Annotated in this window: 55 protein-coding genes and 3 tRNA genes (1 of these 58 only partly in view); 18 read left to right on the forward strand and 40 right to left on the reverse strand. The window is 67.4% G+C overall.

What is annotated here, in order from left to right:
* Positions 1–348 precede the first annotated feature (348 nt).
* From ABD770_RS00005 to ABD770_RS00025, 5 genes are all read left to right on the forward strand, one after another.
* Complete coding sequence (locus tag ABD770_RS00005; protein WP_425562696.1) at positions 349–1,569, forward strand: IS110 family RNA-guided transposase; 1,221 nt, start codon at positions 349–351, stop codon at positions 1,567–1,569.
* Positions 1,570–1,650: 81 nt separating this feature from the next.
* Positions 1,651–2,472, forward strand: a complete 822-nt coding sequence (locus ABD770_RS00010; RefSeq protein WP_344817439.1) for a hypothetical protein — start codon at positions 1,651–1,653, stop codon at positions 2,470–2,472.
* A 110-nt stretch (positions 2,473–2,582) separates the two neighbouring features.
* Positions 2,583–3,062, forward strand: a complete 480-nt coding sequence (locus tag ABD770_RS00015) for a helix-turn-helix domain-containing protein (RefSeq protein ID WP_344817440.1) — start codon at positions 2,583–2,585, stop codon at positions 3,060–3,062.
* A gap of 96 nt (positions 3,063–3,158) precedes the next feature.
* Positions 3,159–3,473 (forward strand): hypothetical protein, encoded by a 315-nt coding sequence (locus tag ABD770_RS00020; protein ID WP_344817441.1) that lies wholly within the window; start codon positions 3,159–3,161, stop codon positions 3,471–3,473.
* A 133-nt stretch (positions 3,474–3,606) separates the two neighbouring features.
* A complete protein-coding gene (locus tag ABD770_RS00025) occupies positions 3,607–3,882 on the forward strand; it encodes a hypothetical protein (protein ID WP_344817442.1) in 276 nt (91 codons plus the stop codon).
* 415 nt (positions 3,883–4,297) lie between these two features.
* Here the strand turns inward: ABD770_RS00025 and ABD770_RS00030 are convergent, their stop codons facing one another.
* From ABD770_RS00030 to ABD770_RS00050, 5 genes are read right to left on the reverse strand one after another with little or no spacing between them, the layout of a single operon-like run.
* Positions 4,298–6,229, reverse strand: coding sequence for an amylo-alpha-1,6-glucosidase (locus ABD770_RS00030; RefSeq protein WP_344817443.1), 1,932 nt, complete (start codon positions 6,227–6,229; stop codon positions 4,298–4,300).
* The gene (locus tag ABD770_RS00035; RefSeq protein ID WP_344817444.1) at positions 6,226–7,422 is read right to left on the reverse strand and encodes an ROK family protein; all 1,197 of its coding nucleotides are present in this window, start codon (positions 7,420–7,422) and stop codon (positions 6,226–6,228) included. Before ABD770_RS00035 ends, ABD770_RS00030 begins: the two co-directional genes overlap by 4 nt.
* Positions 7,380–8,246 carry a carbohydrate ABC transporter permease gene (locus tag ABD770_RS00040; RefSeq protein ID WP_344817445.1) on the reverse strand — a complete coding sequence of 289 codons (867 nt, stop codon included), beginning with the start codon at positions 8,244–8,246 and terminating at the stop codon, positions 7,380–7,382. Before ABD770_RS00040 ends, ABD770_RS00035 begins: the two co-directional genes overlap by 43 nt.
* On the reverse strand, positions 8,243–9,172 hold the full coding sequence (locus tag ABD770_RS00045; protein ID WP_344817446.1) for a carbohydrate ABC transporter permease: 930 nt from the start codon (positions 9,170–9,172) through the stop codon (positions 8,243–8,245). The genes ABD770_RS00040 and ABD770_RS00045 overlap by 4 nt, the downstream gene beginning before the upstream one ends.
* A complete protein-coding gene (locus ABD770_RS00050) occupies positions 9,169–10,569 on the reverse strand; it encodes an ABC transporter substrate-binding protein (RefSeq protein ID WP_344817447.1) in 1,401 nt (466 codons plus the stop codon). The genes ABD770_RS00045 and ABD770_RS00050 overlap by 4 nt, the downstream gene beginning before the upstream one ends.
* 122 nt (positions 10,570–10,691) lie before the next feature.
* Here ABD770_RS00050 and ABD770_RS00055 point away from each other — a divergent pair, with 122 nt between their 5' ends.
* Together ABD770_RS00055 and ABD770_RS00060 are read left to right on the forward strand one after the other, a co-directional pair.
* Positions 10,692–12,422, forward strand: a complete 1,731-nt coding sequence (locus tag ABD770_RS00055) for an alpha-amylase family glycosyl hydrolase (protein WP_344817448.1) — start codon at positions 10,692–10,694, stop codon at positions 12,420–12,422.
* Positions 12,422–13,552 carry a glycerate kinase gene (locus ABD770_RS00060; protein ID WP_344817449.1) on the forward strand — a complete coding sequence of 377 codons (1,131 nt, stop codon included), beginning with the start codon at positions 12,422–12,424 and terminating at the stop codon, positions 13,550–13,552. The genes ABD770_RS00055 and ABD770_RS00060 overlap by 1 nt, the downstream gene beginning before the upstream one ends.
* Before the next feature lie 295 nt (positions 13,553–13,847).
* On the opposite strand, the gene ABD770_RS00065 is transcribed toward ABD770_RS00060, so the two are convergent.
* The 8 genes from ABD770_RS00065 to ABD770_RS00100 all read right to left on the reverse strand — a co-directional run bounded on the left by ABD770_RS00065 (position 13,848) and on the right by ABD770_RS00100 (position 19,762).
* Positions 13,848–14,153, reverse strand: a complete 306-nt coding sequence (locus ABD770_RS00065; protein ID WP_344817450.1) for a helix-turn-helix domain-containing protein — start codon at positions 14,151–14,153, stop codon at positions 13,848–13,850.
* A gap of 5 nt (positions 14,154–14,158) precedes the next feature.
* Positions 14,159–14,518 carry a type II toxin-antitoxin system RelE/ParE family toxin gene (locus ABD770_RS00070; protein ID WP_344817451.1) on the reverse strand — a complete coding sequence of 120 codons (360 nt, stop codon included), beginning with the start codon at positions 14,516–14,518 and terminating at the stop codon, positions 14,159–14,161.
* Positions 14,519–14,582: 64 nt separating this feature from the next.
* The gene (mutM, locus tag ABD770_RS00075) at positions 14,583–15,488 is read right to left on the reverse strand and encodes a bifunctional DNA-formamidopyrimidine glycosylase/DNA-(apurinic or apyrimidinic site) lyase (RefSeq protein WP_344817452.1); all 906 of its coding nucleotides are present in this window, start codon (positions 15,486–15,488) and stop codon (positions 14,583–14,585) included.
* 8 nt (positions 15,489–15,496) lie between these two features.
* The gene (gene rnc / locus ABD770_RS00080) at positions 15,497–16,204 is read right to left on the reverse strand and encodes a ribonuclease III (protein WP_344817453.1); all 708 of its coding nucleotides are present in this window, start codon (positions 16,202–16,204) and stop codon (positions 15,497–15,499) included.
* A 10-nt stretch (positions 16,205–16,214) separates the two neighbouring features.
* Entirely contained in the window at positions 16,215–16,424 is a 210-nt protein-coding gene (gene rpmF, locus ABD770_RS00085; RefSeq protein WP_179411002.1) for a 50S ribosomal protein L32, read from the reverse strand.
* A gap of 2 nt (positions 16,425–16,426) precedes the next feature.
* On the reverse strand, positions 16,427–16,975 hold the full coding sequence (locus tag ABD770_RS00090) for a YceD family protein (RefSeq protein ID WP_344819823.1): 549 nt from the start codon (positions 16,973–16,975) through the stop codon (positions 16,427–16,429).
* 62 nt (positions 16,976–17,037) lie between these two features.
* Positions 17,038–17,535: a pantetheine-phosphate adenylyltransferase gene (gene coaD / locus ABD770_RS00095; RefSeq protein ID WP_344817454.1), complete on the reverse strand. Its 498-nt coding sequence runs from the start codon at positions 17,533–17,535 to the stop codon at positions 17,038–17,040.
* A 55-nt stretch (positions 17,536–17,590) separates the two neighbouring features.
* Entirely contained in the window at positions 17,591–19,762 is a 2,172-nt protein-coding gene (locus tag ABD770_RS00100) for an ATP-dependent DNA helicase RecG (RefSeq protein WP_344817455.1), read from the reverse strand.
* A gap of 77 nt (positions 19,763–19,839) precedes the next feature.
* Between ABD770_RS00100 and rsmD the strand changes: the two genes are divergently transcribed.
* The gene (gene rsmD, locus ABD770_RS00105; RefSeq protein WP_344817456.1) at positions 19,840–20,454 is read left to right on the forward strand and encodes a 16S rRNA (guanine(966)-N(2))-methyltransferase RsmD; all 615 of its coding nucleotides are present in this window, start codon (positions 19,840–19,842) and stop codon (positions 20,452–20,454) included.
* On the opposite strand, the gene thiL is transcribed toward rsmD, so the two are convergent.
* Positions 20,424–21,434, reverse strand: coding sequence for a thiamine-phosphate kinase (gene thiL / locus ABD770_RS00110; protein WP_344817457.1), 1,011 nt, complete (start codon positions 21,432–21,434; stop codon positions 20,424–20,426). The genes rsmD and thiL overlap by 31 nt on opposite strands.
* A gap of 23 nt (positions 21,435–21,457) precedes the next feature.
* Between thiL and ABD770_RS00115 the strand changes: the two genes are divergently transcribed.
* A complete protein-coding gene (locus ABD770_RS00115; protein ID WP_344817458.1) occupies positions 21,458–21,931 on the forward strand; it encodes a DUF3515 family protein in 474 nt (157 codons plus the stop codon).
* A gap of 32 nt (positions 21,932–21,963) precedes the next feature.
* Here ABD770_RS00115 and ABD770_RS00120 read toward each other — a convergent pair whose 3' ends face one another.
* From ABD770_RS00120 to ABD770_RS00150, 7 genes are all read right to left on the reverse strand, one after another.
* Positions 21,964–23,052 (reverse strand): D-alanine--D-alanine ligase family protein, encoded by a 1,089-nt coding sequence (locus ABD770_RS00120; protein ID WP_344817459.1) that lies wholly within the window; start codon positions 23,050–23,052, stop codon positions 21,964–21,966.
* Entirely contained in the window at positions 22,958–24,094 is a 1,137-nt protein-coding gene (locus tag ABD770_RS00125; RefSeq protein ID WP_344817460.1) for an NAD(P)H-dependent glycerol-3-phosphate dehydrogenase, read from the reverse strand. The genes ABD770_RS00120 and ABD770_RS00125 overlap by 95 nt, the downstream gene beginning before the upstream one ends.
* Positions 24,084–24,833, reverse strand: a complete 750-nt coding sequence (locus ABD770_RS00130; protein ID WP_344817461.1) for a lysophospholipid acyltransferase family protein — start codon at positions 24,831–24,833, stop codon at positions 24,084–24,086. Before ABD770_RS00130 ends, ABD770_RS00125 begins: the two co-directional genes overlap by 11 nt.
* A gap of 4 nt (positions 24,834–24,837) precedes the next feature.
* Positions 24,838–26,202 carry a UDP-N-acetylglucosamine 1-carboxyvinyltransferase gene (gene murA, locus ABD770_RS00135; protein WP_344817462.1) on the reverse strand — a complete coding sequence of 455 codons (1,365 nt, stop codon included), beginning with the start codon at positions 26,200–26,202 and terminating at the stop codon, positions 24,838–24,840.
* 111 nt (positions 26,203–26,313) lie between these two features.
* The gene (leuD, locus tag ABD770_RS00140; RefSeq protein WP_344817463.1) at positions 26,314–26,910 is read right to left on the reverse strand and encodes a 3-isopropylmalate dehydratase small subunit; all 597 of its coding nucleotides are present in this window, start codon (positions 26,908–26,910) and stop codon (positions 26,314–26,316) included.
* A 3-nt stretch (positions 26,911–26,913) separates the two neighbouring features.
* Positions 26,914–28,344 (reverse strand): 3-isopropylmalate dehydratase large subunit, encoded by a 1,431-nt coding sequence (gene leuC / locus ABD770_RS00145; RefSeq protein ID WP_344817464.1) that lies wholly within the window; start codon positions 28,342–28,344, stop codon positions 26,914–26,916.
* 183 nt (positions 28,345–28,527) lie between these two features.
* A complete protein-coding gene (locus ABD770_RS00150) occupies positions 28,528–29,511 on the reverse strand; it encodes a TerC/Alx family metal homeostasis membrane protein (protein WP_344817465.1) in 984 nt (327 codons plus the stop codon).
* 262 nt (positions 29,512–29,773) lie between these two features.
* Between ABD770_RS00150 and ABD770_RS00155 the strand changes: the two genes are divergently transcribed.
* Together ABD770_RS00155 and ABD770_RS00160 are read left to right on the forward strand one after the other, a co-directional pair.
* Complete coding sequence (locus ABD770_RS00155; protein ID WP_344817466.1) at positions 29,774–30,331, forward strand: RNA polymerase sigma factor; 558 nt, start codon at positions 29,774–29,776, stop codon at positions 30,329–30,331.
* Complete coding sequence (locus ABD770_RS00160; RefSeq protein ID WP_344817468.1) at positions 30,328–31,416, forward strand: DUF4349 domain-containing protein; 1,089 nt, start codon at positions 30,328–30,330, stop codon at positions 31,414–31,416. The genes ABD770_RS00155 and ABD770_RS00160 overlap by 4 nt, the downstream gene beginning before the upstream one ends.
* A gap of 260 nt (positions 31,417–31,676) precedes the next feature.
* Here the strand turns inward: ABD770_RS00160 and ABD770_RS00165 are convergent.
* Positions 31,677–31,749: transfer RNA gene (locus ABD770_RS00165), tRNA-Glu, on the reverse strand.
* A 306-nt stretch (positions 31,750–32,055) separates the two neighbouring features.
* A tRNA-Glu gene (locus ABD770_RS00175) sits at positions 32,056–32,128 on the reverse strand.
* Positions 32,129–32,272: 144 nt separating this feature from the next.
* Here ABD770_RS00175 and ABD770_RS00180 point away from each other — a divergent pair.
* The gene (locus ABD770_RS00180; protein ID WP_344817469.1) at positions 32,273–32,911 is read left to right on the forward strand and encodes an MBL fold metallo-hydrolase; all 639 of its coding nucleotides are present in this window, start codon (positions 32,273–32,275) and stop codon (positions 32,909–32,911) included.
* Between the two features lie 46 nt (positions 32,912–32,957).
* Here the strand turns inward: ABD770_RS00180 and ABD770_RS00185 are convergent, their stop codons facing one another.
* Positions 32,958–33,863, reverse strand: coding sequence for a LysR family transcriptional regulator (locus ABD770_RS00185; RefSeq protein ID WP_344817470.1), 906 nt, complete (start codon positions 33,861–33,863; stop codon positions 32,958–32,960).
* Between the two features lie 79 nt (positions 33,864–33,942).
* Here ABD770_RS00185 and ABD770_RS00190 point away from each other — a divergent pair, with 79 nt between their 5' ends.
* The gene (locus tag ABD770_RS00190) at positions 33,943–35,178 is read left to right on the forward strand and encodes an MFS transporter (RefSeq protein WP_344817471.1); all 1,236 of its coding nucleotides are present in this window, start codon (positions 33,943–33,945) and stop codon (positions 35,176–35,178) included.
* A gap of 5 nt (positions 35,179–35,183) precedes the next feature.
* Here the strand turns inward: ABD770_RS00190 and pepN are convergent, their stop codons facing one another.
* Together pepN and ABD770_RS00200 are read right to left on the reverse strand one after the other, a co-directional pair.
* Complete coding sequence (gene pepN, locus ABD770_RS00195; RefSeq protein ID WP_344817472.1) at positions 35,184–37,703, reverse strand: aminopeptidase N; 2,520 nt, start codon at positions 37,701–37,703, stop codon at positions 35,184–35,186.
* 73 nt (positions 37,704–37,776) lie between these two features.
* On the reverse strand, positions 37,777–38,967 hold the full coding sequence (locus tag ABD770_RS00200; RefSeq protein ID WP_344817473.1) for a trans-sulfuration enzyme family protein: 1,191 nt from the start codon (positions 38,965–38,967) through the stop codon (positions 37,777–37,779).
* A gap of 113 nt (positions 38,968–39,080) precedes the next feature.
* Here ABD770_RS00200 and ABD770_RS00205 point away from each other — a divergent pair, with 113 nt between their 5' ends.
* Positions 39,081–39,560 carry an Lrp/AsnC family transcriptional regulator gene (locus ABD770_RS00205; RefSeq protein ID WP_344817474.1) on the forward strand — a complete coding sequence of 160 codons (480 nt, stop codon included), beginning with the start codon at positions 39,081–39,083 and terminating at the stop codon, positions 39,558–39,560.
* A 35-nt stretch (positions 39,561–39,595) separates the two neighbouring features.
* On the opposite strand, the gene msrA is transcribed toward ABD770_RS00205, so the two are convergent.
* The gene (gene msrA / locus ABD770_RS00210) at positions 39,596–40,150 is read right to left on the reverse strand and encodes a peptide-methionine (S)-S-oxide reductase MsrA (RefSeq protein WP_344817475.1); all 555 of its coding nucleotides are present in this window, start codon (positions 40,148–40,150) and stop codon (positions 39,596–39,598) included.
* Positions 40,151–40,330: 180 nt separating this feature from the next.
* On the opposite strand from msrA, the gene ABD770_RS00215 reads away from it, so the two are divergent.
* Both ABD770_RS00215 and ABD770_RS00220 read left to right on the forward strand, forming a co-directional pair.
* Complete coding sequence (locus ABD770_RS00215; protein ID WP_344817476.1) at positions 40,331–40,804, forward strand: carboxymuconolactone decarboxylase family protein; 474 nt, start codon at positions 40,331–40,333, stop codon at positions 40,802–40,804.
* Entirely contained in the window at positions 40,801–41,151 is a 351-nt protein-coding gene (locus tag ABD770_RS00220) for a GNAT family N-acetyltransferase (RefSeq protein ID WP_344817477.1), read from the forward strand. Before ABD770_RS00215 ends, ABD770_RS00220 begins: the two co-directional genes overlap by 4 nt.
* A gap of 19 nt (positions 41,152–41,170) precedes the next feature.
* On the opposite strand, the gene ABD770_RS00225 is transcribed toward ABD770_RS00220, so the two are convergent.
* A complete protein-coding gene (locus ABD770_RS00225; RefSeq protein ID WP_344817478.1) occupies positions 41,171–42,166 on the reverse strand; it encodes a pirin family protein in 996 nt (331 codons plus the stop codon).
* A gap of 49 nt (positions 42,167–42,215) precedes the next feature.
* The gene (locus tag ABD770_RS00230; RefSeq protein ID WP_344817479.1) at positions 42,216–42,749 is read right to left on the reverse strand and encodes a hypothetical protein; all 534 of its coding nucleotides are present in this window, start codon (positions 42,747–42,749) and stop codon (positions 42,216–42,218) included.
* Between the two features lie 78 nt (positions 42,750–42,827).
* Here ABD770_RS00230 and ABD770_RS00235 point away from each other — a divergent pair, with 78 nt between their 5' ends.
* Positions 42,828–43,439, forward strand: coding sequence for an O-acetyl-ADP-ribose deacetylase (locus tag ABD770_RS00235; RefSeq protein ID WP_344817480.1), 612 nt, complete (start codon positions 42,828–42,830; stop codon positions 43,437–43,439).
* Between the two features lie 57 nt (positions 43,440–43,496).
* On the opposite strand, the gene ABD770_RS00240 is transcribed toward ABD770_RS00235, so the two are convergent.
* The 9 genes from ABD770_RS00240 to ABD770_RS00280 form a co-directional block, all read right to left on the reverse strand.
* Positions 43,497–44,402, reverse strand: coding sequence for a TIGR03619 family F420-dependent LLM class oxidoreductase (locus ABD770_RS00240; RefSeq protein ID WP_344817481.1), 906 nt, complete (start codon positions 44,400–44,402; stop codon positions 43,497–43,499).
* Positions 44,403–44,434: 32 nt separating this feature from the next.
* Complete coding sequence (locus tag ABD770_RS00245; protein WP_344817482.1) at positions 44,435–45,844, reverse strand: TRAP transporter large permease; 1,410 nt, start codon at positions 45,842–45,844, stop codon at positions 44,435–44,437.
* A 17-nt stretch (positions 45,845–45,861) separates the two neighbouring features.
* Complete coding sequence (locus ABD770_RS00250; RefSeq protein WP_344817483.1) at positions 45,862–46,410, reverse strand: TRAP transporter small permease; 549 nt, start codon at positions 46,408–46,410, stop codon at positions 45,862–45,864.
* 80 nt (positions 46,411–46,490) lie between these two features.
* Positions 46,491–47,609, reverse strand: coding sequence for a type 2 periplasmic-binding domain-containing protein (locus ABD770_RS00255; protein WP_344817484.1), 1,119 nt, complete (start codon positions 47,607–47,609; stop codon positions 46,491–46,493).
* A gap of 72 nt (positions 47,610–47,681) precedes the next feature.
* Positions 47,682–49,148, reverse strand: coding sequence for a flavin-containing monooxygenase (locus tag ABD770_RS00260; protein ID WP_344817485.1), 1,467 nt, complete (start codon positions 49,146–49,148; stop codon positions 47,682–47,684).
* A 14-nt stretch (positions 49,149–49,162) separates the two neighbouring features.
* Complete coding sequence (locus ABD770_RS00265; protein ID WP_344817486.1) at positions 49,163–49,945, reverse strand: N-acyl homoserine lactonase family protein; 783 nt, start codon at positions 49,943–49,945, stop codon at positions 49,163–49,165.
* Positions 49,942–50,928: an NAD-dependent epimerase/dehydratase family protein gene (locus ABD770_RS00270; RefSeq protein WP_344817487.1), complete on the reverse strand. Its 987-nt coding sequence runs from the start codon at positions 50,926–50,928 to the stop codon at positions 49,942–49,944. The genes ABD770_RS00265 and ABD770_RS00270 overlap by 4 nt, the downstream gene beginning before the upstream one ends.
* Before the next feature lie 24 nt (positions 50,929–50,952).
* The gene (locus ABD770_RS00275; protein WP_344817488.1) at positions 50,953–51,747 is read right to left on the reverse strand and encodes an HpcH/HpaI aldolase family protein; all 795 of its coding nucleotides are present in this window, start codon (positions 51,745–51,747) and stop codon (positions 50,953–50,955) included.
* Positions 51,740–52,465, reverse strand: a complete 726-nt coding sequence (locus ABD770_RS00280) for a GntR family transcriptional regulator (protein WP_344817489.1) — start codon at positions 52,463–52,465, stop codon at positions 51,740–51,742. Before ABD770_RS00280 ends, ABD770_RS00275 begins: the two co-directional genes overlap by 8 nt.
* 136 nt (positions 52,466–52,601) lie before the next feature.
* Between ABD770_RS00280 and ABD770_RS00285 the strand changes: the two genes are divergently transcribed.
* On the forward strand, positions 52,602–54,128 hold the full coding sequence (locus ABD770_RS00285; RefSeq protein ID WP_344817490.1) for a PucR family transcriptional regulator ligand-binding domain-containing protein: 1,527 nt from the start codon (positions 52,602–52,604) through the stop codon (positions 54,126–54,128).
* 367 nt (positions 54,129–54,495) lie between these two features.
* On the opposite strand, the gene ABD770_RS00290 is transcribed toward ABD770_RS00285, so the two are convergent.
* Positions 54,496–54,570 (reverse strand) — tRNA-Gln (locus ABD770_RS00290).
* Positions 54,571–54,773: 203 nt separating this feature from the next.
* Positions 54,774–56,169, reverse strand: partial view of a glutamate--tRNA ligase gene (gene gltX, locus ABD770_RS00295; protein ID WP_344817491.1) — the 3' portion only. It continues 113 nt past the right edge of the window; 1,396 of the gene's 1,509 nt are visible here — the last part of the coding sequence; its start codon lies off the right edge, out of view; the stop codon is at positions 54,774–54,776.

Raw genomic sequence — 56,169 nt, forward strand, 5'->3', positions numbered from 1 at the left:
GCTGCTCCGCGAGCTGCTGCTCATCGATGATCTCTCCCGTCACAGGATCGATCATCTCGGTCGTGTCCATCACGGCCTATTCCTCTCGGTCAGGCCGACCCAGAAACACCGAAAATAAGACAGTCCCTTCGTGACCGTCTGGCGGAGGATGCTGGGCGGTGACGGCCTGCCGGGTTCGGCATGATTGGTCCCCCCTGTCCTCGATGATCCGGGGGGTGTTGTCACCGAGCCTGGTTGGCGGTGTGTGATCGCTGATAGGGGCTGGACCCGAGCACGCTCGAGGCCGTTCGTAACGTGGATGCTGAGACGCACCGTCGCGGACGCCGTCGCGGATCGAACGGAGGCAACGTGGTTACCAGCATCGACAGATACGACGAGGTCGACGTGTTCGTCGGACTCGACGTCGGGAAGGGCGAGCACCACGCCGTCGCCTTTGACCGGGCGGGCAATCGACTGTTCGACAAGGCGTTACCGAACGACGAACGCCTGCTTCATGGAGTGCTCGACCAGCTCGCGGTGCGCGGCACGATCCTCCTGGTCGTCGACCAGCCAGCAACCATTGGCGCCCTGCCTGTCGCGGTCGCCCAGGCGGCCGGCGCTGCAGTGGGCTACCTGCCGGGATTGGCGATGCGTCGCATTGCGGACCTGCACCCGGGAGAGGCGAAGACCGACGCCAGGGACGCGGCGATCATCGCCGAAACGGCGCGGACGATGCCGCACACGCTTCGGTCGATCCAGGTCGCTGACGAGCAGGTCGCGGAGCTGTCGATGCTCTGCGGGTTCGACGACGACCTCGCCGGACAGATCACCCAAGTCAGCAACCGCATCCGCGGGCTGCTGACGCAGATCCACCCTGCGCTGGAACGCGTGATCGGACCGCGGCTGGACCACCCGGCGATGCTCGACCTGCTGCAGCACTACCCGTCACCGGCGGCGATGAAGGCAGCGGGCGAGAAGCGGCTCGGGAACCGGCTGCTGAAGAACGCGCCGAGGAAGGGCAGGGTCTGGGCGAGCGAGATCGCAACCGCCCTCGGTGAACAGACCGTCGTGGTCACCGGCACCGACGCCGCAGCCCTCGTCCTGCCCCGCCTGGCTGAGCAGCTCGCAGCGCTGCGTCGGCAGCGGGACGAGATCGCTATCGAGGTCGAGAAGATCGTCGACGTTCACCCTCTTCAGCCGGTCCTGACGAGCATGCCCGGAGTCGGCGTCAGGACCGCAGCCCGGCTCCTCACCGAAGTCACCACCAAGACCTTCCCCACCGCAGGGCACCTCGCCGCCTACGCCGGCCTCGCACCCGTCACCCGCCGATCCGGGACATCGATCCGCGGCGAGCACCCCTCCCGGCGCGGCAACAAGATCCTCAAACGGACCATGTTCCTCTCCGCGTTCGCTGCCCTCCGCGACCCCGAGTCGCGGGCCTACTACGACCGCAAGATCGCCCAGGGCAAGCGACACAACCAGGCCCTCATCGCATTGGCGCGACGCCGCTCTGACGTCCTGTTCGCCATGCTCCGCGACGGCACCCTCTACGAACCACGACTCACTACCCCACCCGCCCTCGCCGCTTGACAAACGACATAGGGGCACCCCCCCCGGCGAAATCCCGTGCGCAACCCGAGGCGCGCCAACCATGGGTGGACGGCTCCGGCGGTGAAGCAGATGCTCAGCATGGCCACCTACGCGGGGAAGCGTCAGCATCGTGGTCAGATCGTCGCCGACGCCGTATGGCCGGCGTTCATCGAGCCGCAGACCTGGGAGCTGCTGCAGCTGCGCCTGTTCGCGCCGGAGCGTCGACGCACCAACGACTGGCCGGTCACCCACCTGCTCAGCGGCATCAGCTTCTGCGCCGAGCGCGGGTCCCCGCTGCGAGTGGGCAAGCAGAGAAGCGGACACCGCCGCGGCGCCGACGACGGCGTGAAGCCCACCCACTATCTGACGTACGTGTGCTCGGGCCTGAAGGGCCGCGAGGTCGACGGCATCCGCAACGGCTTCCACGTCACCATGAAGAAGGATCGGGTCGACATGCTCGTCGTCCGCGCACTCCTGAAGCGCGTGTCGCAGCCGGGGTTCGTGGCGCAGCTCAACAGCGGCGCCGGAGAGACTTCAGCCGAACGCGAGGCGCTGCTGCATGAGATCCGCGAATGCGAGCAATACCTGGAGATGGCGAAGGAGACATCCGCTCGCGAACTCGACCTCACCTTCTACCTCGACCAGAAGCGCCGGCTGGAACCGAGGATCGAGACGGCGCGCGCGGCGTACAACCAGCTCTCCGGAGTGGATCCCCTGGTGCTCAAACTCGCCAGCGCGGAAGACCGTACGGCGATGTTCGAGTCGCTCGAGCTGCTGCAGAAGAGGCGCATCATCCGAGCGCTGATGACTCCGATCCTCCACCGCGCCGCACCGGGCAAGCATGGCTCCCGTGTCATCGACCCGACTCGCATCGAGGTCCGTTGGGTCGGTCAGGACTACTGATCTGGTTTCTCGAGGGCGATGCAGTGCCTGCGGATACGAAACCCAGGCACGTATTTCGCTTGCATCCGTGATGGATGCGCACATCGAGCGTCTACGCTGTGAACGGAGGCATGATGCTGTCGACGACACGACGAACAAGCGACGCGGACGCGATCAGCGACACCACGCGCCCGTCAGCGACGAGCCAGGACGCCCAAGAGAGCCCGGACACTCTGGAGAGCCCGAACGCCCTCACGCTCAAGCAGGCCGTCTCGTACGCCGAGGTCAGCATGTCCACCCTCAACCGCTACATCGCCCAAGCCAAGCTCCGCTCCCGGAAGATCCGCGGCAAGCACTATGTGCAGCGCGAGGACCTCGACCGCGTCTTCGGCGACGCGACGAGCAGGCGTACGCGTGCCCGTCTCCGAAAGGCTGTGCCGACCCAGACCACCGTGGAGGCGCCGCGTCCGGCTCGAACGGTCTCCGCGGAGGACGAAGACAAGCTGCTCGACGAGTGGGCGGAACGGGTCGCGGCCGCTGCTCCCCCGCTGACCGATCAGCAGGTGAAGGTCGTGCTCGCCGCGTTCGCGACAGTAGCCCCGAAGGACTGAGCGGCTCTGCCGGCTTGCTTCGCCGCGCGAACAGAACAGCTATCGGCTGTTGCACGGCGGTGACATTGACTCGTACAGCTGTTCTATCGTTGTCGCATGGGTCAGAACCGCCGCTACGACATGGTGACGCCGGACATCGAGCGCGCCGCGCGGCGGCTGGAGCGCACGGCGATCCCGCTGAGTCTGGGCAGCGAACAGCTGGACACGTCCGGTCAGCGCGTAGATGCGGCAGATCCGGTTCCGGTCACCGCGTGGGTGCCGCACCAGGTCAGCTACACGGAGCAGGTGCGCGTCGAAGCCGAGGCGATCGCCTGGACGCAGAAGGCCGCGCTGCTGCGCTGGACTCCGCAGGGCCGGAGCACGCCGTCACACGTGTGGGTGTGGGCGGACGCCGTGACGCGAAGCCCCTAAAGACGCACGCAGAGCGCGTTCATCACGCGATAACGAGAAGTTTCCCGGCGCCGAGTCACAGATCAGAGAACCGCCCCCGACACGTGCCGGGCGCACAGTCGCCATGTCGTCGCGTGGCCATAGAGTGACGACCATGGCACATGGTCTCCTCCCTCGAATCGGCACTGGTCGCACCTCTCGGCTCCCGGGTCGCGGCAAGGCCTTCGTCAAGGCCTCGATGGTCGACGAGAGCGGCTTCAGCTACGAGTACCAGGAACTCGAGGTCGACATGGCCACAGCTCGAGAGACCGTTGCCTCGCTGTTCCTGCACGCTGACCTGACGGCATCGCGTGCCGCCACGATCGATACCGATGCTGGTGCCGATAGCTGTGCGCGAACCGGCAAGAAGCCCCGCCGCCGAAGCGCCTGAGCGCACAAGCGAGAGCCCCCGGGCACGATCTCATCGAGATCGTGCTCGGGGGCATTCGTTTTCATGCTGCGTTGACTCGATGTCGCAATGACGGGGCAACGATCGTCCGCATCACTTGCGACTGAGTCCCAGTCGAGAAATGTGCAGCGCAGGGCGGAGCTTCGTCTCCTCGTTGCTCCTCGTGATCGTCGCGACCGAAGGAACGAAAGCCGGATCGCTGCCCTACAGGACCTCATGCGCATACTCAGGGCAACCCAATCCGTCTACGACTGCGGCGCTTCCGCTGTCGCAGAGGAAGTGCCCGACACCGTGCGAAGTGTGACGGGACGATGCGAGGATCACTGATCGTTGCCAGTCTCGCCGTGTCGGACGATGGATTCTCTGCCTCCCGCGCGGTCGAACGAGCGCGAATGCGCTACGTCAGGTTGCCGGAATCGACCGGAGCCGAGTGAGGGAGCGCTGAGGCGCCAGTGATTATCTGGGCAACGACGGCAACCGATGCAGCGGCCCAGGCCTGCGGGAAGCAGGATGTCGGGTATCTCTCCGGGTTCGGACGTTCAGATCGGGGTCGCCCCCCGACCAGCTCCTGGAGGCGCCAGTTCGAAACCTCCGCCTGCGCGAGAAGCTCGTCTGCGAGCAGGAGCGCTTCGGCATGGAATCCTGCTCGCTCCAGGCCCGACACAGCGATCGCAGTGTCGTGAGGCCACACGCTTCCGCAATGGTAAGAGAGCGGCCAGTAACCTGCGCATGTCGTCGCAAGGGTTCGCAGTCCGAAACCGGTGCGGAGCGTGGGATGCATCAGCAGGCTGGCGATCTCGCGTTCCTCGCCGGTGGTGAGCAGTCCTGTGCCCAGGAGATGCCCGATGTTTGAGCTGAGCGCGTCGACGGGGGCATCGTGACCGTCCAGCGCCAGCGCCGGGTAGCGCACACCGTCCCGTTCGACCCAGAACCGCTCGCGGAACGAGTCGCGCAGGCGCGATGCCCGGTCCCTCATCTCCTCATGTCCGCCAAGACCGTGCCTCTCGCAAAGCTCTGCGGCTGCACACAGCGCCTCATGCAAGTAGCCCTGCACCTCGACGAGCGCAACCGGGCCACTCGCGATACGGCCGTCAGCGAACCGCACCGCGTCGGAGGAGTCTTTCCAGCCCTGATTCACCAGCCCCGTCCCACTGGAGTCCATGTACCTCAAGAAGCCCTCGGGGTGCCCGTCAGCGGTCTCCGTGAGCCAGGTGATCGCTGACACGAGCGCAGGGAGATGCTCGATGGTCGCCGCAGCCCCTTCGGCCTGCTCGAGTGCATACAGGAGGCGTATCCATAGCGGTGTCGCATCAATCGTTCCGTAATACCGTGACGGGAACTGCAGTCCTTCGCGCGGGATGCCGTGCGCTGTTCCTCGCAACTCATGGACGATGGCGCCAGGCCGGGCTTGCGCCGCGGCGTCGCGCGTAGTCGCCTGCGTGGCGGCCAGCGCGGCGACAGTGCCCCGTGCGATCTCGGTGTCATATGGCATGAGCATGAGCGCACTCCATATCGCATCGCGACCGAAGAGGGTGAGATACCAAGGGGCGCCGGCTGCGATGAAGGGTCCCTGGCCTTCAGCCAGTGTCGTTGCCAATCCGCGTAGTTCAGCTGTCGCACGCTGAGCCCACCGCTCCAACCGGGTGTCTCCCCCGGTGGGCAGTTGTGGCGGAGACCAGCTGCTCGCTGCGACGGCCGCTCCGCTGTCGCCCACATGGACGATGGCGCGCTCAGTGCGGCGTGAACCTGCGGGAACCTCGAGCACCCATTCGGCACGCACGTGGAGGCCGTCGGCACGTTCCTGAATGTTCACATCGGCGCCGGGCAGCTGGACCTCGAGCCAGCGAAGCTCGGATGCCACCCGCACGGTGTCGCCGTCGGTAGTCACCGTCTCGCTTGTGCGGTCGCCTTCGATTCCCGCGCGCAACTGCCAGAGCGGTACGTCGTCGATCACCGCTTCCAGGACGAGCGGTACGCGGACCATGGCGTCTGTGGCGTTCTCGACCGCGAGATGGTCTTCGAGGCTGCCCGAACCTAGCCTGCGATCGATGGTGAGCAGAAGTCGTGGATCCTTCGTCTCGTCATCGAGCCCGCGGAGCGCTTGTACCACGGTTGACTTCGACACGGCATCGTCTACCGACACCTCGACCGCATCGCCGGGCACCCGGTAGCTCCACGTGGCGAGTCGTCGTCGGTCTGCGTGGATTAGGCCGCGAAAGCCTGAGCGCGTATCGACGTCGCCCGCACGATCGGACCAAAGCTGTGTGGGCGACGCAAGCAGCACCATGGCGTCGATCAGCGACGGGCTCACTGGCCTGTTCGTCATCATGGGTTTGTCAGTCTCCGATTCACCTGAGCTGCAGAGAACAGATCATCCAGCGCCACGCGCGCGACGCCCACGAGCGCGGCATCGCCCCCAAGCTCACCTGCACGAATCGTGAGATGGCGCGTTGCGCGGGGCACCGACGCACCGTAGATCGCGGAGCGGATCGCGGCGATCACGGGTGACACCGCGAGCTCGCCTGTGAGGACGACCGCAGCCGGGTTCAGTACTCCCACAGCTGCGGCCAAGACTCGACCGATCGCCTCGCCGGCGGCTCGTACCGCGTCGAGCACGGCCGGCTCCGACGAGCTGACCGCTTCAAGCTGCGCGATCAGCGTCGGGAAGTCCTCGACGGCAACTCCTGCAGCCCGCAGGGTCCAAACGATCGCGTCACCGGATGCAACCGTCGCCAAGCACCCCACCCGTCCGCAGCGACATGTGCGAACTCCGCCGACGTCGACGTGACCGATGTCTCCTGCGCCGCCGTCGAGACCGCGATAGATCCGCCCGCCGATGATGAGTCCCGCGCCGATGTACTCAGAGAGCTTGACGCCGATCCACGGAAGGCCGGGTTCTGCGCCGGAGGCCGCCCACTCGCCGTAGGCCATCGCATCCGCGTCGTTCTCGAGGTACACAGGGACATCGAACACATCGCGAACCGTTTCCACGATGGGCCAGCCGTTCCACAGTGGCATCGTCGGCGGTTCGAGGAGACGGCTCGTCGCGGGGTCGATCGGTCCGGGCAGACTGATTCCCACCGCGCCCAGCCGTTCCGCGGCGATGTCCTCCTCAGCGAGGAGGGTGCTTGCTGTATCGAGGACGATGCCCAGTGTTCGCTCGGGACCTTCCGTTGTGTCCAGGACGAGGCCTCTGTCTGCGACAACTCTGCCGTGTGCATCGACAATCGCCATGCGAGCGCGATAGAGGTCGAGTGCTACCGCAACCACCACGGTGTCAGGGTCGAACGCGAATCGTGTCGCTCGCCGGCCACCGGTGACACCGTCATCGCCCGCGCCACGGATCAGCTTCGCGTCGATCAGCGCATCGATCCGCTGTGCTACGGTCGCTCGCGAGAGCCCGGTCTCTGCAAGGATCCCACCTCGTGTCGTCACGTTCCCGCTGCGAATGAGGTCGAGGATCTCCCCTGGTCCTTGCGTCATCCCTTGTTCGCACCTGCCGTGAGTCCGTCGGTCAGCCACCGCTCCGCGATGCCGTACAGCACGACGATCGGAATGGTGAGCAACACGCTACCGGCCATCAGGATCGTTCTGGACACCTCCTGGCCATCGGCGAGCCGTGTGAGCCCAAGCGACACTGTCCAGAGGTCTTGCTTTGCCGAGAGGAACAACAGTGCGAAGAGGAACTCGTTCCAGGCGATCATGAACGAGTACAGAGCAGTCGACATGATTGTCGGCATGGCGAGTGGCACTGTGATTCTCGTCAGTATTCGCCACCGGCTGGCCCCGTCCATCAGCGCGGCCTCATCGATCGACTCCGGGATGCCCTTCAGATACGAGCGAAGCATGTGTACGCTTACCGGCACCGTCAGCGCGATGTATGCGATCGTCAGCCCGAACAAGCTCGTTCCCAGCCCCAGGAGCTGGAAGCCGACGAAAATCGGCACCGCGATGATGATCGTCGGGAACATGTACACGGCGAGGAACGCGGCAGAGATCGTTCTTCTCCCCGCGAAGCGAAGCCGTGTCATCGCGTACGAGGCCGGGACTGCGAGGACCATCGTCAGCATTGTCGCCGCGACAGCCACTATGGCGGAGTTGCGCATGAAGCGACCGAAGCCGAATCCGCCCTCCTCCTCGCTCGCGATCACCCGCTGATAGGTCTCAATGGTGACAGATCCGAAGTCCGGCACGATGCGCAGCGGGTTTCGCAGCAGATCCTCGATGGGCACGAAGCTCATCATGGCCATGTAGTAGAACGGGAACACTGTCGCGACGACAAGCAGCGCAATGAGGACCCAGCGCAGCAGTCCGAACACACGGCTCTGCAGAATGTAGTTGTTCACGCCCGGCTCTCCTTCGTCCTCGTCAGTCGCAGGTAGACGCCCAAGCCGATACCGAGGATGACCGCGAGTATCACGGCGTTCGCGCTTGCAGCACCGATGTCACCTGAACCCACGAGCTGGTCATAGACGCGTACAGCGGCAACCTGTGTTCCCGCCGCTCCCCCGGTGAGCAGGTAGATGTCATCGAACTTGTTGAACGTCATCACGAGCCTCAACAAGGTGAGCAGCGCGACAACCGGCATGAGCTGGGGCAGTACGACATGTCGAAAGCTCTGCCACGGTGTCGCGCCATCGACAAGAGCGACCTCTTCGAGCTCACGGTTCAACCCGGTCAGCGCTGCGGCCAGGAACATGAATGCAAACGGGAAGTAGCGCCAGATCTCGAACACGATGACAGTGAGCAGCGCCTGCGGTGCGGCGCCTGTGAAGTTCACGGCGGTCTCCCAACCAAGGAACTCCTTACCGATCGCGTTGATGATCCCGTATTGAGGGTTGAGCATCACCGTCCACACGTACGCTGCTGCAACGACCGGAGCGACGTAAGGAAGCAGCATGAGAGCGCGCACCACGCCGCGGCCACGGAACTTGTCCCGCAATGCCAGTGCTGCAGCGAGCCCGACGACTACCGAACCGAGCGTCGTACCGATCGTGTAGACCACAGTCGTCCAGATTGACTTCCAGAAGCCAGGCGACACGATCGCATCGATGTAGTTGTCGAGCGTGAACGGGTTGCCGAGTCCGTTTCGGGCGACATCGCTGTACCTCGCGTCCTGGAAGGACAAGATCACCGTCCAGACGATCGGCACAACGATCACCGCGATGACGATCAGCGTGATCGGCAGCGCCATCGCGAGCCCGGTGACGTTCTCACGTCGCGCCGCCGTGCGGCGACCGGGTCGATGCCCGGTCGCCGCCGGCGTGGTCATCGCAGTCCCTCGAGCAACTCGGTCACCGCCTGCTGCATCTGCTCTTGCGCAGTCGCCGCATCGATGGACCCAGCGCTGAGATCGGCGAGGATCTTGGGGATCGGTAGCTGAGCGGTGAGCGGGCCCAGTACGGCGCCCTGCCCCTGCGGAAGCGCCCAGCGTGCAAGGTTCTGCGGCACCGACGTCATCGCATCGATAGTCTCTGCGCCGTAGATTTCCGCCAACGGCGCCTTCGTATCTACGCCCGCCTCCTTTGCGAGCCACTCATCGGTGTACTTGCTCGGATCGTCTGCAGTACCGGAGCGGACGGGGAACTTGCCTTCAGGTGCCATGCCGAACCAGCCCGAGTATCCGTCTGAGAGCATGAACTCCACGAAGGCAGTCGCGTCCTCTTCTGCGGCCGAGCTCGTGATCACCCACGACGTCATCTCACCGTACGAACCGGCAATCCCACCTGCATCGGGCCCTGTGATGCGAGGCACGATCCCGGTGTGCTCAGCCAGCCAGGAGGTGCCCTCACACTCTGCACAGCTCGGCGCTGCGTCGTTGCGGAGCCCAGCAAGCTCATCGAGGAGGAAAGTCGACCAGATCGTCATCGCTGCCTGACCCGAGAAGTACGAGGCACGCGTCGACTCGACAGTCTGCGTCCCGTCCGGCGACAGGTCGGTCGCCAATCGCTCGTACAACTCGATCGCGTGCAGACATGCCTCCGAGTCCAGGGTCGCGTTGCCGCCGTCGTCGACGAGCTGACAGTTGTTGCCGAGCGCGAGAGCCTCGAAGGTCTGCTGCGTGAAAGCGCTCGACGCGTCGCTCGCCAGGGAGATGCCGTAGTTGCCATCCCCCGTCAGCGCTTCTGCGGCAGCCAGAAGGCTCTCGTACGTGTCGGGCGCAGTCAACCCTGCCGCTTCAAAGAGATCCGTGCGATACACGATGATCTGGCCCCACGCATCGCTGGGGACAGAGAGCTGGTCATCGCCATCACGAGTGAGCTCCAGTGCCGCGGATGCCCATGTGTCCTCTCCGAGCTGATCGATCACCGCCGCGGCCGCGTCCGTGTTCAGATAGTCGTCACCCTGGAACGAGCGAACGAGGCCGAGCGACACCGATCCGATGACGTCCGGCAGCTCCCCGGACAGCGACGCTGCGGCCATCAGCTGTGAGATCTGGTCCTCCTCAACGGGGACGATCTCCACTTCGATACCCGTCGCTTCCTCGAACTTCTCAGCCTCGGCCTGCGTCGCCTGGATGCGGTCCGGCTGCACTTCGAGCGACCAGACCGTGAGGGTGCCGTCACCCTCGCGTGCTTCAGGCGCGCCGGAACCGCAACCGGTGACAAGCAAGCTCGCCGCTGTCGCCAGCGCCGCGACGAAAACGGCACGGGGTCTCATTGTCTTCATCGTTGGTACCTCTCTCCGTTGAGTGCGAACCTCCGCCGAGCCGCTTGCGCGAATCCGAGGAGCTATCTAATGTATAGCAAGGACGCAAAAGCGATACAACCTCTAGACATAAGGTATCGAAGATGATCACCGATGCGCTCTGCGCTACCCTCGAGACCCACACGAGACGACTCTTCGCGGACGAGTCGACTGCTGCAGAGGTCGCTGCGACGCTCGCGCTGCGTGCCTCCGAGTACGCCGGGCAGATCCAAGCCACCACGAGGTCGGCACTCTCCGCCGCGACAAGTTTCCTCATCGCCTACGGCGACGCTGTCACCAGTCCCGGCACCCCGCCGCTTCGCACGCTCAAGCGCACGTTGGATCGATACATCGGCGACGTCATCACCGACGTACACCTGCTGCCGATATTCCCTTCCACTAGCGATGGCGGCTTCAGCGTCGTCGACTACCGCAAGATCGACCCGGCGCTCGGTGACTGGAATGATGTCCACGCGCTCGGAGTCGGGCGCGACACCATGCTCGACTTCGTCGCGAATCACACGTCGACGTGCTCGCCGTGGTTCCAGGGCTGGCTGTCCGGCGATGATCGGTATCGCGACTACTACTTGGAACGAAAAGACAGCTTCGACACAAGCTCTGTCGTCCGCCCGCGAACGACAGAGCTGTTCCATGCATTCACCCGACCGAACGGGGCGGCGCTGGAAGCCTGGACGACATTCAGTGCGGACCAGGTCGATGTCAATGTCAGCAATCCGCGCGTGCTCGTGGAGCTCACCGAAGTTCTCCTGTGCTACCTCGCACATGGCGCGACCACCATACGACTCGACGCCATCGGATACCTCTGGAAACGAAGCGGGACCACGTGCATTCATCTGCCGGAGACTCACACCATTGTGAAGCTCTGGCGATCGATCATCGACGCTGTCGCCCCCGGCGCCCGGCTGCTGACGGAGACAAACGTGCCCCACGCGGACAACATCGCCTACCTCGGCGACGGCGACGAGGCGCACATGGTGTATCAGTTTCCGCTGCCGCCACTCGTATTGCACACGTTCCTCACGGGATCCAGTGCAATCCTCAACGAGTGGCTTGAGGGATTGGAACCACTCAAGCCCGGATGCACGTGGTTCAACTTCCTCGCCAGCCATGACGGTATCGGCATGCGGCCGTCGCTAGGCATTCTCAATGACGCCGAGCGCGCTGCGCTCGTCGCTCGCGCACTCGAGCACGGCGGTCGCGTCAGCTACGCAAGTGGGCCCAGCGGGACAAGTCAGGTGTATGAGCTCAACGTCTCCTTCCTTGACGCGCTCGTTCCGGCGAGAGTCGCTGCCGATGACGCAGCCGTTGCCGCTCGGGCTCTCGCGGCCCACGCGATCCTCCTCGCGTTGCAGGGCGTGCCCGCGATCTATTACCACTCGCTGTTCGGTTCGTCCCATGATCTCGAAGGGATGCTCCGAAGCGGCGACAACCGCTCGATAAACCGAGCGCGACTGGACGAGGCCTCACTGGATGCCGAGCTGTCAGTAGCTGGTCGCCGCCGCACCATCCTCGACGGCATGCTCACGCTCTTGCGCGCTCGAGCCGCTTCCTCCGCGTTCCACCCGCATTCGCCCCAGCGGATCATTCGCCTAGACGACCGCCTGGTCGCTATTGAGCGCGGCTCGGGAGCTGACCGCGTGCTGGTGCTGGTGAATATCGCGGGCACACCCGTACCGCTGCCGCACATCACGGGCAATGTGATCCTTGGAGACTCTGTCCAGCTTGATCGTGGCGCCATCGACCCGGACTCGATTCTCTGGATCGCGAACGCAACAGTCACCACACCGCGCTCGCCCGGGACCGGACACCGCTGATGAGCGGACGCGCTCGCATCGTTATCGCCCCCGACAGCTTCAAGGGCTCGGTGGACGCTGCAGCTGCAAGCGCTCATCTGGCTAAAGGATGGCGCGAGGCTCGGCCAGACGACGAGGTCCTATCGCTCCCGATGGCAGACGGAGGCGAGGGTACCATGGCGGCGTTCGCAGCCGCAGGTTCCGGCGCCGAGCTCCAGCCCATCACCGTCACCGGCCCGCACGGCGCCCCAGTGCGCACATCGTGGCTACGTGTCCGGGCCGCTGGTGGCCGAGATACCGCGGTCGTGGAACTCGCAGCCACCAGCGGCATCGAGTTGCTGTCTGGTCGCCTCAGGCCGATGACAGCACACACCCTCGGCTTCGGCCAGGCACTCGACGCCGCTCTCCGCAGCGGAGCGGATCAGATCTACGCAGCAGTGGGCGGCAGTTCCTCGACAGACGCCGGCGTCGGTATGCTCCGCGGCCTCGGTGCCCGCGCGCTCGACCGCATCGGGAACGAGGTGCCGCTCGGAGGAAGCGGGCTCGAAGCTATCAGCACTATCGACCTGGATGCCGTACGCGCCCGAGTCGATCGCGACATCACAGTCCTCAGCGATGTCACCGCCCCGCTGATAGGCCCGACCGGCGCCGCAGCGATATTCGGACCGCAGAAGGGCGCGAGCAGCACGCAGATAGCGATCCTCGACCGCGGGCTCTCACATGTGGCCGCCATTCTCGGCGTGGACCCGACTCTCCCTGGAACGGGTGCTGCGGGAGGGACCGGAGCGGCACTCGCTGCAATCGGCGCGCAATTGAGGTCCGGCGCCGCAGTGGTTGCGGACGCCGTTGGACTGCAGCAAGCGCTCGGCGATGCCGATCTTCTGATCACTGGTGAAGGGAGGTTCGATCTCCAATCGATGTCAGGCAAGGTCATCGGCCATCTCGTCCACCTTGCTCGCACGTCGGGCACTCCGGTGTCGCTCGTCGCAGGTCAGATCGCAGCCGATGTCTCCATGCCGTTCGCGCATGCCGTCAGTCTCTCCGCGCTTGCCGGCGGTACAGCAGCGGCACAAGCGACGCCAGAGCGTTGGCTGCGCGAAGCCGGCAGATCCCTGGCGAGCCGATTCGGCCGGGCAAACCGCGCGCTCTAGTTTCGGAGAACGAATCGCCGGACGGGGCTTTCCGCTGCAGGTGCGAGTCGACCGGGGTTCTCAAAGAGATCTCGACCGAGGACATCTACGACGCGGCGAAGGCGCTGGCCGAAGGCAAGACCATCACCGTCGCCGCGAACTGATCGGTCTGAGCACACAGGAAACCCCCGTCTCCGATATGGAGGCGGGGGCTTCTTCTTCTGGAGCCAGCTCTATCTCTGCCGCTGACACAGCAGAACCCCCGCGACACCTCGGAGTCTGCGGGGGTTCTCATTTCTGAGCGACGGGCTGCCAATCAGGCGACCTGGAGGCGCTTGTCACCGTCGACGTACTCGAGGGCGAGATCGCCGCCGACAGCCTCCATGTACTTGCGGATCGTGCCGACCTTCGCGCTGTCCAAGTCGCCGCTCTCGATCTTCGAGACCTGGCGCTGACCGACGCCGATGCGGATGGCGAGCTGACGCTGGGTCAGGCCGAGACGCTCGCGCAGCTCGCGCAGGCGATACGCACGCACCTCGCCCAGCATCCGCTCCCTGTGCGCGTCGACACGCGCGCGGTTCGCGGGGCGCTTCTCGAGCATCTGCTCGCGAGTGAGAGCCATCGTGATCACTGTCCTTCTCGGTTGTTGAGCTTGTCGAGGTGCTTCTGGAACAGCGCATCCGCCTTCGGAATGTTCCGCCGATACCACTGCTTCCAGTTGCCTGCCTTGTCGCCGGCGATCAGCATGATCGCCTGCCGCTCCGAGTCGAAGGCGAACAGCACCCTCAGCTCGGACCGTCCCGCAGAGCCTGGCCGAAGCTCCTTCATGTTCTTGTACGCGGACGCCTTCACCGTGTCTACCAGGGGGCGCCCCAGTTGTGGGCCGTGTTCCTCCAGCAGCTCAATCGCGGCGATCACCTGGTCGTACGAGTTCTCGTCCAGGCTGAACAGCCACTCCTCGATCAACTCGAGGTCAACAGTCCACACGCTCACAGCGTAGACCCTGGAAGGTCTACCGACAAGCCTACCCCCGGTCTCGCGCAGCAGGCTGTCAGCTCGCGATTCTCTGAACCCGCTGGCACCGCCGACAGAAGAAGCTCGACCGGTTCATGAACCGCTCCCGCACGATCGGGGTACCGCATCGATCGCACGGCTGACCCGTGCGGCCGTATGAACGCAAGTAGCGAGTGAAATACCCCGCCTGTCCGTTGACGTTCACGTACTGGGCGTCGAAGCTCGTGCCTCCTTCGGCGAGGGCCTTCTGCAGCACCAGCCGCACCTCGTCGAGCAGGCGGTGCACGGCGCGCACCGACAGCGCCCGCCCCTCGGTCTCGGGATGGATGCGCGCCGCCCACAGCGACTCGTCGGCGTAGATGTTGCCGATGCCGCTGACGAGCGTCTGATCGAGCAGGATGCGTTTGATGGCGCTCGCACGTCTGCGCACGGATGCCGTGAACGCGACCTCGTCGAACGCGGGGTCGAGCGCATCGCGGGCGATGTGCGCGACCTGGGACGGCACGCGGGCATCCGGGCTGCCGTGGCCACCCGGAGCGGCGTCCGGCGTGTCCAGCAGCTCATCGACCGCCAACGAGCCGAAGGTCCGCTGGTCGGCGAACACGATCGCCAGACGCCCGTGCTGCGGATGCTCGATGTGCAGGCGGATGCGCTCATGCCGCTCCGCGTCGGCATCCGGTGCGCGCAGCAGCATCTGCCCGCTCATGCCGAGATGCGCGATGACCGCGTCCGCACCACCGGCCAGCGGCAGCCAGAGGAACTTGCCGCGGCGTGCGGCTGCGGTGATGACGCGGCCCTCCAGTCGTCCGACGAAGTCGGCGGCGCTCTGCGGGTGCCGGGTCAGGGCGCGCTCGTCGAGCACGTCGACCGCGTCCACCCTCGCATCCACGACCGCCGGCGCGAGGCCTGCGCGGACGACCTCCACCTCGGGAAGCTCTGGCACCGCGGGCCTCAGTCGTGTCGGGCGTCGTCGCCGTCGTTCAGCGCACGCCAGGCCGTGAGGGCCGCGGCCATCTCGGCGGTCTTCTTGCTCGTGCCCTCACCCGTGCGGGACAGGTCGCCGACCGTCACGGTCGCGGTGAACAGCCGGTTGTGGTCCGGGCCGGAGGAGACGACGGAGTAGCTGGGCGGGGTCCTGCCCAGGCGCGCGGCGAGCTCCTGCAGGCTCGTCTTCGGGTCCATCGCGGCGCCGTAGCGCTCAGGGTCCTTAAGCAGGGGCTCGGTCAGTCGCAGCACGAGCGCCTCCGCGGCGTCCGGCCCCGCTGACAGGTAGGTCGCGCCGAAAACGGCCTCCATGGTGTCGGCGAGGATCGAGTCCTTGTCCCTGCCGCCGGTCTGCTCCTCGCCACGGCCCAGGCGCACGTGGTCGCCGAGTCCGATCCCACGGGCCACCTCGGCCAGTGCGACGGTCGACACGACGCTCGCACGACGCTTGGCCAGTTCGCCCTCGTCGAGATCGGGGAGGGTCGTGAAGAGCATGACGGTCACCGCGATGCCCAGCACCGAGTCGCCGAGGAACTCCAGCCGCTCGTTGTGCGGGATGCCGCCGTGCTCGTACGCGTACGAACGATGAGTCAGTGCCCGTTCGAGAAGCTCGGCGTCGATGCCGACGCCGAGCTTCTCGATGAGAGCCTCCGCTCCCGCGGGTCCGTCCGCCACGGTCTGCCGATCAGACGTCGGCGACCTTGCGGCCCTTGTACTCCAGGAAGAGCTCGGTGCCCTGCGAGTCGGTGACGACCTTCGCCTGGTGCGGGCGGCTGTAGACGACCTTGCCGTTCTCGACGGTCTTCACCAGAGCGGTGGGGGTCGCCTTCCACTGCGCGCGGCGCGACCGGGTGTTGGAACGGGAGACCTTGCGCTTCGGGGGGTTACCGGCCATGACTAACTCTCTTCTTTCTCGGCGCCGCGGCTTCCTGCCTGGGCGTCCTGGTCTGTGATCTGTCGGAGCACGCTCCACCGAGGATCGATGGGGGCAGAACTCTCTGCGTCGGTGCCAACAGTCAGCTTCTCACCCGTACTCGGGTCGAGGCCCGGGCAATCCGGCTGGCACACCGGCTGAAATGGAAGCGACAATACCACCGCATCCCTGACCAGAGTTTCAAGATCCACGTGGTCGTCTTGAACCTCGAAGTCAGTTTCTTCCTCCCCAGGATACGCGAAAAGCTCCTGGAACTCGACTTCGACCGGCCGGGTGATGTCGGTGAGGCAGCGACTGCACACCCCGGTGTAGTCCGAATCCGCCGTCCCCGAGACGAGGATGCCCTCGTGGACGGACTCCAGGCGCACTTCAAGGTCGACGCTCTCGCCCGCCTCGACGGTCACGATCCCCTCGCCCCATCGCTCCGGGAGAGTCACCGAGAAACGATGCTCGCGCATCTCCCCCGGTTTGCGGACGATGTCGCGGACGGGCAGGAAAAAGGGTCCGTTCACTCGGGTCTTCACCCCGCCATGCTACCGGCCCACAGTCTGCGAGGACCCGCAGCGTGGGACGTTCAGATGCCGCGCGCGCCCGTGTCGAGGAACGCCGCCACGGCCGGCGGGACGAACGGCGCGACGTCCCCGCCGAGGGCGGCGACCTGGCGCACCAGGGAGCTGGAGACCATCGCGTGCGCGGGGTCGGGCAGCAGGAACACGGTCTCGATGTCGGCGAGATGCCTGTTGACGATGGCCATCGGCGACTCGTAGGCGACGTCGACCTGGGAGCGGATGCCCTTGACCAGGACTCCCGCATCCACGTCCCGCGCATAGTCGACCAGCAGGCCCATGCTCCATGAGCCGACGATGACGTGCCCGTCGATGCCGGCGTCCGCGATCGACCGCTCCAGCAGGTTCAGCCGCTGCGCGATGGGGAGCATCGCCTCCTTGCCCGGGTTGTGCACGACCAGCACGTGCAGCTCCTCGTACAGTCGGGCCGCGCGGCGGATCACATCGAGGTGCCCGAGGGTGGGCGGATCGAAGGACCCCGGGACGACGGCGATACGACTGTTCACTTCGACTCCTTCGGATGCACGGCACGACGCACCCTTCCACCCTACGGCAGGGCCCTCAGTTCTTTCCGAGGGCGGCACGGTCGGCATCCGACACGCGCCTCTCGATCGCCGCTCTCAGTGCCGGGTGCCGTTCGAGGCGGGGATCGTCCGCGAAGATGCCTGCGGCGATCTCCCGCGCACGCGAGATGAGGGCGGCGTCCTTCACGACCCGAAGCAGGCGCAGCGAGGACCGCGCGCCGGACTGGGAGTCGCCCAGCACATCCCCCTCGCCGCGCAGCTCCAGATCGACCTCGGCGAGCTCGAAGCCGTCCGACGTGGCGGCGACCGCCTCCACACGCTCGCGCGCGAGCGTTCCCTCCTCGGCCTCGGTCACCAGCAGGCACAGCCCCGGATGCTCGCCACGGCCCACCCGGCCCCGCAGCTGGTGCAGCTGGGAGACGCCGAACCGGTCGGCCTCCATGATGATCATCGTCGATGCGTTGGGGACGTCCACGCCCACCTCGATGACCGTGGTGGCGATGAGCAGATCGATCTCGCCGCGCGCGAAGGCGCGCATCACGGCATCCTTCTCCTCGGCGGGCATCCGCCCGTGCAGCACCGCGCGGCGGACGGAAGAGAGTTCCGGATGCGTGGCGAGCGCCTCTGCGAGCTGCACGACGCCCCACCGCGGGCCCTTCCCCTCCGGGTCCGCGGGTCCCACGCCGTCGGCCTCCACCGTGTCCTTCGTGGTGTCGATGGCCGGGCACACCGCGAACACCTGCCGCCCGGCGGCGATCTCCTCCGCCGCTCGCGCCCATACCCGCTGGAACCAGGACGGGTGCTCCGCCAGCGGTGCGGTGAAGGTCTGGATGCCCGCACGCCCTGTGGGCAGGGAGCGGATCACCGAGGTGTCCAGGTCTCCGAAGACGGTCATGGCGACGGTGCGAGGGATGGGGGTCGCCGTCAGCACCAGCGCGTGCGGCGCGCTCCCCTTCGCCCGCAGCGCCGCGCGCTGCTCGACGCCGAATCGGTGCTGCTCGTCGACGACGACCAGGGCCAGATCGGCGAAGGTGGTCTTCTCGGACAGCAGCGCATGCGTGCCGATCACGACCAGCGACTGTCCGGACGCCACCCGCAAGGCCGCCTTGCGCCGTTCTGGAGCGGACATCTGCCCGGTCAGCAGTGTCGGGATCAGCTGCGGGGCGAGTTCCGGACCCAGCATCTTCGTGATCGAGCGCAGATGCTGCGCGGCGAGCACCTCCGTGGGGGCGATGAGCGCGGCCTGTCCGCCGCTCTCGGCCACCTGGAGCATGGCACGCAGCGCGACAAGCGTCTTGCCGGAGCCGACCTCGCCCTGCACGAGGCGGTTCATCGGGCGAGAGGCGGTGAGATCGGCCGCGATCTGTGCACCCACGAGCCGCTGGTCCTCGGTGAGTGCGAACGGCAGCATCGCATCGAACCGGGCGAGCAGACCGTCCGGTGCGGCTTCGCGCGGGGTGGCCGTCATCGAGCGCACCTGCTCCCGCTGCTGCAGCAACGCCGCCTGGAGGATGAGCGCCTCGTGCACGCGCAGCGTGCGCACCGCGGGAGCGATCTGCGCACGGTCCTGCGGGCGGTGGATGCGCTCGAGCGCCTCACGCGCGGTGAGCAGCCCCTCCCCCGCGCGCAGCGCCTCCGGCAGCGGCTCGGGCACCGCGCCGAGCCTGTCCAGCACCGCCGCGACGGCCTTCGCGATGCGCCAGCTCGCGATCGTCGAGGTCGCCGGGTAGATCGGGATGGGGATGTTCTGCCGCGCGGTGGCCTTGCGCTGAGCCGCATCCAGATCGTCGAAGAGCTCGTAGTCGGGATGCGCGAACTGGATGGTGTTCTTGAACATGCCGACCTTGCCGGAGAAGATCCCCCGGCGGCCCACCGCCAACTCCCGCGCGCGCCATTCGGCCTGGCTCATGCCCTTGGCGAAGAACGTCAACGACATGCGCCCCACCCCATCGCCGATGACGACCTCGGTCATCGCCCCGCGCCTGTTCCTCATGGGTCGCGCACTGGAGGCCAGCACCTCGGCGACGATCGTGACCGTCTCCCCGATCGGCAACTCCCGGATGGGGGTGAGCTCGGCGGGATCCGCGTACCGACGCGGGTAGTGGCCGAGCAGGTCGCCCGCCGTCTTCATGCCGAAGGACCGGTCCAGCGCCCGCGCATCGGTCGCACCGACCGCGGTGGTCAGCGGCGTGTCCAGCTCGAAGGGCATGCTCCGAGTCTAGGGAAGGCCATGGACGCCGGTGCGCAGGGCGCAGGGGCGCCTCGGCGGTGTCGTATCGTGAACGGGTGACGAGGATCATCGCCGGCGCCGCGCGCGGCATCCGCATCGACGTGCCGGGGGCGGGAACCCGCCCCACCAGCGATCGCGTGCGCGAGTCGGTGTTCGGTGCCCTGGAGTCGATGGGGGCCATCGACGGATCCCGTGTGCTCGACCTGTATGCAGGCAGCGGCGCCCTGGGACTGGAGGCATGGAGCCGCGGTGCGTCATCCGTCGACCTCGTCGAGCGATCGAGGTCCGCCGCGACCGTGGTGGAGCGCAACGGCGCCGCCGTCGCCCGGGCTCTCGGCGCCGCTCGCGGCCCGCGCGTGCACCAGGGCGCGGTGCGGGCGTTCCTCGGTCGCACGACCGGCCCCTACGATCTCGTGTTCACCGACCCGCCGTACGACATGGAGGACGCCGTGATGACGGCCGACCTGGTGGCGCTGGGCCCCTCGCTGTCGGCCGACGCCATCGTCGTCATCGAACGCGCGAAGCGCTCCAGCCCGCCCGATCTCGACGCCGCCGGGCTCGTCCCGCTGCGTGAGAAGTCCTACGGCGACACGTCCGTATGGTGGGCGACTCCGGTCGGCGCCGGGCCCGACACCGAAGCTCAGTCGACGGCGCCGTCCCAGTCCCGGTAGGGATCCCACCCGGCCGCAGGGATCGGCGCGCCGTCCAGGAGCACGCTGTGCTCGTTGCGCGGCGCCACGACGCCGAGGCGGTGGAAACCGCCGGGCAGGTCGACGTCCGCGGGGAAGACCGCGAGCAGACCGTGGTCCTCCCCTCCGGCCAGTGCGCGGCCGCGGTCGCCCTCGAACGCCAGCGCATCCAGTGCTTCAGAGGAGAAATCGATGCAGACGCCGGATGCCTCGGACATCCGGGCCGCGTCCAGAGCGAGCCCGTCCGACACGTCCATCATCGCGGTCGCCCCCGCTTCCGCCGCCACGGACCCCAGCCCGATCGGAGGGTGCGGACGCCGCTGTCGTTCCACGGCCCGTCGCTCGGCCGCGCCCAGGACGCCCACGTCGACCGCCGTCGGCGCACCGCCCTCATGGAATCGTCCGAACAGGATCTGCAGCCCCGCTGCGGCGGCCCCGAGCTCGCCCGCGAGTGCCACGACGTCGCCCACCCGCGCACCGGCCCGCGTCACGGCAGGGCGCCCCTCCAGGTCGCCCAGGGCCGTCACGGCGATCATCAGGCGGTCCGAGACCGTCAGGTCGCCGCCGACCACCGCGCACCCGGGCGCGAGTGCGTCGCACGCCGCGCGGAAACCCTCGGCCATGGCGGTGATCGCGGACAGCCGCGTCTCGCGCGGCACGGCCAGCGCCACGAGGAGCGCGGTGGGCACAGCGCCCATCGCCGCGACATCGGAGAGGTTGACCGCCGCGGCCTTCCAGCCCAGGTCGTAGCCGCTCGACCACGCGGTGCGGAAGTCCGGTCCGTCGACGAGGGTGTCCGTGGTGGCCACGACGGATGCCGAGGGCGCGGTGATCACGGCCGCGTCGTCGCCCGGTCCCAGCATCGCGTGCGATGCCGCCGGGGTGCGCGCGAGGATGGCCCGCAGCACCGTCCCCTCCGAGATGTCGCCGATGCGCGGGTCCTCGTCGGGTTCGGATGCCATGCCGTCAACGGTAGCCTGGAATCATGCTTCGCCGTCTCGCCCTGTCCGCAGGGGCGCTGCTCCTGCTCGCGCTGACCGGGTGCTCGGCGACGGTCGCGCTGCAGCCTGCCGAAGACGCGAACAACCCCGCGTGCGCGGAGGTGACCGTGCGCCTGCCGAATGCCATCGGTGATCTGGATCGGCGCTGGACCGATGCGCAGGCGACCGGCGCGTACGGCGACCCGACCGCGGTGATCATCGCCTGCGGCGTCGCCGTGCCCGGCCCCACCGCCGATCTGCAGTGCGTCAGCCTGGAGGGGATCGACTGGCTCGTCGACGAGTCGCAGGCGCCCAAGATGCGCATGACGACCTACGGCCGCGACCCCGCTGTGCAGGTGTTCGTCGACACCATGGTGATCGGCGCGAACGAGGTGCTCACGAACACGAGGCTCGTCAGCGGCATCCGCACGATCCCCGAGACCAGCGCGTGCGTCGCGCCGGACGAGCTGCCGCAGTAGGCCGCCTCATCCGGTCGGGCCGGCCACGCACGTCACCGGCGCAGGCCGGCCTCGATGAGCTCCGTGATCAGCTCGGTGTAGCTCAGGCCGGAGGCGATCCAGCACTTGGGGAACATCGAGTACGGGGTGAACCCCGGCATCGTGTTCAGCTCGTTCACGACCAGCCCGCCCTCGGGCGTCACGAAGAAGTCGACGCGCGCCAGGCCCGTGCCGTCCACCGCCTCGAAGGCGCGCACGGCGGTCTCCCGCAGCCGTGCGATCAGAGCGTCATCGACGTCGGCGGGGCAGACGATCTCGACGCCGTCGCCGCCGAGGTACTTGCCCTCGAAGTCGTAGAAGCTGCGCGAGGTGAGCACGACCTCACCGGGCAGGGATGCCCGCGCACGCCCCCCATCGTGACCTGCCAGCACGCCGACCTCGATCTCACGGCCCGCCACCCGCGCCTCCACGAGCACCTTGGAGTCCTCGTCGAACGCCACGCGGAACGCCTCGTCCAGCCCCTCGCCGTCGTCCACCCGCGAGACCCCGACACTCGACCCCGCGCTGGCGGGCTTGACGAACACGACCGCGCCCAGTGCGCGCACCCGTGCGCGCACTCCCTCCGGGTCGGCATCCCACTGCGCGCGTCGCACGGTGAAGCCCGGAGCGACGTCGATCCCGGCGGCCGACAGCGCGAGCTTGGTGAAGTGCTTGTCGAGACACACCGCCGAGTCGAGGATCCCCCCGCCGGCGTACGGCACATCCAGTACGTCGAAGAAGCCCTGGATGGCGCCGTCCTCACCGTGCAGACCGTGCAGCAGCGGAAGCACGACGTCGATCTCACCGAGGTCGATCGTCGTGCCGTCCGAGGCGGTCACCCGCAGCATCCGGTCGCCGCTGGGCTCGGGCCAGCGCACTCTGGTGCCGTTGTCGACGACCTCCGGCATGTGCTCGGCGTCGAGAGCGAAGCGCGCGGGATCATCCCGCTCGAGCACGAACGCCCCCTCGCGGGTGATCCCGATGGGGATCACCCGGTAGCGGTCGCGGTCAATGGCCGCCAGCACCCCGCCCGCCGTTGCGGAACTGATCGAATGCTCGCTGGAACGCCCGCCGAAGAGCACCGCCACCGTCTGCTGCGCCATGATTGGTCCTCTCCTCCTGTGGTGTGTCGTCATCGGTGGTCAGGTGCGGTGCGATGCGCCGCGGGTCCATCCGCCCGTCCAGCACCATCTTCACCTGTTCGACGATCGGCATGTGCACGTCGGACTCATGCGCCAGCTGCAGGATGGGCGTCACGGAGGCGAGTCCCTCCGCCGTCTGGTTCATCTGCTTGACGACGTCTTGGAAGCCGTATCCCTGACCGAGCAGACGCCCCGCCGTGTTGTTGCGGCTGAGCGGGGACTGGCAGGTCGCGATGAGGTCGCCCAGCCCCGCCAGGCCCTGCAGGGTCTCCTGCCTGGCGCCGTTGGCGACGGCGAAGTCCGTCATCTCCACGAGCCCGCGCGTGATGATCGACGCCTTGGTGTTCTCCCCGTAACCGACGCCGTCGACGATGCCGATCGCGACGGCGATGAGGTTCTTCAGCACTCCGCCGAACTCCGTGCCGATCACATCGGTGTTCACGAAGGAGCGGAAGTAGTGGTTCCGCGCGGTGCGCGCCACCGCATCCGCCGTCTCCTGGCTGCGGGAGGCGATGACGGCGGCCGTAGGCTGCTCCCGTGCGATCTCCAGGGCGAGGTTCGGTCCGGATGCCACGGCGACTCGCATCGGGTCGCACTCGAGCTCCTGCTCGATGACCTGGCTCATGCGCAGCCCCGTGGAGCGCTCGACACCCTTCATCAGGCTGATGATGGGGGCGTTCGTGCTCGTGAGCAGCGCGCGGAAGGTCTTGAGGTTGTCCCGCAGCGTCTGGCTCGGCACGGAGAGATAGATCTGCTCGGCGCCGTCCAGGGCGCGCTCGATCTCGTGCGTGGCGGCGATCGTGCGCGGAAGGTTCACTCCGGGCAGGTACTTCGAGTTCCGCTTGGCCTCGGAGATCTCCTGGGCGAGCTCGGGGCGTCTGGCCCACATCGTCACCTGCGCCCCGCCGTCGGCGAGCACCTTGCCGAAGGTCGTCCCCCAGCTGCCCGCGCCGATGATGGCCGTACGGGTGCCCGCACCCGCTGTCGTCCGTCTAGGAGTCAAGGCGACCCGTCTCCCTCTGCCCGTGCTCGGATGGATTCCAGCGCTCGGCGGGCGCCTTCTCGTCCCGGAGCTGCTCCAACAGCTCGGTGATCGCCGTCATCAGCCGCGCCGTCGCCTCGTTCAGCACGGCGGGCTCGGCGGCTCTGCCCCGAAGGTCGGACAGGTCGACGGGGTCGCCGATGATGACCCGGACGCGCTTGCGCAGCGGCCACAGGCTCAGACCCTTCTGGTACCGCCCCATGATGTGCTGCGTCCCCCACTGCGCCATCGGGATCAGCGGGATGTCGTCGGCCAGGGCCAGGCGCACCGCGCCCGACTTGCCCCGCATCGGCCACAGCTCCGGGTCGCGCGTGAGCGTCCCCTCGGGATACACGATCACACCGCGGCCATCCTCCACGAGCCTGCGGGACTGCGCCATGGTCTGCTTCGCTGCCGCCGCCGACGAACCTCGTGCCACGGGGACCATGCCGGTGCGGCGCAGCACCCAGCCCAGCACGGGCACGTGGAACAGGCTCTCCTTCGCCATGAACCTGGGCAGTCGGCCGGACCGGAACACCGAGACCGCCACGATCAGCGGGTCGAACTCGGAGTAGTGGTTGGGCGCCAGCACGAACGCGCCCCGCTGTGGAAGCTTGTCGGCATCCGTCGTGGTGATCTTCGCCAGCAACGACACCGGGGGGATGACCAGTACCGCCAGCAGCCAGAACAGGCTCGGTCGACTCCGCTCGGAAGCAGGCATCAGATCACCGGACGACGTCGAAGTCAGCACCCAGCGCCTGCAGCTTGTCGAGGAACTTCTCGTACCCACGGCTAAGGATGTCGACGCCGGACACCACCGACTCGCCCTCCGCGGTCAGCGCCGCGATCACGTGGCTGTAGCCGCCGCGCAGGTCCGGTACGACGATGTCGGCGCCGTGCAGCGGGGTGGGCCCGGTGATGACGGCGGCCTGCTCGAGCTCGCGACGGGGAACCCGGCGAGGACCGTCCTGCAGACCGTGCGGATGCACGACGATGTCGGCGCCCATCTTCACGAGCGCCTCAGTGAAGCCCATCCGGTTCTCGTACACGGTCTCGTGCACGACGGACCGGCCCTCCGCCTGGGTGAGCGCGACGACGAGGGGCTGCTGCCAGTCGGTCATGAACCCGGGATGCACGTCGGTCTCCACGACGACGGGCTTGAGGTCGCCCGCGCGGCGGAACAGGATGCCGTCCTCACGGACGTCGAACCAGCCGCCGACCTTGCGGAACACGTTGAGGAACGTCAGCATCTCCTGCTGCCGGGCCCCTGCGACGAAGATCTCGCCGTCGGTGGCGAGTGCCGCGCACGCCCAGGAGGCGGCCTCGTTGCGGTCGAAGATGCAGCGGTGGTCGTAGCCGCGCAGCGTCTCGACGCCCTCGATGAGGATGACGCGGTTGGGCTCGTAGGAGATGATCGCGCCCATCTTCTGCAGCACGGCGATCAGGTCCATGATCTCGGGCTCGATGGCCGCATTGCGCAGCTCGGTGATGCCATCGGCGCGGACCGCGGTCAGCAGCACCTGCTCGGTGGCGCCCACGCTCGGGTACGGCAGGTGGATGTTCGCGCCCTTGAGCCCGTTGGGAGCGGACAGACGGATGCCGCTGGGCTGCTTCTCGACGACCGCGCCGAACTTGCGCAGCGCGTCGAGGTGGAAGTCGATGGGCCGGTCGCCGATGCGGCAGCCGCCGAGGTCGGGGATGAACGCCTGACCGAGCTTGTGCAGCAGGGGTCCGCAGAACAGGATCGGGATGCGGGAGGCGCCGGCGTGGGCGTCGATCTCCTCGTAGTGCGCGGACTCCACGAGGCTCGGATCGAGCACGAGAGAGCCGGGCTCGTCGCCTTCGGTGACGTTGACTCCGTGCACCTCGAGCAGCGAGCGCACCACGGCCACATCACTGAGGTCGGGCACGTCGCGCAGCACGCTCGTGGTCTCGCCGAGCAGGGCGGCGACCATCGCCTTGGTCGCGAGGTTCTTCGCCCCCTTCACGTCGACGCGTCCGCGCAGCGGCCTGCCGCCACGGATCGCGAGTACGGATGCGATCGGAGCCGGAGCCTCGGGGGCTGCGGCGGCGCGGAGCTGGGTCGTCATTCGGGCCTCTTCCTCATCAGGACAGGCGCGGCTGTGGCCGCGAGCCTCTCATCCAATCACGGCTGATGCCGCGGGGGCTCTTGACCCCCGGCTCACCGCGCCTCCTGTGCCCTACCGGACAGGGAGCGTACGTGGCCGCCACGACTCGCGGCGGGCCTCGAACTGCGCGATCTTGTCTTCGTTGCGCAGGGTGAGCCCGATGTCGTCGAGCCCTTCGAGGAGCCGCCACCTAGTGTAATCGTCGATCCCGATGGAGACCTGGAAGTCCGCGATCGTCGCCGTGCGGGCCTCCAGGTCGATGGTGATGCTCCGGCCCGGTTCCTCGTCGATGAGCGCCCAGATGCGCTCGATGTCCGGTTCGTCGACGGTCGCCGCCAGCAGGCCCTGCTTACCGGAGTTGCCGCGGAAGATATCGGCGAAACGCGGGCTGAGAACGGCTCTGAACCCGTAATCGCGCAGCGCCCAGACCGCGTGCTCACGACTGGATCCCGTGCCGAAGTCGGGACCGGCGACAAGGACGGACGCGTGCTGGAACGGCTCCTGGTTGAGGACGAACGCCGGGTCCTTGCGCCATTCGTGGAACAGCGCGTCGTCGAAGCCCGTCTTGGTGACGCGCTTGAGGAACACGGCGGGGATGATCTGATCGGTGTCGACGTTCGAGCGCTTCAGCGGGGCGGCGACGCCGGTGTGCGTGGTGAACTTCTCCATGTTTCAGACCTCCTCGGCGACCAGGTCGCTCGGACTCGACAGTGTGCCTCGGATGGCGGTGGCCGCGGCCACCAGCGGGGAGACCAGGTGGGTTCTGCCGCCCTTGCCCTGCCGCCCCTCGAAGTTCCGGTTGGAGGTGGACGCACAGCGCTCCCCCGGTGCGAGCTGATCGGGGTTCATCCCCAGGCACATCGAGCATCCGGCGAAGCGCCACTCCGCCCCGAACTCCTCGACGATCCTGTCGATGCCCTCGGCCTCGGCCTCCAGCCGCACCCGCGCAGAGCCGGGGACGACCATGACCCGCACGCCGTCGGCCTTCTTCTTGCCCGCGATGACGGATGCGAAGGCGCGCAGGTCCTCGATGCGGCTGTTGGTGCACGAGCCCATGAACACCGCATCCACCTTCACGTCCTTGAGGGGCGTTCCGGGGGTCAGATCCATGTACTCCAGCGCGCGCTCGGCTGCCGCGCGGTCGTTGGCGTCCTCGAAGTCGGCGGGGTCGGGGACGGATGCGGACAGCGAGCTGCCCTGTCCGGGGTTGGTGCCCCAGGTGACGAACGGCTCCAGCTCGCTCGCGTCGATGTCGACCTCGGCGTCGAAGACCGCATCGGGGTCGGTCGGGAGGGTGCGCCAGTACGCCACCGCATCCTCCCAATCCTGGCCCTGCGGCGCATGCGGCTTGTCCTTGACGTACGCGAATGTCGTCTCATCGGGGGCGACCATCCCCGCGCGGGCGCCGGCCTCGATCGACATGTTGCAGATCGTCATACGGCCCTCCATCGAGAGGGCGCGGATGGCGCTGCCGCGGTACTCGAGCACGTAACCCTGGCCTCCGCCGGTGCCGATCTTCGCGATCACGGCGAGGATGATGTCCTTCGCCGTGACGCCGGGGCGCAGCTCGCCCTCGACGTTGATCGCCATCGTCTTGAACGGCTTCAGCGGGAGGGTCTGCGTCGCCAGCACGTGCTCCACCTCGCTCGTGCCGATGCCGAAGGCCATGGCGCCGAAGGCGCCGTGCGTGGACGTGTGCGAGTCTCCGCAGACGACCGTGATCCCGGGCATGGTCAGCCCCAGCTGAGGACCGACGACGTGCACGATGCCCTGCTCGGCATCGCCCAGGGAGTGCAGGCGCACCCCGAACTCCTCCGCGTTCCGACGCAGAGTCTCGATCTGCGTGCGGCTGGTGAGGTCGGCGATCGGCTTGTCGATGTTCAGGGTGGGGGTGTTGTGGTCCTCCGTGCCGATCGTCAGGTCGACGCGGCGCAGCGGACGCCCCTCGGCCCGCAGGCCGTCGAACGCCTGCGGGCTGGTGACCTCGTGGATCAGGTGCAGATCGATGTAGATCAGATCCGGCTCGCCGTTCTCGCCCTTGACGACGAGGTGGTCTTCCCACACCTTCTCGGCGAGGGTGCGGGGTCGGGTGCTGCTGGTCATGCGGTGTGCGCTCCTTATGGCTCGATGAGTCGGCCCACGATGGACTCCGCGACGAGGAAGGCCTAGATCGAGGACCCGTCGCGGCGAATAAGGAGAACGAGCTCATGCCGCATGTCGGTCAGTCTACAACGCGTCGCGCGGCCGGTCGCACCGCGAGACGGCGTGGTCGGTCGCATCACGGGATCACCGCGCCGTGCGCTTGTCTCTCGAAGCGGCGATGATGCTCGCGACGCTCGCCACGATCATCGATCCGAAGATCACCGCCAGCGACAGCCCGTTGCTGATCTCCGGGGCCCACCCGATCGGCTCCCCGCCGTTGATGAACGACAGCTCGTTGACGTGCATGGCGTGCAGCACGAGCTTGACCCCGATGAAGGCCAGGATGAAGGCCACACCGTAGTGCAGGTACTTCAGGCGCTCGAGCAGGTCTCCCAGCAGGAAGTACAGCTGACGCAGACCCATGAGCGCGAACAGGTTCGCGGTGAAGACGATGTACGGGTTCGTCGTGATGCCGAAGATGGCGGGGATCGAGTCGACGGCGAACATCAGATCGGTCACACCGAGCGAGACGAAGACGATCAGCATGGGCGTCCACATCTTCCTGCCGTCCACGACCGTGCGCACTCTCGGCCCGTCGTACGCGTCGCTGATGGGCACCACACGACGGATCTGGCGCACGATGAAGTTCTCGGTCCGCGCGTCCTCGTCATCCTTCTCGGGCAGGGTCTGCCGCACTGCGGTGAACAGCAGGAACGCTCCGAACACGTAGAACAGCGGACTGAGGTGCTCGATCGCTGCACCGACGATGATGATGAACACCGCTCGCAGCACCAGCGCGATGATGATGCCCACCATCAGCGCTTCCTGCTGGTAACGGCGTGGCACCTGGAACTGCGTCATGATCAGGATGAACACGAACAGGTTGTCGATCGACAGGCTGTACTCGGTCGCCCAGCCTGCGATGAAGTCGACGGAGGTGCCGGATCCTGCCACGAAGAACAGGACCCCCGCGAACAGCAGTGCCAGCGACACGTAGAAGACCACCCACAGGGCAGACTCCTTCGTGCTGGGCACGTGTGGTCGCTTGAGGATCAGCAGCAGATCGCCGAGAAGGATCCCGGTCAGGACGACCAGGGAGACGATCTCGAACCAGACGGGAACAGCCACGTGAGGGGTCCTTTCGGAGACTGACGGAAGAACCGAAAGTCTCTCCCCGCGCCGAAGCGCGCCGCGGGACCGGAGCGACGATGACGACGCTCGTGATGACGATCCGCGCGATGACGGGATACTCCCTCTCGCACCGACGATGATAGCCGATGCCACCGGATCGGTCGCATCCGCCTAGAATCCGGGTCCCCGGCACGCCGATCTGAGACGATGAGGGCGCACGTGACACTTCCTGATCAGACAGACACGAACGGGACGGGTTATGCCGACCAGCACACGGGATCGCGAGTGGGCCGCACGGGCGGCGTCCGGAGATGAGGCGGCCTTCCGCCAGATCTATCGCGCCCATGTCAGGCCGGTGTACTGGATCGCCCACGGCATCCTCGGTTCGGCGCAGGATGCGGAGGACATCACCCAGGAGACCTTCGTCGTGGCGTGGCGGAAGCTGCCGGGGCTGGAGCTGACCGGAGAGTCGCTGCTGCCCTGGCTGGCGACGATCTGCCGCTTCCAGGCGGCGAATCGGCTTCGGGTGCTGCGTCGCGATCGCGCGAACACGGCGGATGCCGTGGATGAGCGACTGCCCGACACGGTGAGCGTGGAGGATCAGGTGATCTCCGCGGAGCTGGCCGACCGCATCGCGCGGGAGGTCGGCCAGCTGGGTGAGGTCGACCGTCGCATCCTCATCCTGTGCGCCGTGCAGGGGTACGGCTACCAGGTCGCGGCCGACGAGGTCGGGCTCAGCCATGGGGCCGTCCGCAACCGTCTGTCGCGAGTACGCACGCGCCTGCGCGGCGCGAGCGAGGAGATGAGGGAGGCATGAGCGAGAACAGCACTCCGGAACTCCCGCCGTTGAGCGAGGAGGCCATCGGGCGGATGGAGCGCGCGATCTTCGACGAGATCACGGACGAGGCGCCGAGACGCCCCACCGCCGCGCTCGGGCGCATGCGACCCCGCCGACGCTGGCTGACGGGGCTGGGCATCGCTGCGGCGTTCGTCGTCGGCGCCCTGGTCGCGCCTCCCCTGCTGTCCATGTTCTCGGCGCCGTCATCCCTGTCGGATGCCGCGCCGGTCGGGGCCTCTGCCGAAAGCATCGAGATGCACAGCACCGGTCTCGCCCCCGCCGGGGCCGCCCCGGAGACGGCTGATGGGGCCGGCGGCACGGCGGCATCCGCGCTCACGGCCGGCGACGTGGCGGGCCGCGACATCATCACCACCGCGCAGATCGATCTGCGCGTGGCTGACGTGCGCCGCGCCGCTGACGCCCTCACTGCGCTGGCACGCGAGAACGACGGCTACGTCGAGGCCGCGGACATCGGCAGCAGTGGCGATGCGCCCGTCGATTCCACGCGGGCGGACTCCCAGCGGGCGCCCTCGTCACCGAACCGCGGCACGATCACGCTGCGTGTTCCCGCGGCGGACCTGACGTCCGTCGTCGACTCGGTCGGAGCCGAGGGTGATGTGCTGCAGTCGTCGATCTCCCGGCAGGACGTGACGTCGACAGCCATCGACCTGCGTGCACGCGTGGATGCGTCCGAGGCATCCGTGCAGCGTCTGACGGAACTGATGTCGAAGTCCGGGTCCGTGGGGGACCTCATCTCCGCCGAGAGCGCGCTCAGCGAGCGCCAGGCGCAGTTGGAGAGCTACCGCCAGCAGCTGAAGAGCCTCGATGAGCAGGTGTCGATGTCGACCGTCCACGTGCAGCTGACCAGACGGACCTCCGCGGCGCAGGCCGACGCGACCGGTTTCGTGGACGGCCTGCTGAACGGCTGGAACGGGCTGGTGGTGACCCTGAACGCCGTCGTGGTCGCCCTCGGGTTCCTGCTGCCATGGCTGGCCATCGCCGCGGTGGTCATCGTGATCGTCCGGCTCATCCGCCGGCGCGCCCGCAGGACGCCGGAATCCTGAGAGGCGTCGCTCCTCCTTCCGTCCGTCCGCCGTATCGCGGCCGCGTGAAACTCCTCGAGCATGTTCGGCGGGGCCATGATGCTGATCATGCTGCTCCCCCTGCGCACGCCCGGGATGCGCAGGCTGTCGCTGCGCTCCGCCGAGGATCTGTCCACAGCCGGGGCCATCGCATGATCTGACTGACAGGTCCAGAGGTGCCGGCGTCTCCGCATCCGAGATACGACACAGCCCCCGCCGAAGCAGGGGCTGTGTCGCGTCGGTGACCCCAGCGGGATTCGAACCCGCGTTACCGCCGTGAGAGGGCGGCGTACTAGGCCGCTATACGATGGGGCCGTCGCTGCAACCGTTCAAGTATGCCATGCTGCCCCGAGGCGAACAAATCGGTGTAAGAGCTCCTCATACTGGTTCAGGTCGAAAGCGAGCGGGAACGACTCGATGAACGGCCCTCGCTCAGCGACGATCTCCGCCCGCCCGCCGGAGACGGCGTCCAGGGCCGTGAACCGTGCGAACACCCGCACTCGACGTCCGCCGGGTCGGCGACAACCTGCGGCTCGTCATTCGTATTCCCATGCATACATCTGCACGGCGCCGAGGCAAGACGAAGGCCCTCCGATTCCTCGGAGGGCCTTCGTGTCACTGTGACCCCAGCGGGATTCGAACCCGCGTTACCGCCGTGAGAGGGCGGCGTACTAGGCCGCTATACGATGGGGCCGTCCGTCCTGCGAAGGACTATCGGCAACCCCGCAAGTCTTTCATGAGCATTCCCCGGAGCCAAATCACGACGGCCTCGGCGATGACGCGGGCGTGTCGCCGTCGCGGTTGCCGCTCGGCGCGGTCCTGCGGTTGACTCGGATGCATGCGCATCACCAAGCTCGAGCACGCCGCCCTCCGCATCGATGACCACGATGCGGCTCTGCTGGTCGACCCGGGGTCGTTCACCTCGCCGATCGACGGGCTCGACACCGTCGCGGCGATCGTCGTCACGCACGAGCATCAGGACCACTGGACACCACAGCATCTGGACCGACTGCGGGATGCGGCCCCGTCGGTGCCCGTGTACGCGCCGGCGGCCGTGGCGGCCCTGGCACCCGGCTACGACCTGACGACGGTCGCTCCCGGCGACACGATGACCGCCGGCGGGTTCACGCTGCGCTTCTTCGGCGGTCTGCACGCCGTCATCCACTCCTCCATCCCTGTCATTGAGAACGTGGGCGTGCTCGTTGACGACGAGCTGTACTACCCGGGCGACTCCTACGCCGTGCCGGAGGGCGTCGATGTCGGGACCCTCGCAGCGCCGCTCGGCGCACCCTGGCTCAAGATCAGCGAGGCCATGGACTTCGTCCTCGCCGTGCGGCCCCGACGCGCGTTCGGCACGCATGACGGGACGCTGTCCGAGATCGGCAAGAGCCTGCACCGCGATCGTCTGAAGTGGGCCACGGAGCAGGGCGGCGGGGAGTTCTTCATCCTCGAGTCCGGCGACCGGCTCGAGGTCTGACGGGAGCGCCACGTCTCTTCGACGGATGCCCGTCGTCTCATCGCCATCATGCCGCGGTATGCGGCGCGGCTGAGCGTCGCGTCGCGGAGCTGACGATCGCCTCGAGGAGCACCCGCGCCGCGGGACTCGGATGCGGCCTTGTCACGGCGTTGAAGTCCCAGTCGATCGGATGCGACAGCGGTCGCACCGACACGGCGGCGCTCCTGTCTGTGATGAAGATCTCAGGAATCACCGCGACGCCCAGGCCGGCCTCGACGAAAGCCGGAATCGCTCCGAGTTCGCCGATCTCCGTCGCGATGACTCTCGTCACACCGAGGCCGCGCAGGGCAGCATCGAGAACCACACGCGGACCGAAGCCGTCCGGCGCCTCGACGAAGCTCTCCCGCGAGAGATCCTGCACCGCGACACTCTGCGCGTCGGACAGTGGATGCCCCAGGGGCAGGACCGCCACGAACGGGCTTCTCACGATCAATCGGGTTTCCAGCCCCGGCGCCGACGACGGCGGAAGCCCGAAGAATGCCAGGTCGAGGCGCCCGCGACGCACGTCCTCAGCCAGTTCCGAGGATCCTCCACGGGAAGGGCGCAGACGAAGGTCGACGAGCGGATGTCTCTGATGGAATGCCCCGATGACCGACGGCAGATCCAAGTATCCGAGGTGGGCGAAGACCCCCACGCGCAGTTCACCGCGAAGACCGCCGGCAGGATCGACCGCGGTCCGGATCCGCTCTCCCGCGGCGAGGAACTCACGCAGCAATGGAAGAACCGCCTCACCGGTGCTCGTGATCCGCACACCCCGCTTGTCTCTGTCGAACAGTGCGACGCCGAGTTCGGATTCGAGTGCACGAACGCCGACGGACACCGTGGACTGCACGGCGAAGACGCGTTGCGCAGCTCGCGTGAAGTTCAGTTCCTCCGCCACGGCGACCGCGTACTCGATCTGTCTCGTATCCATGTGCTCATCGTATTTCTCGATCACTGCCATGCATACCACTCGTTGGACACGATCACAGGGTTGCCGCGAACCTGAACAGATGACCGAAACCGACACCCTTCCCTCCCCGACGCACGAGCATCGACGGCATCACCGCCGCGATATCCGGTTCACAGCGCGATCCGGGTTCTGGATCATCTCGTCCGCCTTCCTCATCGAGATGGCATTCTGTGCCGTGCCAACGCCCCTGTACGCGATCTATCAGCGCAGAGACGGCTACCCGACACTCGTCGTCACCGTGATCTTCGCCGCTTACGCCTTCGGTGTGATGCTCTCTCTGCACCTCGCCGGACACCTGTCCGACCGCTTCGGGCGTCGACGCATGGTGTTCCTCTCGCTGATCGTCAATCTCGCATCGGTGATCGTGTTCCTGTTCTGGAATGATGTGGCAGGGCTCATCGTCGCCCGAGCCGCGAGCGGAATCGCCATCGGCCTGCTCACCGCCACCGCCACCGCCTATCTCGCTGAGCTCGGTACGAGAACCGGGCGTAGGCCGCTTGTGTCCACCGTCATCGCAACGTTCACCAATCTGGGCGGCATCGCATTGGGCCCTCTTGCCGCCGGCATCATCGCCACGGTCTCGGCACACCCGCTCGTGTGGTCGTACATCCCCTTCGGTGCGCTGTTCCTCATCGGCTTGATCCTCGTCCCTCGCGTGCCCGAGACAGCGAAGATCTCCACACCCCACGTCCCGTACCGACCGCAGCGGATCCGCGTACCTTCCACTTCTCGGGGCGTCTACTTCGCCGCGGCGGCCGCGGCGTTCGGCGGGTTCGCCGTGTTCGGCACCTTCTCCGGCCTGAGTTCGACGTTCCTCGTCGGGATCCTGCACCTGCATTCCGCTCTGATGGCGGGCGTCGCACCGTTCATCGTGTTCATCTCCGCTTCGCTCGCCCAGACGCTGACAGTGCACATGGGGCAACGTCAGCAGCTCGCCCTCGCGATCATCGCCGCCGTGGCGGGCTTGGGCGCACTGGCGCTGAGCGCTGCCGGAGGATCACTGGTGCTCTTCCTGCTGGGCGGCGGTCTTGCCGGAGCGGGAGTCGGAGTGCTGTTCCGTGCGGCCCTCTCCGCTGTCGGACGGATCGCCGATGATGCACACCGTGGCGAGGCCCTGGCAGGCATCTTCCTCATCGCCTACGTCGGCATGACGATACCGCCGCTGCTCACCGCGATCGCACTGCTGTTCTGGAGTCCGATGGCAGTGCTGACCGTCCTCAGCGCGGCGATCGCCGTTCTCGTGGCCATCGCAGGGTCGCGGATGCTGAGGAGTTGAGCGCCTCAGCCGTGCGTGAGAGCACCCTGCGCCGCTCGCACCCGCAGATCGCGCGCCAGCTCGTCACGGCACTCGATCACGAGGCGCCGCAGAGCGCCGGGGGCGTCGACGTTCTCATCCAGCCAGGCATCCGCCAGTGCGGTGGAATGCGAGGCCGGGAACAGGCCGAGCACGAGACGCCGCGCGATCTCGATGCTGCGAGTCTCCCAGGCTTCCCGGATGCGCGTGAAGTACTCCTCGTCGTAGGCGGCGATGAGATCACGGCGACCGCCTGCCCGGAACCCGTCGATGGTGGCGTCGAGGTGGTCGTTGCTGAGCACGAGATCGTTCCAGGCGGCTGCCCAGGCCGCCGCACGCACGTCGGGGTCCGGTCGTGACGCCAGGGCTCGGATCTCCGCTGTGCGACCCGCCGCGGTGTCGTCCCGGTCGCACTCAGCCACGATGTCCTCCGCCGACGCGTCCCCCGTCGTCGCCCGCGCCGTCAGCAGCAGCCAGCGCAGGTCGGCGTCGACGACGAGTCCACGCGGCGCATCGCCGTCCAGGATCGCCCGCACGTCGTCCGTGTGACCGCCGAAGGCCGCTGCCGAGGCGAAGGCGCGCGCCCAGGTCAGCTGCGCGTCGCTGCCGGCGTCCGCCGACTGCAGGGAGGCCCAGGTCGTGTCCGTCCAGGCCCGTGCCTGGCCTTCCCGCGCCTCGTCGGCGACGTAATGGCGCACGGCGAAGGCCGCGTTGCCGAGGACGGCCCCCAGCAGTCCCACGTTCGTCTCGGCCATGGCATGGCGGCGCACGATATCGAGATAGCGCTGCGCGGGCAGCTCCCCGTCCCGGGTGGCATTCCACAGCGCCGACCACACCAGGCCCCGCGCGAGGTCGTCCTCCAGGGTCGACAGCGACTGCTCCACCGTCTGCAGGGACCGCTCGTCCAGGCGGGCCTTCGCATAGGTCAGATCGTCGTCGTTGAGGAGGACGAGGTCGACGTCCGGGATCTCGATCTCCGTGCGCGCCTGCGTGACGTCGAGCTCGATGCGCTCGCGCAGCGCCAGGCGCCCGCCGCGCAGGTCGTACAGGCCCACGCGCAGCCGGTGCGGGCGGGGCCCCGCCGCACCGGCGTCCTGGAGGAGGACGCGGTGCCCCTCGGCATCCGTCTCCAGCCGCAGTGCGGAGACCCCGCTGGTCTGCAGCCAGGCGCGGGACCACGCGTGCAGGTCGCGACCCGAGACCTCTTCCAGCTTGTCCAGCAGATCATCGAGCGTGGTGTTGCCGAACGCATGCGCGGCGAAGTATCGGCGGGCGCCTTCGAAGAACGCCTCCTCGCCGACGAACGCGACGAGCTGCTTGAGCACGGCGGCGCCCTTCGCGTAGGTGATCCCGTCGAAATTCAGCTTGGCCGCCTCGAGGTCGGGGATGTCGGCGACGATCGGATGCGTGGTGGGCAGCTGGTCCTGCTTGTACGCCCACGCCTTGCGGGTGTTCGCGAACCGCGCCCAGGCGTCCGTGAACCGTGTCACCGCGGCGGAGACGTGAGACCCCATGTAGTCGGCGAAGGACTCCTTGAGCCACAGGTCGTCCCACCACCGCATCGTGACGAGATCGCCGAACCACATGTGCGCCATCTCGTGCAGGATCGTGTTGGCCCGCGCGCCCCGCTGCGCATCCGTCGCCGCGCCGCGGCTGATGTACGCCTCCGTGAAGGTCACCAGACCGGGATTCTCCATCGCGCCGAGGTTGTACTCGGGCACGAAGATCTGATCGTACTTGCCCCACGGGTAGGGGTACGCGAAGGCGTCGCTGTAGAAGTCCAGCCCCTGCCGGGTGACCTCGAGGATCTCGTCCGCCTCCAGGTGCTCCGCCAGCGACGCACGGCACAGCACCCCCAGGGCGATGTGCTGATCGGCCCGGGACCACTCCCCGTCGATGCGGGCGTACGGACCCGCGACGACGGCCGTGATGTAGCTGGAGATGGGCAGCGTCGGTGCGAACTCGACCGTCTGCACGCCGATGCCCTCGCGCACGCGCCCGGCGGCCTGGTTCGAGAGCAGGTGCCAACCCGCGGGCGCGGTGACCTCGAACGTGTACGACGCCTTCATGTCCGGCTGCTCGAAGCACGCCATCACGCGGCGCGAGTCGGCGGGCTCGTACTGCGTGTACAGATAGGTCTCGCCGTCGACCGGGTCGTGGAAGCGGTGCATGCCCTCGCCGGAGCGGCTGTAGGCGGCCACCGCCTCGATGCGGACCTCGTTCTGGGCGCTGAGCGCGTCGATCGCGATGCGCGCACCGTCCCACCGCACGTCCCGCTCCTGGCCGTTCACGATGACACGGGAGACCTCCTCGCCGATGAAGTCGATCCAGGTCGTCTCCGTGGTCGCCCCGAACTCCAGTGTCGTGATGCTCGGGAACCCGGTGCGCGTCTGCTCGGGCGCGCCGCTGAGATCGAGTTCGACGCGGATGCTGCGCGGCGATATGCACGACGCCCGCTCAGCGGTCTCTTCGCGGGTGAGATTGGCTGCGGCGTTGACGGAACTCATTGCTCCATCGTTTCACGACGTGCACGGGCGCATGTTGTGCGTTCGGGGAACCCCCGGCATCCGCGTCAGCGCATCAGACGGAGGCCGCTTCGGGCGTCGCCGCCAGCGCCTGCGTCAGGTCGGCGGCGAGATCGTCGATGTTCTCCAGACCGATCGACAGCCGGATGATGTCGGCTCCCGGCCGCACGTCGGGAGGCAGGGGCCGATGCGTGAGGGCGGCGGGATGCTGGATGAGGGAGTCCACTCCGCCGAGCGAGACCGCGTGGGTGAACAGCCGCACCGCGCCGGTGAGCGCCTCCGCGGCCGCATAACCGCCGGTCAGACGGATGGAGACCATCGCTCCCCCGCCCCGCATCTGCCGTCCGACGATGCCGCGCGGGTCATCCAGCCCCGGGTAGAACACGGTCGCAACAGCGGGATCGTCCTGCAGCAGCGTGGCCAGCTTCCGCGCGTTCTCCTGCTGCACCTGCATGCGCACCGGCAGAGTCGGCAGGCCCCGGTGCAGCAGATACGCGGCCAGGGGGTGCAGCAGCGAGCCCGTGATCGCGCGGACTCGCCGCAGCTGCTGCGCGGTCTGCGCGGAGCAGGCGATGGCGCCGGCGATCACGTCGCCGTGCCCGCCGATGTACTTGGTCGCACTGTGCAGCGACATCGTCGCGCCCAGGTCGAGCGGATTCTGCAGCAGCGGGGTGGCGAAGGTGTTGTCGACGAGGACGGGAACACCCTCGGCGTGCTCGACGACGGCGGCGATGTCGACGAGGTCGAGGGTGGGGTTGGCGGGCGTCTCCAGGACGATCAGTCCGGTGTCGGGACGGATGGCCCCCGGTACCTCCCCCTCTTCGCAGAACGTGACCTCGGCCCCCAGGAGTCCCGAGTCGAGCAGGTGGTCGGTGCCGCCGTACAGCGGGCGGACGGCGACCACGTGATGCTTGCCCACCGCGGTCGTGTGCGACAGGATCGCCGCGGTGGTCGCGGCCATTCCGGAGCTGAACGCGACGGACTCCTCGGCGTGCTCGAGCTCGGCCAGCGCCTCCTCGAACCGCGCCACCGTCGGGTTCCACAGCCGTCCGTACACGTTGCCGCCTTCGGGCAGCGGGTGGCCGCCCGTCGAGATCGACTCGTAGGAGTCGCCGCCGTGCACGATGTCGGGCAGCGGGTTGGTCGAGGACAGATCGATGGGAGACGCATGCACCCCCAGTGCGGCGAAGTCGGAGCGTCCGGCGTGGACGGCCACGGTGTCGGGGTGCAGCGGCTGATCAGACATGAGACCAGGATGCTCCGAGCAGCCATGATCGTCCAATCACGTTGTCATGGAAGCACGTTCTCGTCGACTACGTTGTTGACAGGACAATCGTGACGTCGTCGAAGGAGCCGAGATTGCCTGCAGCGCACACCACCGGGGTGGACACGCTCGACCTGCGCATCCTCGCCGCGCTGACCGCGCAGCCGGACGCGCCCGTGAAGCAGATCGCGGCAGGGCTCGGCATCCCCGCCTCGACCTGTGCGTTCCGACTGCGGTCGCTGCGATCCCGGGGCGTGGTCACCGGGCCGAAGGTCGTGATCGATGCCGCTGCGCTGGGCGCCACCGTGCAGGCGGTGATCCGCGTGCGCTTGGCCAACCACAACAAGAGCGGCGTCGACGCGCTCTTCGATGCGCTCGTTGCCACGCAGGGGGTTCTGCAGGTCTTCCACATCGCCGGCGCCGACGACTTCCTCGTGCATGTCGCGGTGCCGGATGCCACGGCCCTGCGCGACATCGTGCTGGAGCAGATCACCGTGCATGAGGTGGTGCGCGCCACGGAGACGCAGCTGGTCTTCGAACGGCGCGACGGGGCGGGCGTGCTGCCGGGGACGTGATGCCCTGGGCATCCGTCCCCGGGGACCGACGCGGGTCAGGCGGTGGTGGCGGTCCTCCGCGGCAGCACCCATCCAGCGCGCGGGAAGTGGCAGGTGTAGCCATACGGGTAGCGCTCGAGGTAGTCCTGGTGCTCCGGCTCGGCCTCCCAGAACGGCCCGGCCGGCTCGATGGTCGTCACGACCGGTCCCGGCCACAGTCCCGATGCATCGACATCGGCGATGGTCTCGCGCGCCACCCGCTCCTGCTCGGCATCGAGGGGGAAGATCGCCGAGCGGTAGCTCGTGCCGATGTCGTTGCCCTGCCGGTTCAGCGTGGACGGGTCGTGGATCTGGAAGAAGAAGGCGAGCACGTCGCGATAGGTGGTCTTCGCCGGGTCGTAGACGACCTCGATGGCCTCGGCGTGGCCGGGATGGTTCCGATAGGTGGCGTGCGCGTTCTCGCCGCCGGTGTAGCCGACGCGGGTGCCGAGCACGCCGGGCTGCTTGCGGATCAGATCCTCCATGCCCCAGAAGCATCCGCCGGCGAGGACGGCCGTCTCGGTTCCGGGTCGGCGGGTGATGGTTCCGGTGTCGCTGCTGCCACTGGTCATCTGCTGCGCTCCTCTGTTGGCTGGTCGTCGCATTGCATCCATCCATTCTCCCGCGGTATTCGAGAGATGGACCCGTCTTCGAGGCAGGCCGGGGGTCGGACCGGGGAATGCCGTCGAAGCACTCTAGGTTGGTGCTGACGACGGAATCCCCGCTGTCCGCCCCGTATCACGAGGAGAGTCATGGGTCTGTACCTGGACAAGTCCGCGCCCGACGTCTGGAAGGCCGTGACCGCATTCTCGGCCGCGGTCGCGAAGGAGGTCGAGCGCAGTGGGCTGTCGGCGCAGGAGGCGGAGCTCATCAAGGTGCGCGCCTCGCAGTTGAACGCCTGCGCGTTCTGCTTGGACCTGCACTCCCGAGAGGCACGGGCCGCGGACATCGCCCAGCAGAAGCTGGATCTGCTGCCGGCATGGCGGGAGAGCGGGCTGTACACCGAGCGGGAGAGGGCCGTGCTGGCGGTCGCGGAGGCGGCGACGCGACTGCCGCTGAGCGAGGAGTCGAAAGCCGACCTGGCCGGTGCCCGATCCGAGCTCGGCGACGCGGCGTTCGCGGCCGCCGAGTGGGTGGCGCTGACCATCAACACGTTCAACCGGATCTCGATCCTCAGTGAGCACCCCGTGCGTCCGCGCGGGGCCGACGGAAAGGTGCTGTCATGACCGAAGAGCGTTTCATCGTGCGGCATGCCCCCGATCAGTCCCGATACGTGCTGCTCGATCGCGGAGAGGACGGCACCGGGGCGACCGAGATCGGCGAGGAATCGTACGTGGATGTCGGGGACGAGCGCGTCCTGCACCACACCGGCGTCTCGGAGGAGTACGGCGGGCAGGGCCTGGCATCCCGGCTCGTGCTCGCCGCCGTGGAGGACACCGTCGCGTCGGGCAGGAGCATCGTGCCCGTGTGCCCGTACGTCGTGGCGTGGCTGCCGAAGCATCCGGAGTTCGACGCGCACGTCGTCCGGCACCGTCCGGAGCACATCGCCGCCATCAAGGCGCAGCAGAGCTGATCCGACGGCTCGGCCTCCGTCACTCCCGCGGGCGCAGCTGCACGGTCGGCATCGGCGGCGCCGGAAGCGGCGGCAGCTGGCCGTCGGGATACGGTCCGAACAGGTCGGGCCCGTCGGCGTCCCGCGGGTCGGCCGGGTCGAATCCCAGTTCGGCCTGATAGCGGCGGCGGAATTCGACGATCTCATCATGGCTGCGGCCGACGAAGTTCCACCACATGACGATGCGCTCCCCCAGCGGCACCCCTCCGAGCAGGATCACACGGGTGCCTTCGTCGCCCGCGACGATGCGCAGGGTGTCGGCGCCGGTGGGCGTGTAGCCGAGCTCACGATGCTGGAGCGCCGCGCCGTTCATCCAAATCGTGCCGCTCTCGGCAAGAGCGGCGTGCTCGAAGTCGGCGCGCACGTCGAGCAGCACCTCGGCGTCCGGTTCGAGGACGAGTTCGGCGCCGAGCATGTCGGGGGTGCGCGTGTCGACGGGAGAGGTGGACCCCAGCAGCGAGCCGATGAAGACGCGGGCGACGGCGCCGGGCAGGTGCACGGGGTCCGGTGCGTAGTGGGCGAAGACGTGCCCGGAGAAGCGGGTGGCATCCGGCAGGGCGTACCAGAGCTGCACGCCGTGCAGCACGGTCGTGTCGGCGGTGCTGATCTCCTGGTGGGTGATGCCGCGTCCGGCGATCATGAGGTTGAGCTCGCCGGGGCGCACCGCGGCGGCGACGCCGCTGGAGTCGAGATGGTCGATCTGGCCGGTGAACAGCCAGGAGACCGTCGCGAGTCCGGTGTGCGGATGCCGGGGCACCTCCATCCCGCCCGTGCGGGCCACGTCGTCGGGACCGTAATGGTCGAGGAAGCACCAGGACCCGACCAGGGAGCGCTGCTTCTGCGGCAGCGTTCGGTACACCGGCATGGCCCGCGGCCCGCCCAGCGGCACCTCCCGCGGGGTGAGCACCTCGACATCCGTGCACAGCGCGCCCGGTCCGAGGACGCTCTCGATCGGGTTCGACTCCTGATTGCTCATGCGGCTCTCCTCGGCATCCGTGACGTGACCCTGCCAGAGTATCCGCCGGTCACGGGTTGCGGAGGGCGGAGAGCACCATGCCGACGGGGATGCTCACGGCCAGCACGATCAACAGCATCCGGTAGCCCAGCAGAAGGAGTCGCGGCGCCATCGGCGGATGCGCTCCCCCACGCGGGCGGAAGGTCACGAGGAAGGCCAGCGCGAGCGACACCACGAGCAGCGCGGAACCGATGAACACGGTGACCGTCGAGCCGCCGAGCGTGCCGAGGAGCACGCCCAGGTTCCCGAGGTTCCACAGGGCGAACTGCACCCAGCCCCGGGCGCTCCCGGTCGTTCCTCGACCGTGGACCCCAGCGGACCCCATGACGACCTGCGCGACCCCGGCGACGAGGACGAGGTACGCGGCCGTCCAGCTGCCCCTGTCGAGCGCGAGCGGGCCGGTGACGGCCGCCACCAGGCCGCCGAGGATGACGCAGACGGCGCCGACGACGCGCATCGCCGTGGCGGAGGATGGTGCCGAGGCGGGGTCGGATGCGGGGACCGGATCGGAGGAGGAGGCCGGGACGGATGCTGAGGATGCCACGCCTCGACGCTACTCGCCCGGGCTTGGCATGGGCCGAGAGGTGCGATGGCAGGCGGATGCCCGCACTACAGTGATCGCATGACGACAGTGACCTGCCTGCGGGGAGACATCACGCATCAGCGCGTCGACGCCATCGTCAACGCCGCGAATCGCCGAATGCGCGGTGGTGGCGGCGTCGATGGCGCGATCCATCGCGCGGGCGGGCCGGAAGTGCTCGCGGACTGCATCGCGCGCTTCCCGCACGGCCTGCAGACCGGGGAGGCGGGGTGGACCACGGCGGGCCGACTGCCGGCGAGGTGGGTGATCCACACCGTCGGACCGGACTACGGTGCCGGCGAGCGGGATCCCGCCCTGCTGGAGTCCTGCTATCGGCGGTCGCTGGAGGTCGCCGACGAGCTGGGCGCGCGCAGCGTGGCGTTCCCGCTGGTGAGCGCCGGCGTGTACCGGTGGCCACGGACGGATGCCGTGCGGATCGCCGTGCACACGCTGCTGCGCACGCCCACACGCGTCGAGGAGGCGCGCATCGTCGCCTTCAACGACGAGATCGAGGGGGCCGTGCGCGCCGAACTCGTGCAGGCGCGTGAGGAGCCTCTGACGGCCTTCGCGGACGGGGATCCAACGCCGCCCGGACGGGCGATCAGCGGAGGGTCCGGTGTCCGTTCACCAGAGCCGCCGGACCGGAGCGCCTGAGCAGCCCCAGGCCGGCAGGTCTGATGAAACTCGTCACGGGGCGCGAGCCGCGCGTGGTCATGACGGTAGGGCACTCTCTGCGACCGCCGACACCACGCGTTCGATATCGCTCTCGTCGCGCAGGGTCGACAGGGCGATCAGTGCGCGGTCGGCCCCGGCGTCTTCCAACCGGCGGAGCAGATCGCGGTTCGGGAAGGTGCGCGGTGTCAGGTCGCCGTCGTGCTGCGGGCCGCGCAGGATCATGGTGATCTGCAGTTCGCGCGGGTCGCGTCCGATCCGTTCTGCGGCGTCGTCGAGCCGTTGGCGGGCCTCGCGCGCCAGTTCGGGCGCCTGGGCGATGTTCTCGTCTGTGAACAACACGGCCAGCCATCCGTCGGCGTGGCGCGCGATGCGTTCGACGCTGCGATCGGTCAGCCGCGCGCCGAGCAGGTACTTCGGACCGCGCGGCTGCGCGGGGCCTGGATAGAGCTGCATCGGCGGGAACGAGTAGAACTCGCCGGAGTGCTCGACCGTCTGCTCCGTCCACAGCCGGCGCATGATGCCGAGCGATTCGATCGTCTGCGCCCAGCGCCGGTCGTAATTCCCGCCGAGCGCTTCGATCTCGGGCCGGCTCCATCCGGTGGTCGCGCCGCAGATGATCCGCCCGCCGCTGTACAGATCGAGCGATGCGAGCTCGCGGGCGAGGCGGATCGGGTGATGCTCGGGAATGAGGAAGGCGCCGGCACCGAGCGTGATGGTGGATGTGAGCGCCGACGCACGCGCGAGCATGACCATCAGGTCTTGAAAGTGGGGCACACCGTTGTTGTGCACGTGGAAGCTGGGCCCCGACACGGGCCTGATCGGGTGCTCACCGTAGAACACGGACTCGAACCCGCACTGCTCGGCGTACTGGGCGACGAGCGCCCCGTCGACGTCGGGGTAACCCTGCGGCGGTGTCGGCGGACGGCTGATTCCGATGTGCATGTCGTTCCTGCTTTCGTGATGGGTGATCGAGGTCACAGAGCGCCGGCGATGCGCGGCAGCCAGAGGATGAGGTCGGGAAAGATGAAGAACCCCGCTGTGATGACGAGATCGAGGATCACGAACGGTGTGATCGACAAGAACACGCGCTCGGCACGGACCTTGCCGATGCCAGCGGCGATGAACACGTTCAGGCCGACCGGCGGCGTGATGAGCCCGATCTCGATGAGCTTGACGGCGAGGATACCGAACCAGACGCCGTCGAATCCGAGTTCCATGACCACGGGTGCCGCGATCGGCACGAACAGCAGCATCGTCGACAGCCCGTCGAGGAACATGCCGATCGGGATGAGCAGCAGCAGCATGATCCCGACAACCGCGAGTGGTTCGACGGGCAGGGTCGAGACCCACTCCGCGATGCGGGCCGGAATGCTCGTGAGCGCAGCGAAGTAGGTGAACACGGCCCCGGCGATCAGCAAGAGGAAGATCATCGAGGTCGCACCGGCGGTCTCGCGGATCGATCCGCCGATGAGCTTTCCGATGGACTGCCCGGGATTGCGTCGTGCGATGATCGCGATGATCAGCGCTGCGAAGGCTCCGACAGCGCCGGCCTCGGTGACGGTGAAGATGCCGAAGGCCAGGCCGCCGACCACGACGCCGAACAGCAACACCGTATACGCCACGGACATGGCGTCAGCGCCTCGCAGCGACCGCCACCCTTCACTGGTCGGCGTGCGGTCGGCTCGCGCCGGTTCGACGTCGGCCGACGCCAGGTCCGCGTCGATGCCGCCCGCTGCACCGACGAGCGCCGGCTGTCGTGCGGCCATCTTCGCCCGCGGCCCGACGGCATTGGTCAGCACGACCCAGGCGATGAGCACGAAGCATGAGACGGCGCCGGGAATGACGGCCCCGAGGATCATGGCCGCGATGCTGACCTCAGCGAGCACGCCGTAGACGACGAGGATGATGCTGGGTGGGATGAGCACCGCGAAGGTGCCTGCGGCGGCCACCACGGCCGCCGCATAGTGCCGCGAGTACCCGAACTTCGACATCTCCTGAATCGAAATTCGGCCGAACGAGGCGACGTCGGCGGCGGTCGAGCCCGAGATGCCGCTGAACATCGCGGTGGCGGCGACTGCGGTGGCCGGCAGCCCGCCGGGCAGTCGGCGCAGCAGCACGTTCATGACGCGGTAAATGCCTGCCCCGACGCCGGAGTTGGCGATGAGTGAGCCGAGCAGCACGTACATGGGTATGACGACGAGAGCGTACTTCGCAGTAGCGGAGTATGGCAGTGCGCCCAGCGTCGCCTGCGTGGTCGCGCTGCCGCTGAGGATGAGGATGCCGATGGTGCTGCCGGTCAGCAGCGCGAGCGCGATCGGGACGCGCATCGCCATGAGCGCGACGAAGACCAGGATGGTGAGGACGATGACGATCTCAGTGGACATGAGGTTCTCCGGGTCTGCTAGATTCCGGCGTCGACGTCATCGTCGAAGTCAGGCTTTCGACCGAGCTGCACGTCGCGACACAGGATCAGGGCGTCGTTGACCAACGCCAGGAAGAGGGCGGCCAGTCCGAGCGGAATGATGAGCTTCGCCGGCCAGACCGGCACCGACAGCAGGCCGTACCGATACTCGCCGGCGAGTGCGGATTGGATGCCGGTGAGTGCGGTCGCGTAGATCATCCAGCCGAGAACGACCAACGCGACGACGAGTCCTACGATGGTGAGTGTGCCACCCAGGCGGGCAGGCAGTCGGCTCACCAGCAGCGGGGTGCGGATGTGGAGCTTCATGACCTCGGCGGTCACCATGCCCGCGAACACCGCGAACACCAACAGCACCTCGCCCAGTTCGATGGCGCCGCGCAGGCTCGTACCGACCAGTTGTCGCATGGTGACGTCGATGACGGTCAGCGCCATCATCGCGATGGTGGCCACCCCGGCCAGTGCCGTCAGGCCGACGGACGTGCCGCGGACGGCGCTGTCGAAACCCGCCAGCAACTTGTCGAACCGCATGATCAACCTCCTTGTCATCGGTGTGGGGAACGCTGTCCTCGCCACAGCAAGGCGCGAGGACAGCGTTCCCCAGCTGTGGCTTAGAGCTGTCCGGCAACGCAGCGCTCGAAGGCGGGCACGTAATCCGACTCGGACTCGTGCTTCTCCAGGGTCGAGTCGTACGCCTCCCAGAAGCCGTCGATCTCAGCCTGCGAGTACCCCGCACCGAGGCCGATCTCGACGAACGCGTCGAAGACGGCGTCGCGGGAGGCGTCACGCCATTCCGCCTGCACCGCGTCGCTCCACACCGCCAGCTCTGAGGTCTTCTGCAGCGTGGTGCAGGCCTCGGCGTACTTCACGTCAGCGATGTCGCCGAGCTGCTCGGTGATCTCTTTCGATGCCTGCTCGAACACCGCTTTGTGGTCGTCGCTCAGTGAGTTCCACACCTGAGCGTTCATCATTACGTCGAACGCGCCGAAGGCGCCGTAGCCGGGGTCGTAGATGAAGTCGGCGACCTCGCCGAGGCCGGTGTCCGCAGCGGTGTCCATGGCAACGGCCGCGTAGCAGTCGACGACTCCGCGGTCGAGGGCATCGCGCAGCTCGTCGACCGGCAGCGCCACGATGTTGCCCGCAATGGGCTCCAGCGCGACGTCGAGCAGACCGCCTGAGCGGATCGACATGTTGGACAGGTCCCCCAGTGCCACGGCCGGCTTGTTGCAGCCGATCGTCGTGGGGGCGGGCACCCACGTGAACATCTGCTGTACGCCGAGCTTCTCATACTGTCCGGCCAGCAGTTCGTTGCTTCGTGCGAGTTCGTAGAACGTCTCCGAAATCGCCGGCAGATTCGCGGACCGGAAGGCGACACCGACTGCGTGCGAGAACGGAAGCTCTGCCGGGTAGTAGATGATGCCCGGAGCCGTGATGTCGGCGCGACCGTCGCGAGCAGCGGGAAGCATGTCGACGGCGTTCACGAGCGCACCGCTGTTGAACAGTTCGATCTCGATCTCGCCGTCGGACAGCTCCGCGATGCGGTCGATCCACTTGACGTAGCCGGCATTGTCGGCCGACGACGGGCCGGTGTAGGTGGCCATGCGCAGGCTGACCTTTTCTCCGGTGGGACCGTCGCCCCCGGTCGACGGGGCAGTCTCGCCGCTGCACGCGGTGAGAGTGAGCGCGGTGAGGGCGAGCGCGCTGAGAATGACTTTCATGGAACGACGCATGGTGGTCTCCTTCGACGTAGGGATGCGCTATGCGGGGTTATCTGTTGCGGGGTGTGGCGGGTGGGCAGAGCCTCACGGTGGCGATGTTGCGGCCTTTGAGGTGCTCGGGTCTTGCTGAGGCTTCGATGGATCGGCGTGCTGTAGAGCGGGATGGTTGCGTTCCAGACGCTCCTCCACGCCGCGATTGACGGTAAGGCGGTCAGCACTGAGGCGAGACGCGGCACGGCGCCGGGCACTGTCTCGCTGCTCTCGACGCAGCAGCGCCAGGTACGGACCCGGCTCGAGCTCGAACGCGTAGCGCGGGCCGGGCGGGTACCGACGCGCAAGCCACTGCGCGGTCGCGGCGACTTCGGCTTCCATGTCACCCACGGTCGGAAGCACCAGCTCGCCGCTTTCGATCGCCGCGAACCATCGCGACTGATGCTCCATCATTCGCGGATTCGACAGCCCGTTGGTGTTGAAGAAGCCGTTGAAGTACAGGCCCGGCCAACGCGGTGGGATGCCGCGGCCGAACAGGTTGAGGCTGCCGCCGGCGTCAAGCGACACGATGCGCGGGTCAAGGAATGGGAACGAGAGTGTGTAGCCGGTGGCAGCGATGATGGCGTCGTACCGATCTTCGGCTCCGTCTGAGAATGTCACCGTGTCGCCGGCGGCGGCGACCACACCCCGACGTACCTGCACCCGCTCGTAGGCGATGTGCTGGATCAGGGTCGCCTGCGAGATCGGGTGGGTGCGGCCCTTGGGCGTCTGGATGCCCCACGTCTCCATGCGCCCGTGCACGAGTCGGGTCACCAGCCGGCGCACGAGCAGGTAGGTGTCGCGCGGCAGCCATGGCTTGCGGAACCATCCCTCCACCTGGCTCAGCGGACGACCGAGGAAGATCTTCGGGGTGATCAGTTCGGGCGAGCGGATCGCGATGTGGGTGGTGTCGGCGACCGTCGCGAGGTCGGCGGCGATGTCGACCGCCGAGTTGCCCGAGCCGACCACGAGCACCTTCTTACCGCGGTACTCCCATGGCTCCTTGTAATAGTGGGAATGGATGAGATTGCCGGTAAAGCCGTCGAACAGGCTCGGCAACGACGGCTCTGTGAGATGGCCCGTCGCTACGATAACGCTGTCGAACCAGCCGGTAAAGCCGTCGCCCGCGGTGACATGCCAGCGCAGCGGTGCGGCGGGATCATCTGAAGTGACGGGGACGACTGCGGTCACCTCGGCGCCGAAACGCACATGCCGACGCAGGTCGAACTGGTCCGCATAGTCGTTGAGGTAGGCGCCCACCTGCTCGTGGCTCGGAAACATGGTCGGCGCGGCGCGGAAGCCGTAGTCGACGAAGTGCGTCGCCTCACGCGCCGTGTTGATATGCAGGCTGCGGTAGGCCGAGCTGCGGCCGTTGTCGTTGTTGTAGATCCAGATACCACCCAGCTGCGAGCCGATCTCGAAGATCGTGACGCGGTGGCCGGCTTCGATTGCGGATTTGGCGCTGACCAGCCCGGCAGCGCCACCGCCGATGATCGCGATCTCACGTGATGTCCTCGTCATGCTTCCCTCCTTTCTCAGCTGCGCGGATGTGCTCGGTAGATGCCACCGCCGATGGTTTCGAGCTCGTCGAGCATGAGCGGGTCATGGCCGGGCAGCCAGCGGCCACCAGCTGATACGGCCGTGATGCGATCGAATCCCCGTTGGTACGCGTCGTAATCGTTGAGCAGCGCGGTCGGCGTACGGGTCTGCAGGTTGACGAACAGGTGGCTCGCATCGCCCGCGAGCACGAGCGGCCCGCTGTCGAGATCAAGCACGGTCATCTGCATGCCCGGGGAATGCCCGGCGATCCGTTCCACCCGCAACCCCGGCCGAATGACCTGGTCACCGTCGAGCGCGGTGACCCGATCGGCTGCGATGAGCGCACGCAACTCGTCGAGGCTCGCTCGGTCTCCGAGCTCGACGGCGAGGGGATGGTTCTGCCCACGCCCGAGGTAGTACTCGATGTCGGAGCGTTGGATGAACAGCCGTGCGTTCGGGAAGCGCTGCGGTGTGTGGAAGTGATCCCAATGCAGGTGCGAGACGATCACAGTGCCGACGTCGCTCGGCGATAGGCCGAGGCGCGCGAGCTGCTCGCACGGGTCGCGGTAGTCGACGACATGTTTCTCCACCGCGGCTTCAGGCGAGAACCCGGTGTCGACGAGCACGACCTCGGCGTCGTACTGCAACACCCAGATGAGAAACGCGACCTGTACCTGCTCGCCGGAGGCGTCGAGATGCACAAGGCGGTTGCGGTCGACCCATTTGTGCCCGAGCAGGCACGCATGGACCGCAGATGGTGAATTGCTGGCGGTACTCATTCGACGCGATCCAGCCAGCTGATCATCATGCCGATGCCCTCTTCGATGCCGACGGCCGCCTCCCAATCGAGATCTGTCTTGGCAGCGGAGACGTCGAGATGCAGCGATTCGCGCAGGGTGGGCGCAGCCGCACCGCGCTCGTCCGGGACGAACCGCGGCCGCAGGTCGGTTCCGGTGATGCGGATGACGGCTTCGACCGCTTCTCGGGTAGTCAGCGAGCGACCGGTGGCGATGTTGTACGCGGCGCCGGTGCGGCCGACCTCCATGGTGCGGACCATACCTTCCGCAGCATCACCCACGTAGATGAAATCGTGGCCGTCGTCGCCCGAGCCGACGATGACGGGCCGCTCACCCATCTGGATCGCCTTGTATGCCTTGACGATCTGCAGGGCGTTCAGCCCGCGCTCGTGCTGTCTCTCACCGTAGACAGTCGCGAATCGCACGGTGGAGAACTCAGGACCACCGCTGGCGGCGTACAGTGCACCGAGCTGCTCGCCGATGAGTTTCGACAGCGCGTACAACGCGAATGTCGGTGAGATGTCTGTGGAGCTGAAGGGGCTCGATTCCGATACCAGCCCGTCGATGGCGGCGCCGTAGACCGAGATCGACGAAGCGAAGACGACCTTGCCCACGGATGCGGCGCGGGCAGCCTCGATCACGTTCATCATGCCGTTGATGTTGACGTTCAGCCCAAGTCGGACGTCTCGGCTCATCGGGATGACGAGGAATGCCGCGATGGCGAATACGCCGTCGGCGCCGTCGAAGGCCTCGGTCAGCGACTCTCGGTCGAGGATGTCGGCCTGCACGAAGGTCACGCGGTCGTCGCTGATGAGATCGTCGAGGTGGGTCAGGGCGCTGAGCGACAGGTTGTCGAGCAGGGTGACGTGGGCGGCACCGCGCTCGAGCAGCGTCTGGGCCACCCTCGTTCCGATGAGGCCGGACCCGCCGGTGATGACGAAGCGCTTGTCGGAGATCTCTTGCATGTCTGTTTCCTTTGTTGCAGCGGCTCAGGCGCCGATGTCGGTGAGGAGGGTGCGGTACGCGTTGGCGAGCACCCGTTGGTCGATTGAGACGATGAGCAGGTCGACGCCGGCCCCGGCCCAGCGCAGGGCCTGCTCGCGATTGGTGACGTACATGCCGACGCGCGAGCCCGCGTTACGGGCGGCTGCGATGATGCGGTCCACCGCGTCGAGCACCAACGAGTGGTCGAGCTGCCCAGGCACGCCCAAAGACGTGGCGAGGTCACCAGGGCCGGGCACGACGACGTCGAACGCGAACTCGGCGAGCAGGTCATCAGCTCGGTCGAGCACGATGCTGTCTTCGACCAGTCCCAAGGCGATGATGTCGCGATTCGCTTCGGCGGATGCTTCGGGGAACGACGAGAGACCGTAGTCGGCCGAACGCACGGCAGAACAGGTCGGCCGTGTGCCGACGGGCGCATAACGCATGGCGCTCAGTGCTTCGCGAGTGCGGTCGGCGTCGAGTCCCACGTGCGGCAGCACGATGCCGTCAACGCCGGTGTCGAGCATGCGGCCGATCTCCGCAGGGTCGTTCTGCCGCACGCGACCGATCGGCGAAGCGCCACCGACGCGTGCGGCCCGCACGTGCTGGGTGAGCTCGAGGGCGCCGAGCGGCGCGTGCTCGGTATCGATGAGCACGAAGTCGTAGCCTGCCAGGCCGATGATCTCGCTGTGGGCGGGGTCGGGCGAGAAGACGAATGATCCGACGGCGAAGCGGTCAGCGTTCCAGGCGTCTCGGATACCGCCACCTGATGCGGGACGCAATGTTGAGCGATCAGTCATGGGTCGGTCCTTTTCTTTCGGCGGGACGGTCGTGCTCGCGGGCGGTGAGGGTGAACAGCACGCGCTCTTTCGAGAAGCGCAAGACGTCTTCGACCAGGGTGTGGAACGGCTCGCGGGCCCGGAACGCATCGAGAATGAGCCGGTGCTGCTCTAGTGACTGCTCGAGAGTGCCGGGGCGGCTGATGCCGAAAGCGCGCAGTTGCAGACCACGGGCGGCGGTGCGGTTGACGATCTGCACGAGGTGCCTGTTGGGGCAGACCGCTCGGTAAGCCCTGTGGAAGTTCTCCGACGCGTTGAGCCGGTCACCGTACGCATGACGCTCCTGTGCGGCGGCCATCTCGTCGAAAGCGCGTTGGGCAGTGGCCACCACCTCGTCGTCGATGTGCGGCCCGGCCAACCGGGCGCACTCGGGCTCGATCAGAATGCGGCAGTCGTAGAACTCGCAAGCGGACTGCGGATCGGCTTCAGCAACTCGAAAGCCGCGGCCGCGCTCTCGCGTGAGCACCCCGGCATCGAGCAATGACAGCAGCGCTTCACGCACCGGTGATCGGCTGATGCCGAGCTTGGTCGAGATCCACGGTTCGCTGACATGCGAGCCGGGCTGCAACTCACCGCGGACGATGGCGTCGGCGAGCCAGACATAGGTCTGATTGGCAAGTGGCGAGACGCCCTCGTCCTGGAAAGGACTCGGCTGCGCGACATACACCATGCTCTCCATCCCTACGTCGTTGTATACAGCTTGTGACGCTCATCGGCAGGGGATCTGCACGATGCAAGACCATAGTGGGGAAATCAGGGTTTGTAGATGGATGATTCATCCCATTTAATGCACTTCTATGGATAAACTATCCAACATGCCGGAGGTTACCCTGGAGCGCTTGTGCGGGGTCCTGCTGAACGACCTTGTCCCGATGTCGCGTGAGTTGAGCCTGAACGTCGCCCTGTCGGACGTGCATGTGTCAGAGCTTGTCGACCCGACCCCGTACCTGGGCGGCGGTGAACTGATCCTCACCACGGGCATGCCGTTCATCGGCACTGACCGAGACATCACCGCCTACGTGAACCGGCTCGTCGAGCACGGTGTCGCGGCACTCGGGCTGGGGCTCGGCGAGGGGCTCAACATTCCACCGCAGGAGCTGGTCGACGCGTGTCACGACGTCGGCATGCGACTGCTGATCGTGCCTGACCGGGTACCGTTCATGAATGTCTCACGGGCGTTCAGAGATCTGGTCGGCTCCGCCCAGCGTGCGATCTTCGCCTCGAAACTGGCAAAGCAGACGGCCCTGGCACGCAGCGTGGCCGAACGTCGGAACGTCGAGGGTGTGCTCCGCCAGATTGCCGAGACGCTGGGCGGGTGGGCGGTGTACTGGCGTCCGAGCGATGAGAGTGCGAGCGTGTGGCCGCCCGAGCAACGGGCGACTGTACCGAAGCTGCGGGCGCAGTCGGCACGCCTGCGGCTGGCCAACCTGCACACCGCTTCGACGTTCGAGCTCGACGGCGCCGAGGTCGTGCAGCACTCGGTCGCGACCCATGGGGCGATCGACGGATTCCTCGCCGTCGGCGTGTCCTCGGGCGCTCGGCGCGATGACCACCGCGAGTTTACGCTCATGGCCACGGCCTTCATCTCGCTCGTGCGTGCCGCCGAGGTCGATCTCGAGCGGGCCCACCGTGCCCTCGACTCGAACGTCACGACCCTCATGGTCAACGGTCATCTCGACGCCGCACGCATGCTCGCCCACCCCCGGCGATTGCCGACGCACGTCTGGATCCTCGCTATCCGCGGCGAACGCTCCGCCGAACTGAGTCCCATCGAGATCGCTGCCACGACTCCCCTGCCTGCTGGCCTCGACAACCCGCAGATGCGGATGCGCATCGCCAATTGCCGGCACTGGACACACCTGACGGAAACGACGTTCGCGCTACTCGACGCCGACGCGAGGCAGGCAGAGGAAGCAGCTCTCAAGCCTCGTGTCGAGCAGCCCAGCAGCAGCCTCGCGGCCTCACTGAGCGGCGTCGTCGCAGTGTCGACCATTGCAGACCAGCTTGGGCCGCTGAGCGCAGTGTGCGAAGCGACACCATTGGGCCAAGCCGCACACTTCGACCGCGTGGTCACCACCAGAGCGAAGGACTGGGTCGCACGACTCACCGAGAGCTGCGGCCACGACATGGTGTCCCTCGTTCGCTCGTATCTGCAGTTCCGTGGTCGATGGGAAAAAGTCGCGCAGGCCCACCACCTGCACCGCAACTCCGTCCGTAGCCGCATCTCCACCGTCGAGCGCTTGCTTGGCCTGGATCTCGACGACCCCGACGTCGCAGCGGAATTGTGGATCGCCCTCGGCACGATTACCGGGCCGAGTACCCCTCGACCGCCAAGGCCATAGTCGCTGTCGCCCAGCAGGGAGGCGCCAGTGCGGAATCGTTGCGTCGATGGATGTTCCAGGCCGGCATCGACACCGGCGACTGCCGGCGAATATCGACGGTCCCGAAGCGACAATGACCTTCTTCGCGGGGAATTCGACTCCCGCAATCGTTGATCAGGGGCGTCATCGATCAGATGAGAGCCGAAGGGCACACGGTCGAGTCGAATATCCGGGCCCTGCAAGAGCAGGGTGTGAAGTCCGTCACGCGCGCCCACCGGGTCTGGCGACAGGATGCACTCCGTGCCGGACAGTCACCGACGCGATCGTCTTCGACGCCGTGCATGACGCCGCCTGGCGTGTTGAAGCGATGCCCGTTTCAACGAATTTTTGGCTGGGGTACCTGGACTCGAACCAAGAACAACTGAACCAGAATCAGCCGTGTTGCCAATTACACCATACCCCAAGGGCGAGAACCGAAGCCCCGCACCGAGGTTCAAGCTTACCCGACAGGCATCCGGATGGCGAATCGAGACGGATCGGCCGGGCGTGGCGCACGCACCCCGCAGCACCACCGCAGACCCGGAATCAGGGGCGCCGAAACACCCGGATCACGTACCGGCAGACCCCACTCGCAACGGCACCGCACCGCGGCATCCGTCTCCGTGATCAGCCCAGGTGCGCGACCAGCGCGCGCAGGCGCGCGAGCGTCTTCTCCTTGCCGAGCAGCTCCATCGACTCGAACAGCGGGGGCGAGACGCGCCGGCCGCTGAGCGCGACGCGCGGCGGACCGAAGGCCACCCGCGGCTTGAGCCCGAGCTCGTCGACCAGTGTGGTCGACAGCGCCTGCTTGATGGCATCCGTCGTGAACTCCGCGACCGGCTCGAGGGCGGCGATCGACGCCGTGAGCACCTCGCCGGCGTTGACCGGCAGCCCCTTCAGGGCATCCGGCTGGTACTCGATCTCGTCGGCGAACAGGAAGCCCAGCAGCCCCGGCGCCTCCCCCAGCAGCCGCATGCGCTCCTGCACGAGCGGCGCGGCGCGGAACGCCAGCACGATCTGCTCGTGCGTGGGCTCGGCCGCCCCGAACACCCCGGCATCCGCGAGGTACGGCAGCATCCGCTCGGCGAAGTCCTTGCCGTCCAGCAGGCGGATGTGGTCGCCGTTGATGGCCTCGGCCTTCTTCTGGTCGAAGCGCGCCGGGTTCGGGTTCACATCGGCGATGTCGAACTCGCGGATGAACTCCTCGAGGGAGAACACGTCGCGGTCGGGGCCGATCGACCAGCCCAGCAGCGCCAGGTAGTTCAGCAGCCCCTCGTGGATGAAGCCGTGCTCGCGGTGCAGGAACAGGTCGGCCTGCGGGTCGCGCTTGGACAGCTTCTTGTTGCCGGTCTCGCCAAGCACCAGCGGCATGTGCGCGAAGCGCGGCACGAACGTGGTCACGCCGGCCTTGATGAGCGCGTCGTACAGCACCAGCTGGCGGGCGGTGGAGGGCATGATGTCCTCGCCGCGCAGCACGTGCGTGATGCCCATGAGCGCATCGTCGACGGGGTTCACGAACGTGTACAGCGGCTGACCGTTCGGGCGCACCAGCACGTAGTCGGGGAACGAGCCCGCCGGGAACGTGATCTCCCCGCGGATGAGATCCACGTAGGTGAGGTCCTCATCCGGCACCCGCAGACGCAGCGCGGGCTGACGTCCCTCGGCGCGGAACGCGGCCTTCTGCTCGTCGGTCAGGTCGCGGTCGAAATTGTCGTAGCCGAGCTGCTTCGCCCGGCCGTTCGCCTCATTGCGGGCGTCGATCTCCTCCGCGGTGGAGAAGCTCTCGTACACGGCACCCGACGCCTTGAGCTTCTCGATCACCTCACGGTAGATGTCGTGCCGTTGCGACTGCCGGTACGGGCCGTTCGGGCCGCCGACCTCCACGCCCTCGTCCCAGTCGATCTTCATCCAGGTGAGCGCATCCACCAGCTGCCGGAAGCTCTCCTCGCTGTCGCGGGCGGCATCCGTGTCCTCGATGCGGAAGACCAGCTTGCCGCCGTTGTGCCGCGCGTACGCCCAGTTG

The organism is Microbacterium soli (assembly GCF_039539005.1).
GTDB classification, from domain to species: domain Bacteria; phylum Actinomycetota; class Actinomycetes; order Actinomycetales; family Microbacteriaceae; genus Microbacterium; species Microbacterium soli.

Bases quoted from the DNA above. Each gene is read 5' to 3' on its own strand.
- ABD770_RS00015 (WP_344817440.1), top strand. From the start codon at position 2,583: ATGATGCTGTCGACGACACGACGAACAAGCGACGCGGACGCGATCAGC.
- ABD770_RS00020 (WP_344817441.1), top strand. From the start codon at position 3,159: ATGGGTCAGAACCGCCGCTACGACATGGTGACGCCGGACATCGAGCGC.
- ABD770_RS00025 (WP_344817442.1), top strand. From the start codon at position 3,607: ATGGCACATGGTCTCCTCCCTCGAATCGGCACTGGTCGCACCTCTCGG.
- ABD770_RS00030 (WP_344817443.1), bottom strand. From the start codon at position 6,229: ATGATGACGAACAGGCCAGTGAGCCCGTCGCTGATCGACGCCATGGTG.
- ABD770_RS00045 (WP_344817446.1), bottom strand. From the start codon at position 9,172: ATGACCACGCCGGCGGCGACCGGGCATCGACCCGGTCGCCGCACGGCG.
- ABD770_RS00050 (WP_344817447.1), bottom strand. From the start codon at position 10,569: ATGAAGACAATGAGACCCCGTGCCGTTTTCGTCGCGGCGCTGGCGACA.
- ABD770_RS00055 (WP_344817448.1), top strand. From the start codon at position 10,692: ATGATCACCGATGCGCTCTGCGCTACCCTCGAGACCCACACGAGACGA.
- ABD770_RS00060 (WP_344817449.1), top strand. From the start codon at position 12,422: ATGAGCGGACGCGCTCGCATCGTTATCGCCCCCGACAGCTTCAAGGGC.
- ABD770_RS00065 (WP_344817450.1), bottom strand. From the start codon at position 14,153: ATGGCTCTCACTCGCGAGCAGATGCTCGAGAAGCGCCCCGCGAACCGC.
- rpmF (WP_179411002.1), bottom strand. From the start codon at position 16,424: ATGGCCGGTAACCCCCCGAAGCGCAAGGTCTCCCGTTCCAACACCCGG.
- ABD770_RS00100 (WP_344817455.1), bottom strand. From the start codon at position 19,762: ATGCCCTTCGAGCTGGACACGCCGCTGACCACCGCGGTCGGTGCGACC.
- thiL (WP_344817457.1), bottom strand. From the start codon at position 21,434: ATGGCATCCGAACCCGACGAGGACCCGCGCATCGGCGACATCTCGGAG.
- ABD770_RS00115 (WP_344817458.1), top strand. From the start codon at position 21,458: ATGCTTCGCCGTCTCGCCCTGTCCGCAGGGGCGCTGCTCCTGCTCGCG.
- ABD770_RS00120 (WP_344817459.1), bottom strand. From the start codon at position 23,052: ATGGCGCAGCAGACGGTGGCGGTGCTCTTCGGCGGGCGTTCCAGCGAG.
- ABD770_RS00130 (WP_344817461.1), bottom strand. From the start codon at position 24,833: ATGCCTGCTTCCGAGCGGAGTCGACCGAGCCTGTTCTGGCTGCTGGCG.
- murA (WP_344817462.1), bottom strand. From the start codon at position 26,202: ATGACGACCCAGCTCCGCGCCGCCGCAGCCCCCGAGGCTCCGGCTCCG.
- leuD (WP_344817463.1), bottom strand. From the start codon at position 26,910: ATGGAGAAGTTCACCACGCACACCGGCGTCGCCGCCCCGCTGAAGCGC.
- leuC (WP_344817464.1), bottom strand. From the start codon at position 28,344: ATGACCAGCAGCACCCGACCCCGCACCCTCGCCGAGAAGGTGTGGGAA.
- ABD770_RS00155 (WP_344817466.1), top strand. From the start codon at position 29,774: ATGCCGACCAGCACACGGGATCGCGAGTGGGCCGCACGGGCGGCGTCC.
- ABD770_RS00160 (WP_344817468.1), top strand. From the start codon at position 30,328: ATGAGCGAGAACAGCACTCCGGAACTCCCGCCGTTGAGCGAGGAGGCC.
- ABD770_RS00180 (WP_344817469.1), top strand. From the start codon at position 32,273: ATGCGCATCACCAAGCTCGAGCACGCCGCCCTCCGCATCGATGACCAC.
- ABD770_RS00185 (WP_344817470.1), bottom strand. From the start codon at position 33,863: ATGGATACGAGACAGATCGAGTACGCGGTCGCCGTGGCGGAGGAACTG.
- ABD770_RS00190 (WP_344817471.1), top strand. From the start codon at position 33,943: ATGACCGAAACCGACACCCTTCCCTCCCCGACGCACGAGCATCGACGG.
- pepN (WP_344817472.1), bottom strand. From the start codon at position 37,703: ATGAGTTCCGTCAACGCCGCAGCCAATCTCACCCGCGAAGAGACCGCT.
- ABD770_RS00200 (WP_344817473.1), bottom strand. From the start codon at position 38,967: ATGTCTGATCAGCCGCTGCACCCCGACACCGTGGCCGTCCACGCCGGA.
- msrA (WP_344817475.1), bottom strand. From the start codon at position 40,150: ATGACCAGTGGCAGCAGCGACACCGGAACCATCACCCGCCGACCCGGA.
- ABD770_RS00215 (WP_344817476.1), top strand. From the start codon at position 40,331: ATGGGTCTGTACCTGGACAAGTCCGCGCCCGACGTCTGGAAGGCCGTG.
- ABD770_RS00220 (WP_344817477.1), top strand. From the start codon at position 40,801: ATGACCGAAGAGCGTTTCATCGTGCGGCATGCCCCCGATCAGTCCCGA.
- ABD770_RS00225 (WP_344817478.1), bottom strand. From the start codon at position 42,166: ATGAGCAATCAGGAGTCGAACCCGATCGAGAGCGTCCTCGGACCGGGC.
- ABD770_RS00235 (WP_344817480.1), top strand. From the start codon at position 42,828: ATGACGACAGTGACCTGCCTGCGGGGAGACATCACGCATCAGCGCGTC.
- ABD770_RS00240 (WP_344817481.1), bottom strand. From the start codon at position 44,402: ATGCACATCGGAATCAGCCGTCCGCCGACACCGCCGCAGGGTTACCCC.
- ABD770_RS00245 (WP_344817482.1), bottom strand. From the start codon at position 45,844: ATGTCCACTGAGATCGTCATCGTCCTCACCATCCTGGTCTTCGTCGCG.
- ABD770_RS00250 (WP_344817483.1), bottom strand. From the start codon at position 46,410: ATGCGGTTCGACAAGTTGCTGGCGGGTTTCGACAGCGCCGTCCGCGGC.
- ABD770_RS00255 (WP_344817484.1), bottom strand. From the start codon at position 47,609: ATGCGTCGTTCCATGAAAGTCATTCTCAGCGCGCTCGCCCTCACCGCG.
- ABD770_RS00260 (WP_344817485.1), bottom strand. From the start codon at position 49,148: ATGACGAGGACATCACGTGAGATCGCGATCATCGGCGGTGGCGCTGCC.
- ABD770_RS00265 (WP_344817486.1), bottom strand. From the start codon at position 49,945: ATGAGTACCGCCAGCAATTCACCATCTGCGGTCCATGCGTGCCTGCTC.
- ABD770_RS00270 (WP_344817487.1), bottom strand. From the start codon at position 50,928: ATGCAAGAGATCTCCGACAAGCGCTTCGTCATCACCGGCGGGTCCGGC.
- ABD770_RS00275 (WP_344817488.1), bottom strand. From the start codon at position 51,747: ATGACTGATCGCTCAACATTGCGTCCCGCATCAGGTGGCGGTATCCGA.
- ABD770_RS00280 (WP_344817489.1), bottom strand. From the start codon at position 52,465: ATGGAGAGCATGGTGTATGTCGCGCAGCCGAGTCCTTTCCAGGACGAG.
- ABD770_RS00285 (WP_344817490.1), top strand. From the start codon at position 52,602: ATGCCGGAGGTTACCCTGGAGCGCTTGTGCGGGGTCCTGCTGAACGAC.